Annotated in this window: 54 protein-coding genes and 1 pseudogene; 28 read left to right on the top strand and 27 right to left on the bottom strand. The window is 72.6% G+C overall.

Annotated features, from left to right (window positions below; translation table 11 throughout):
* Positions 1–10 precede the first annotated feature (10 nt).
* The 5 genes from ACFRAV_RS18080 to ACFRAV_RS18060 all read right to left on the bottom strand — a co-directional run bounded on the left by ACFRAV_RS18080 (position 11) and on the right by ACFRAV_RS18060 (position 2846).
* Positions 11–490 carry a GNAT family N-acetyltransferase gene (locus tag ACFRAV_RS18080; protein WP_382556617.1) on the bottom strand — a complete coding sequence of 160 codons (480 nt, stop codon included), beginning with the start codon at positions 488–490 and terminating at the stop codon, positions 11–13.
* A 41-nt stretch (positions 491–531) separates the two neighbouring features.
* Positions 532–1440 (bottom strand): hypothetical protein, encoded by a 909-nt coding sequence (locus ACFRAV_RS18075; protein ID WP_382556615.1) that lies wholly within the window; start codon positions 1438–1440, stop codon positions 532–534.
* Positions 1433–1933, bottom strand: a complete 501-nt coding sequence (locus tag ACFRAV_RS18070) for a hypothetical protein (protein ID WP_382556613.1) — start codon at positions 1931–1933, stop codon at positions 1433–1435. Before ACFRAV_RS18070 ends, ACFRAV_RS18075 begins: the two co-directional genes overlap by 8 nt.
* A gap of 16 nt (positions 1934–1949) precedes the next feature.
* Positions 1950–2405, bottom strand: coding sequence for a VOC family protein (locus ACFRAV_RS18065; protein ID WP_382556610.1), 456 nt, complete (start codon positions 2403–2405; stop codon positions 1950–1952).
* Positions 2406–2474: 69 nt separating this feature from the next.
* The gene (locus ACFRAV_RS18060; RefSeq protein ID WP_382556609.1) at positions 2475–2846 is read right to left on the bottom strand and encodes a MerR family transcriptional regulator; all 372 of its coding nucleotides are present in this window, start codon (positions 2844–2846) and stop codon (positions 2475–2477) included.
* 92 nt (positions 2847–2938) lie between these two features.
* Here ACFRAV_RS18060 and ACFRAV_RS18055 point away from each other — a divergent pair, with 92 nt between their 5' ends.
* Positions 2939–3385 (top strand): hypothetical protein, encoded by a 447-nt coding sequence (locus ACFRAV_RS18055; RefSeq protein ID WP_382556607.1) that lies wholly within the window; start codon positions 2939–2941, stop codon positions 3383–3385.
* 32 nt (positions 3386–3417) lie between these two features.
* On the opposite strand, the gene ACFRAV_RS18050 is transcribed toward ACFRAV_RS18055, so the two are convergent.
* From ACFRAV_RS18050 to ACFRAV_RS18040, 3 genes and pseudogenes are all read right to left on the bottom strand, one after another.
* Entirely contained in the window at positions 3418–3783 is a 366-nt protein-coding gene (locus tag ACFRAV_RS18050) for a hypothetical protein (protein WP_382556605.1), read from the bottom strand.
* 172 nt (positions 3784–3955) lie between these two features.
* Positions 3956–4309, bottom strand: coding sequence for a hypothetical protein (locus ACFRAV_RS18045; protein ID WP_382556604.1), 354 nt, complete (start codon positions 4307–4309; stop codon positions 3956–3958).
* Positions 4310–4456: 147 nt separating this feature from the next.
* Positions 4457–4543 (bottom strand): annotated as a pseudogene (locus ACFRAV_RS18040) (glutamine synthetase); the annotation flags it as partial.
* Positions 4544–5343: 800 nt separating this feature from the next.
* On the opposite strand from ACFRAV_RS18040, the gene ACFRAV_RS18035 reads away from it, so the two are divergent.
* Positions 5344–6402 carry a pentapeptide repeat-containing protein gene (locus tag ACFRAV_RS18035; RefSeq protein ID WP_382556601.1) on the top strand — a complete coding sequence of 353 codons (1059 nt, stop codon included), beginning with the start codon at positions 5344–5346 and terminating at the stop codon, positions 6400–6402.
* Between the two features lie 228 nt (positions 6403–6630).
* On the opposite strand, the gene ACFRAV_RS18030 is transcribed toward ACFRAV_RS18035, so the two are convergent.
* A complete protein-coding gene (locus tag ACFRAV_RS18030; protein WP_382556599.1) occupies positions 6631–7737 on the bottom strand; it encodes a hypothetical protein in 1107 nt (368 codons plus the stop codon).
* A gap of 416 nt (positions 7738–8153) precedes the next feature.
* Between ACFRAV_RS18030 and ACFRAV_RS18025 the strand changes: the two genes are divergently transcribed.
* A complete protein-coding gene (locus ACFRAV_RS18025; RefSeq protein ID WP_382556598.1) occupies positions 8154–8528 on the top strand; it encodes a hypothetical protein in 375 nt (124 codons plus the stop codon).
* A 27-nt stretch (positions 8529–8555) separates the two neighbouring features.
* Here the strand turns inward: ACFRAV_RS18025 and ACFRAV_RS18020 are convergent, their stop codons facing one another.
* Positions 8556–9314 (bottom strand): GntR family transcriptional regulator, encoded by a 759-nt coding sequence (locus ACFRAV_RS18020; RefSeq protein WP_382556595.1) that lies wholly within the window; start codon positions 9312–9314, stop codon positions 8556–8558.
* 198 nt (positions 9315–9512) lie between these two features.
* Here ACFRAV_RS18020 and ACFRAV_RS18015 point away from each other — a divergent pair, with 198 nt between their 5' ends.
* From ACFRAV_RS18015 to ACFRAV_RS17975, 9 genes are all read left to right on the top strand, one after another.
* Positions 9513–9872, top strand: coding sequence for a hypothetical protein (locus ACFRAV_RS18015; protein ID WP_382556593.1), 360 nt, complete (start codon positions 9513–9515; stop codon positions 9870–9872).
* 1 nt (position 9873) lies between these two features.
* Entirely contained in the window at positions 9874–11226 is a 1353-nt protein-coding gene (locus tag ACFRAV_RS18010) for an FtsK/SpoIIIE domain-containing protein (protein WP_382556590.1), read from the top strand.
* Positions 11227–11365: 139 nt separating this feature from the next.
* Positions 11366–12022, top strand: coding sequence for a DUF2637 domain-containing protein (locus ACFRAV_RS18005; RefSeq protein WP_382556588.1), 657 nt, complete (start codon positions 11366–11368; stop codon positions 12020–12022).
* Between the two features lie 42 nt (positions 12023–12064).
* Positions 12065–12241: a hypothetical protein gene (locus ACFRAV_RS18000; protein WP_382556585.1), complete on the top strand. Its 177-nt coding sequence runs from the start codon at positions 12065–12067 to the stop codon at positions 12239–12241.
* Positions 12242–12412 carry a hypothetical protein gene (locus ACFRAV_RS17995; RefSeq protein WP_382556583.1) on the top strand — a complete coding sequence of 57 codons (171 nt, stop codon included), beginning with the start codon at positions 12242–12244 and terminating at the stop codon, positions 12410–12412.
* 111 nt (positions 12413–12523) lie between these two features.
* On the top strand, positions 12524–12715 hold the full coding sequence (locus ACFRAV_RS17990) for a hypothetical protein (protein WP_382556580.1): 192 nt from the start codon (positions 12524–12526) through the stop codon (positions 12713–12715).
* Positions 12708–14102, top strand: a complete 1395-nt coding sequence (gene repSA, locus ACFRAV_RS17985; RefSeq protein ID WP_382556577.1) for a replication initiator protein RepSA — start codon at positions 12708–12710, stop codon at positions 14100–14102. The genes ACFRAV_RS17990 and repSA overlap by 8 nt, the downstream gene beginning before the upstream one ends.
* Positions 14099–14296 (top strand): helix-turn-helix domain-containing protein, encoded by a 198-nt coding sequence (locus ACFRAV_RS17980; protein WP_382556575.1) that lies wholly within the window; start codon positions 14099–14101, stop codon positions 14294–14296. Before repSA ends, ACFRAV_RS17980 begins: the two co-directional genes overlap by 4 nt.
* On the top strand, positions 14296–15594 hold the full coding sequence (locus ACFRAV_RS17975; RefSeq protein WP_382556573.1) for a tyrosine-type recombinase/integrase: 1299 nt from the start codon (positions 14296–14298) through the stop codon (positions 15592–15594). The genes ACFRAV_RS17980 and ACFRAV_RS17975 overlap by 1 nt, the downstream gene beginning before the upstream one ends.
* A gap of 86 nt (positions 15595–15680) precedes the next feature.
* Here ACFRAV_RS17975 and ACFRAV_RS17970 read toward each other — a convergent pair whose 3' ends face one another.
* Entirely contained in the window at positions 15681–17042 is a 1362-nt protein-coding gene (locus tag ACFRAV_RS17970) for a glutamine synthetase family protein (RefSeq protein WP_108954063.1), read from the bottom strand.
* Positions 17043–17369: 327 nt separating this feature from the next.
* On the opposite strand from ACFRAV_RS17970, the gene ACFRAV_RS17965 reads away from it, so the two are divergent.
* Positions 17370–18554 (top strand): globin domain-containing protein, encoded by a 1185-nt coding sequence (locus tag ACFRAV_RS17965; RefSeq protein WP_382556571.1) that lies wholly within the window; start codon positions 17370–17372, stop codon positions 18552–18554.
* Positions 18555–18622: 68 nt separating this feature from the next.
* Here the strand turns inward: ACFRAV_RS17965 and ACFRAV_RS17960 are convergent, their stop codons facing one another.
* From ACFRAV_RS17960 to ACFRAV_RS17950, 3 genes are all read right to left on the bottom strand, one after another.
* Positions 18623–19072 (bottom strand): RrF2 family transcriptional regulator, encoded by a 450-nt coding sequence (locus tag ACFRAV_RS17960; protein WP_382556569.1) that lies wholly within the window; start codon positions 19070–19072, stop codon positions 18623–18625.
* Between the two features lie 42 nt (positions 19073–19114).
* A complete protein-coding gene (locus ACFRAV_RS17955; RefSeq protein WP_382556566.1) occupies positions 19115–20344 on the bottom strand; it encodes an MFS transporter in 1230 nt (409 codons plus the stop codon).
* A 320-nt stretch (positions 20345–20664) separates the two neighbouring features.
* Positions 20665–21654, bottom strand: coding sequence for an endonuclease/exonuclease/phosphatase family protein (locus tag ACFRAV_RS17950; protein ID WP_382556661.1), 990 nt, complete (start codon positions 21652–21654; stop codon positions 20665–20667).
* A gap of 396 nt (positions 21655–22050) precedes the next feature.
* Here ACFRAV_RS17950 and panB point away from each other — a divergent pair, with 396 nt between their 5' ends.
* The 3 genes from panB to ACFRAV_RS17935 all read left to right on the top strand — a co-directional run bounded on the left by panB (position 22051) and on the right by ACFRAV_RS17935 (position 25069).
* On the top strand, positions 22051–22932 hold the full coding sequence (panB, locus tag ACFRAV_RS17945; RefSeq protein ID WP_382556563.1) for a 3-methyl-2-oxobutanoate hydroxymethyltransferase: 882 nt from the start codon (positions 22051–22053) through the stop codon (positions 22930–22932).
* A 248-nt stretch (positions 22933–23180) separates the two neighbouring features.
* Complete coding sequence (locus tag ACFRAV_RS17940; RefSeq protein ID WP_382556561.1) at positions 23181–24230, top strand: ATP-binding cassette domain-containing protein; 1050 nt, start codon at positions 23181–23183, stop codon at positions 24228–24230.
* Complete coding sequence (locus ACFRAV_RS17935; RefSeq protein ID WP_382556558.1) at positions 24227–25069, top strand: ABC transporter permease; 843 nt, start codon at positions 24227–24229, stop codon at positions 25067–25069. The genes ACFRAV_RS17940 and ACFRAV_RS17935 overlap by 4 nt, the downstream gene beginning before the upstream one ends.
* Positions 25070–25096: 27 nt before the next feature.
* Here the strand turns inward: ACFRAV_RS17935 and ACFRAV_RS17930 are convergent, their stop codons facing one another.
* The 3 genes from ACFRAV_RS17930 to npdG all read right to left on the bottom strand — a co-directional run bounded on the left by ACFRAV_RS17930 (position 25097) and on the right by npdG (position 29726).
* On the bottom strand, positions 25097–28615 hold the full coding sequence (locus ACFRAV_RS17930; RefSeq protein ID WP_382556555.1) for a BTAD domain-containing putative transcriptional regulator: 3519 nt from the start codon (positions 28613–28615) through the stop codon (positions 25097–25099).
* 89 nt (positions 28616–28704) lie between these two features.
* A complete protein-coding gene (locus tag ACFRAV_RS17925; RefSeq protein WP_108953707.1) occupies positions 28705–28899 on the bottom strand; it encodes a hypothetical protein in 195 nt (64 codons plus the stop codon).
* 98 nt (positions 28900–28997) lie between these two features.
* The gene (gene npdG, locus ACFRAV_RS17920; RefSeq protein WP_351117848.1) at positions 28998–29726 is read right to left on the bottom strand and encodes an NADPH-dependent F420 reductase; all 729 of its coding nucleotides are present in this window, start codon (positions 29724–29726) and stop codon (positions 28998–29000) included.
* Between the two features lie 315 nt (positions 29727–30041).
* Between npdG and ACFRAV_RS17915 the strand changes: the two genes are divergently transcribed.
* Positions 30042–30680, top strand: coding sequence for a hypothetical protein (locus ACFRAV_RS17915; protein ID WP_382556552.1), 639 nt, complete (start codon positions 30042–30044; stop codon positions 30678–30680).
* A 26-nt stretch (positions 30681–30706) separates the two neighbouring features.
* On the opposite strand, the gene ACFRAV_RS17910 is transcribed toward ACFRAV_RS17915, so the two are convergent.
* Positions 30707–30934, bottom strand: coding sequence for a hypothetical protein (locus ACFRAV_RS17910; protein WP_382556549.1), 228 nt, complete (start codon positions 30932–30934; stop codon positions 30707–30709).
* Positions 30935–30998: 64 nt separating this feature from the next.
* On the opposite strand from ACFRAV_RS17910, the gene map reads away from it, so the two are divergent.
* Positions 30999–31856, top strand: coding sequence for a type I methionyl aminopeptidase (gene map / locus ACFRAV_RS17905; protein ID WP_382556546.1), 858 nt, complete (start codon positions 30999–31001; stop codon positions 31854–31856).
* 24 nt (positions 31857–31880) lie between these two features.
* On the opposite strand, the gene ACFRAV_RS17900 is transcribed toward map, so the two are convergent.
* Both ACFRAV_RS17900 and ACFRAV_RS17895 read right to left on the bottom strand, forming a co-directional pair.
* Positions 31881–32183: an STAS domain-containing protein gene (locus ACFRAV_RS17900; RefSeq protein ID WP_382556544.1), complete on the bottom strand. Its 303-nt coding sequence runs from the start codon at positions 32181–32183 to the stop codon at positions 31881–31883.
* The gene (locus ACFRAV_RS17895; RefSeq protein ID WP_382556541.1) at positions 32180–36505 is read right to left on the bottom strand and encodes a SpoIIE family protein phosphatase; all 4326 of its coding nucleotides are present in this window, start codon (positions 36503–36505) and stop codon (positions 32180–32182) included. Before ACFRAV_RS17895 ends, ACFRAV_RS17900 begins: the two co-directional genes overlap by 4 nt.
* Positions 36506–36750: 245 nt before the next feature.
* Between ACFRAV_RS17895 and ACFRAV_RS17890 the strand changes: the two genes are divergently transcribed.
* From ACFRAV_RS17890 to ACFRAV_RS17880, 3 genes are all read left to right on the top strand, one after another.
* Positions 36751–37113: an STAS domain-containing protein gene (locus ACFRAV_RS17890; protein WP_382556539.1), complete on the top strand. Its 363-nt coding sequence runs from the start codon at positions 36751–36753 to the stop codon at positions 37111–37113.
* Between the two features lie 126 nt (positions 37114–37239).
* On the top strand, positions 37240–38112 hold the full coding sequence (locus ACFRAV_RS17885; RefSeq protein ID WP_382556536.1) for an MEDS domain-containing protein: 873 nt from the start codon (positions 37240–37242) through the stop codon (positions 38110–38112).
* Complete coding sequence (locus ACFRAV_RS17880; protein WP_382556534.1) at positions 38109–39089, top strand: anti-sigma factor RsbA family regulatory protein; 981 nt, start codon at positions 38109–38111, stop codon at positions 39087–39089. The genes ACFRAV_RS17885 and ACFRAV_RS17880 overlap by 4 nt, the downstream gene beginning before the upstream one ends.
* 202 nt (positions 39090–39291) lie before the next feature.
* Here the strand turns inward: ACFRAV_RS17880 and ACFRAV_RS17875 are convergent, their stop codons facing one another.
* Positions 39292–39840: a DoxX family protein gene (locus ACFRAV_RS17875; protein WP_382556532.1), complete on the bottom strand. Its 549-nt coding sequence runs from the start codon at positions 39838–39840 to the stop codon at positions 39292–39294.
* A gap of 208 nt (positions 39841–40048) precedes the next feature.
* Between ACFRAV_RS17875 and ACFRAV_RS17870 the strand changes: the two genes are divergently transcribed.
* A complete protein-coding gene (locus ACFRAV_RS17870; RefSeq protein ID WP_382556529.1) occupies positions 40049–41683 on the top strand; it encodes an alkaline phosphatase D family protein in 1635 nt (544 codons plus the stop codon).
* A gap of 100 nt (positions 41684–41783) precedes the next feature.
* On the opposite strand, the gene ACFRAV_RS17865 is transcribed toward ACFRAV_RS17870, so the two are convergent.
* Positions 41784–42776 (bottom strand): Gfo/Idh/MocA family protein, encoded by a 993-nt coding sequence (locus ACFRAV_RS17865; RefSeq protein WP_382556526.1) that lies wholly within the window; start codon positions 42774–42776, stop codon positions 41784–41786.
* Between the two features lie 199 nt (positions 42777–42975).
* On the opposite strand from ACFRAV_RS17865, the gene ACFRAV_RS17860 reads away from it, so the two are divergent.
* Positions 42976–43998, top strand: coding sequence for a small ribosomal subunit Rsm22 family protein (locus tag ACFRAV_RS17860; RefSeq protein WP_382556524.1), 1023 nt, complete (start codon positions 42976–42978; stop codon positions 43996–43998).
* 106 nt (positions 43999–44104) lie between these two features.
* The gene (locus tag ACFRAV_RS17855; RefSeq protein ID WP_382556522.1) at positions 44105–44833 is read left to right on the top strand and encodes a bifunctional DNA primase/polymerase; all 729 of its coding nucleotides are present in this window, start codon (positions 44105–44107) and stop codon (positions 44831–44833) included.
* A 65-nt stretch (positions 44834–44898) separates the two neighbouring features.
* Here the strand turns inward: ACFRAV_RS17855 and ACFRAV_RS17850 are convergent, their stop codons facing one another.
* Positions 44899–45858 (bottom strand): hypothetical protein, encoded by a 960-nt coding sequence (locus tag ACFRAV_RS17850; protein WP_382556520.1) that lies wholly within the window; start codon positions 45856–45858, stop codon positions 44899–44901.
* A gap of 91 nt (positions 45859–45949) precedes the next feature.
* Between ACFRAV_RS17850 and ACFRAV_RS17845 the strand changes: the two genes are divergently transcribed.
* Both ACFRAV_RS17845 and ACFRAV_RS17840 read left to right on the top strand, forming a co-directional pair.
* Positions 45950–46594 (top strand): PhzF family phenazine biosynthesis protein, encoded by a 645-nt coding sequence (locus ACFRAV_RS17845; protein WP_382556660.1) that lies wholly within the window; start codon positions 45950–45952, stop codon positions 46592–46594.
* 5 nt (positions 46595–46599) lie between these two features.
* Positions 46600–47013 carry a MazG-like family protein gene (locus ACFRAV_RS17840; RefSeq protein ID WP_382556518.1) on the top strand — a complete coding sequence of 138 codons (414 nt, stop codon included), beginning with the start codon at positions 46600–46602 and terminating at the stop codon, positions 47011–47013.
* Positions 47014–47039: 26 nt separating this feature from the next.
* Here the strand turns inward: ACFRAV_RS17840 and ACFRAV_RS17835 are convergent, their stop codons facing one another.
* Both ACFRAV_RS17835 and ACFRAV_RS17830 read right to left on the bottom strand, forming a co-directional pair.
* Entirely contained in the window at positions 47040–48257 is a 1218-nt protein-coding gene (locus tag ACFRAV_RS17835) for a beta-ketoacyl-[acyl-carrier-protein] synthase family protein (protein ID WP_382556516.1), read from the bottom strand.
* Positions 48254–48595, bottom strand: coding sequence for an acyl carrier protein (locus tag ACFRAV_RS17830; RefSeq protein ID WP_382556514.1), 342 nt, complete (start codon positions 48593–48595; stop codon positions 48254–48256). The genes ACFRAV_RS17835 and ACFRAV_RS17830 overlap by 4 nt, the downstream gene beginning before the upstream one ends.
* 322 nt (positions 48596–48917) lie before the next feature.
* Between ACFRAV_RS17830 and ACFRAV_RS17825 the strand changes: the two genes are divergently transcribed.
* Positions 48918–51098, top strand: a complete 2181-nt coding sequence (locus tag ACFRAV_RS17825; protein ID WP_382556511.1) for an MMPL family transporter — start codon at positions 48918–48920, stop codon at positions 51096–51098.
* Here the strand turns inward: ACFRAV_RS17825 and ACFRAV_RS17820 are convergent.
* Complete coding sequence (locus ACFRAV_RS17820; protein WP_382556509.1) at positions 51080–51730, bottom strand: LuxR C-terminal-related transcriptional regulator; 651 nt, start codon at positions 51728–51730, stop codon at positions 51080–51082. The two genes, ACFRAV_RS17825 and ACFRAV_RS17820, sit on opposite strands and share 19 nt — an antisense overlap.
* Entirely contained in the window at positions 51694–52962 is a 1269-nt protein-coding gene (locus ACFRAV_RS17815) for a sensor domain-containing protein (protein WP_382556506.1), read from the bottom strand. Before ACFRAV_RS17815 ends, ACFRAV_RS17820 begins: the two co-directional genes overlap by 37 nt.
* Positions 52963–53252: 290 nt before the next feature.
* Here ACFRAV_RS17815 and ACFRAV_RS17810 point away from each other — a divergent pair, with 290 nt between their 5' ends.
* Positions 53253–54935: a M4 family metallopeptidase gene (locus ACFRAV_RS17810; RefSeq protein WP_382556503.1), complete on the top strand. Its 1683-nt coding sequence runs from the start codon at positions 53253–53255 to the stop codon at positions 54933–54935.
* The last annotated feature ends 68 nt before the right edge of the window (positions 54936–55003 follow it).

Here is a 55003-nt window from a genome sequence, read left to right as displayed (position 1 = left end):
CACCTTCGCCCTACACCTTTTCCGCGCCCACCGTCCGAGTCGTCGGCTGGGGGCAACGGTAGAACAACTCGGGGTCGCCATCGTCGAGGCCGTGGAGCAGGCCGACGGGGGTCCAGCCGGCCCGGTGGAGCAGTCGCTGCATCGGCTGGTTGGACACATTCGTCGAGGTGAAGAGCTTCGGCGTCGTACACGAGGCCGCCGCGGCGTCCAGCAACCGCCGGCCCACACCCCTGCCGCGGGCCGACGGGGCCACCATCAGCATCGTGACGAAGCCCTGGTCGAAGAACGTGTACTCCAGCACGCAGTAACCGACCAGCCCGGACGCGTCCTCCGCCACCAGCACCGACCCCTCCTCGCACCACCTCGCGATCGCCGCCCGCCGCCCGACGTCGCCCCCGCCGGCCACCGCGTCGACCCCGACCAGCGCGTCCCACTCCGACTCCAGCGCCCGGCGCACGAAGATCCCGCCACTGCCCATCACGTCATCCATCACCGCATGCTCTCGCCTGGACGCACCCGAGGGCGGCCCCTTCACGTGTCCACGAGCAGGTCCCGGTACGGCAGGAACTGGAACTGCAGCGGCGGCGCCATGTCGCCGAAGGACTCCCCAAGGGACTTGCCGACCTCGTTCAGCGACCGCCCCGCTGCCCGCAGCACCCCCTCTGCCGCCGAGTCATGGGCGAGGGCGGGTGCCAGCGCCGCGCAGACCCTCACCCCCAGGTGCGGATGTTCCAGCCAAGAACGTGTGTCGCCGCCCAGTTGACCGACCGCGACCACCGTCGTCGCCAGGTCGAACGGGGAGTCGGCAGCACCGGCAAGCGAGACCAACCGGCGTAGCAGCGAGGGTCGTTGGGCCGCGGCCGACGGATGCCGGGCCAGCACGCCCACGGCTGCCGCCGCGCACGTCCTGCGCCGGACACGGTCCGCCTCCAGGTGCGGCAGCACACGTCCTAGGAGCTCGGGCACGACCTCCCCGCAGGCGAGAGCCGCCTGCTGCAGGACCAGTTCGCCCAGCCCCGAGCAGTCCCCCCACAGCAGCTCCCGCCCCGTCGCGTCCGCCGTCAGGTAATCGGCGTTCCAACGACGCAGCTCCGGCTCACAACGCGTCACGCGCGCCCGGACCTCGGCCTCCCGGTCCCCGAGATCGGCGCCAACGGCCACCGCATACAGGTAGGCAAGCACCGCCTCCGGCATCGTGGGGTCGTCAGGCCACAACGAGGAATCGCCCAGCCACTCGGCGACCAACAGGGCGGCCGGCGCCGTCACCGGCCACACACCGCCCTCACGGCGAAGGGTCCCCGACCACAGATGCTCGTACCCGTCGACGAAGGCCTCTGCGTCGTCACCCAGGAGCGCCCGCAGCCGCCGAGGCGTGTCGGAGGCCGCCCCCTCTGCGTGGAACAGCCCCGCCCAGTCCACGTCGTCCCCGTGCTCAGCCATGGCCGACCTCGGGTGCTGTGACGTACAGGCTCGAGACCAGCCACTCCCCGGCAGCCGAGTCCGCGCGCACGAAGACCACGGACACCCCGGCCTCCGTCTCGACGGCGGCCTGGTCGCCGAACGTCAGCGCGTCATCGCGACGCCAGGCACAGCCGAGTCGGTCGAGGCCGTCGAGCAACGCCGCACGCGTCGGCGTCCCGTCCTCCTGGCGGAACTCGGTCCCGAGACGCGTCGGGCCCTGGAACCGTCCCTGGCCGTCCACCGCGTCATACCCCAGCAGGCACACCCTGCCGTCAGGGCCGGCCCACAGCTCCAGACTCCCGTCCTTGAACCCGACGGAACCGTGTGGGTCCCGCGCGTTCGGTGGATCCGATAGCGATACGACCAGCCCGGTGCCCCCGCCGAGCACACGATCGGCCTCGTCCGCCGGCATTCCCGGCCTCAACGAACCGACTACACCCGAGGCCGCGAACCCCAGCAACAACCCGAGCATGCCCCCTGCGGAAGCACTAGACCACATCGAACTCGTTGCCCTCCGGGTCCCGCATCTGCACCGCGTACTGGCCCGCGTCCGGCTCGTCCGACACCCGGAGCACGGCGGCCCCGGCCGCGACCAGCCTCTCCACCGTGGCGTCGACCCGCCGCCTTCGGACCTCCAAGGTCACGTCCCGGCCGCCGCCGACCTTCAGGTCGAAGTGGATGCGGTTCTTGGCGACCTTCGCCTCCGGAACCTGCTGGAACCACACCCGCGGCCCGCGCCCGGCGGGGTCGACGATCGACTCCGGGCAGTCACCCGCGCCCTCGGGCAGCTCCTCCTCGGGCACCCCCATCGCCGCCCAGTACGCACGCCACGTGCCGTGCCCGGCCGGCGGGGGTTCGGGGACGTAGCCCAGCGCCTCGCTCCAGAACGCCACCATCCTCTGCGGATCGGCACAGTCGATCGTCAGCTGCAGCGTGGTCTCCATGGCCGGAGTCTCGCAGGCACCTCGGACATCCACCGGGCGGCTCGGGCCCCGTCCGGTCGTGCCCGGACATCAGCCGGCCGAGGCCACCCTCCGCGCACCCAACGGGCACCCGGTGCCGACGCGGTCCTCCAGCTCGGCCCGCAGGGCCGCGAGCTCGGCCATCCGCGCGTCGACGACCGCGATCTTCTCCTCGAACAGCGCGGACAACGCCTCGGCGGTGTCGGGGGCGTCGCGCAACTGCTCGCCGGTCCGCGCGATCTCGGCCAGCGAGAAGCCGAGCGTCTGCGCCGTACGCACGTACTGCAGCCAGGGCACGGTCTCCGGCGGGAAGTCCCGGTACCCGTTGGCCAGGCGCTGCCCGGAGACGAGCCCGATCTTCTCGTAGAACCGGATGGCGTCCCTGCTCAGACCCGACCGCGCGGCCAGCTCCCCGATACGCACAACTCTCCCCCGCCCATGCTGACTTGACCTTGGACCGTACTCCACTGTCTAGCGTCGTGGCGTCCCTCCAGAAGCCCGGCAGGAGCCTCGCCATGACACGACGTCCCACCCCGCCCCACCCCGCGTACCCGCGCGTCGTCCGCACGAGCGCCTGGTACGACCTCGTGGTCACCGCCGGCTTCGCCACGCCGTGGACCTACTCCTTGCTCCACGCGGCGCTGTCGAAGCTGGGCGACACGTTCGACCTGGGCGCCCTGCCCGCCCTCGACCCGATACAGGTCCTCTTCGCCAACCTGATGGGCTCGGTCGTGGTCGTCTGGGCCCTCCTCCGGATCATCGACCCGGCCCCCCTCTTCGGCCTCTTCGACGCCCTCGCACGCACCCTCTTCGCCACCTGGCAGGCGTACGCATTGGCCCACGGCGCCCCACCCTGGCTGTGGCTGTTCCTCGTCATGGAGGTGGCATTCGGCATCGTCCAACTCGCACCTTGGCTGCTGCGACGAAGCACCCGAGTGCCCAGGGACCAAGAGGCGCTGTGAAAATTGCCAGACCACCGGCGAAACCGGCCCGGTCACCAGCCTCGCCACCGGTCGGTGATCTCGTAGCGCCCCAGCCCGTGCCGGGAAGCGAGGGCCGGCACATCGATGCCGCACTCCGAGAGCGTCGCGTCGATGTAGTCGCAGAGTTCCTCCCGCTCGTCGGTCTCGTACGCCGCCCCGCCAAAGCGTTCGTTGACCGCGTTCAGCGCGAGCACGACCTTCTCGACGCACGCGAACACCTGGGCGTCCGTCGGCTGCTCGAGCGCGACCAAGTCGGTCTCGAAATCCGCCAGCACCTCTTCCGTCGCCTCGATCAAGGGCTCCGGGAAAAGCTCCGTCATGCACGCGCACTCGGGGTCCAAGGTGCCGGCCGCCAGCTCCCGGATTTCCTGAGCCACTCCGTCACGCCAACTCTGCGATGGTCTCTCCGTCACGACGGAACCGTAGACCTCGGGGCTGACAACAGCGCTTACAGTGCCGCAACGTCATCTCCAGGCTGCAGACGTGCAGCCGACCCTCCGCAACCACGAGGCACCCGTCCTCCACACGCGAAGGCCGCTCAGCGCGGAGTTACAGCTCCGACCAGATATGGGGCTCCATGTAGACGTGGAACCCGCGGAAGAACCAGTCCGTCAAGTCCGTCAGCCGCTCGATGCAGGCGTCGTAGTACTCCGCTGGCTCTGGCCGCGGGAAGTTGGGGTGGGCGGTCCATGAGCGGACTTCCCAGCCGACCTGGTAGTACCCTTCTGCCAGCCAACGGGGGAACTCCTGTGCCTCCTGCCACTCTTCGCACACAGCGCGCATGGCTTTCTCCAGCCTGGTGAAGGCCTCCCGGTCCCACACCAGGTCGCACCGCAACCGCAGTTGGAAACTTCCGGGTTCGGAGCTGAACTCGTGCCGCAGTGTCTCCAAGGCGTGCTTCATGCGGGCATGCTGCCAGACCCGACGACCAGGCACGCACGCACCGGGGGCGGGTGAGGTGCAGGAGCCCGCACGCACAGGGCTGAGGGCCGGCGGTCGGACGACCGCCGGCCCTCGGCCTTGCGTCACGAAACGAGTCCTGACCTGCCCCTACAGCACCGGCAGGTGCTTGCGCAGCTCGAAGGCCGTGACCTCGGAGCGGTACTCGATCCACTCCTGTCGCTTGTTGCGGAGGAACAGACGCAGGGGTTTCACGGCCTGCGGAGACGGCGGTCATCACGTCTCTGACCTGCGGTGCAGCCGTCGGCATCGGTCGACGTTTGTCGCCCTCGGTCCACCTCGCACGGCCCAGAGACGGCCCAGGAACGCGGTTGCCCGGACCCACGCCCACCCCAAGCCGCCGGGCCGCAGGCACAGATCGGCCTGAGCGGGTGGGGTCCCTCGTCGGTCGGGCAGCTCCGCCTTACCCGGGTTCTCCGAGGGGCGCCAAGGCTCACTCCGTGACGCTTGCGCTTGGCCTTGGCGCCCCTCGGAGGTTCCGGGTACGCCCGCAGGGTGACCGGCCGACGAGGGGCCCCACCCGCGACCCACCACCACAACAGGCGAGGTGCGGCCATCCCCTCCGAGCGAGGGCCGGGGTTTGGGGCGGAGCCCCAAAACGTGAGCACACGGCTCCGGAGGGCGGGTGATGTGTTGTGCTTCTTGCAGGTCAACGACCCCGTTGAATACCCTTAGCGTTCCACCGTCCACAGATGGTCCACAGGCGGGAAGTTGAAGCCCAGGCCGCCAACTGCGGCGGAGGAACAGACGCATGGGTTCCATGGCCTGCGGCGACAGCGACCGTCAGGTCTCTGACCTGCCACGCAGCCGTCGGTGTCAGTCGCCGCCTGTCGCCCTTGGCAGCCGCCAGGCTGCAGGCGCCCTTCGGCATGAGTCAAGCAGAACTCGCCGAAGTGGGTTACTTGGTTGACGCCTTGGTGTGAAATGTCGGTGTGAATCTCCGAATCAAGCAGCGCCTACGACGGCCAGTCGCACGAGTGGCCCTCATCGTCCTTGGCCTCGTCATCTTCGTCGTCCTCCTGTGGCAGCTTCCCTGGTGGCTCGACCGTAACCATCTGGCGAGTGCCACTCCCGGGTCTGCGGCTGTCATAACGGGCATGCGCACGGCCTTGGTGGCAATAGCAGCCGGTGTAGTGGCAGGTGTCGGCCTCTACTACACGGATAGGAACCTCAAACACTCACGGTCTGTCCTTGAGCACACCCAAAAGGTGTCCAATGAGCAAGCAGAATTGACGCGAGCCTCACTATCCGTTAGCGAAAACACTGCGCGCCAACAAGCAGAGCTAACTGCCGAACAGCAAGTAAATGATCGATACGTCAAGGCAATTGACCTGCTATCCTCCGATCGGTTGACGAGTCGGCTTGGAGGGCTATATGCCCTAGAACGCATCATGCGTGATTCCGCAAAAGACCACGACACGGTGGTGAAAGTCCTCTCCGCTTTTGTTCGCGAGTTCGCCGTCGAACCAGATGACCCGTCCGAGAATAAAATAAGGGGACGATATCACCCTCCGGCGGATATCCAAGCAGCATTGACCATTATTGGGCACAGGCCTCGAAGGAAAGAGAGCTTTGAAATTGACTTCCGGCACTCTTACCTCAGAGAGTGCGAACTCAAGGACTGCGACTTCACTGGGGCCGATTTTTCTGATGCGAACCTAGAAGGCACACACTTGACGAATGTCAACTTTAGCCAGGCAACATTCCGAGATGCGAAATTTTCTAACTCCAATTGGGACGACGTAAAGTTGACGCATGCCTATATGAGCGGTGCCTCATTCCGGAATCTCAGAGTTTATAGCCGACTCGATTTGTCATATGCGCAGGCGGCATTTACTGACTGGACGGGAGCCGTATTTGACGAGGGAATCTCCTTGAAGCAGGCGTATCTGCATCAAGCGATTTTCTCAGAATGCAGCGGAGTGTCAGCGCAGGAGGCGATGAAGGCGGAAGATATAACTGGAGCAACGTTCCCTGAATCGATTTCTCAGAACGCGGCGATAGTTGCCGCGGTGAGTGGAGGTGATACAGAATAGGGGCGAAGCCTGGAAGGGTTCCCGAATGACCTTCCAATGCCTCCTGCAGCTTCACACCAATTGCTGGTGAGTCCGGTTTATGACCCCAGGGAAGTTTACGACCCCAGCTCGCAGACTTCTGCGTTGCCGGTTAGGGGCAGAGTCGCATGCTGCGCACGACCGCCCGAGAAAGGCGCAATGCGCCAGCACTCCCTCCGGTATAGGTGAGATTTCATCGACTTTGTTAAGCTAAGGAGTACTTTCGAAGCGTTCGGGGGCCGCGGCGTGGGCCAACTTATCGAGTGCATCCGAGTAGCTTTCCTCTACGAAGTCGCCATGGTGTTGCGTGAGGATCATGATCAAGATTCCCATCATTCGACGCCAAGATTCTCCCGAAACGTTTTCCGCAATAGGGATAATTGCATGAAATAGCATGCTGGCGTCGATTGAAGATGTGCTTGCTTCGCGCATGCGGGTGTTGAGGGGTTCGCCAATCTTGGAGCCCAGTAGATATGAGAAAATGTGGCCCGCCTCGGCCGCGAATGCAAGCTTGTCACGAGTCGTACGTATACGTGCGATGCTTACATTGGAAAGCCGTTCGCAGGCTTCCTCGATGGTGGGTTCAGGGGAAGGTTGGATGGTGTATCCATCCGTTAGTTGGCGATTGATGAGAAGTGATTCAATCACCTGCCTCGTTCGGGTTGCTTCCTCGGGACTCAGCTTATTCTGCATCCGGTTGTTGACAATGATATTTGCGTACCGATCAGGACCTACTTCTTCCGCGCCGATGAACCTGGCAACAGCCAGCAAGGCAAAATGCTCCACTTCTCTGTCGTCACTCAGACTCCAAATATTGGGGATTCGCTCCCCTGGTGGGCGCGAATTAACCCTAACTCGGCGATAATGTGCCAGGGCGAGCCTGTAAACTTTCTCAGCCGCCTCGTCCGGTGATTGCTCTGCACATCGCAAAGTTCGTTCAATTCTCCTATCCAGGCTTTGATCTCCGACTCTAATGAACCATTCCAAAGCTGATCGGATCGCCTGCTCTGGGAGGTGAACTTCCGGCACCATGAATAGATCGTTATATCGCGGGTCGGCTGTAAAGATTCGAAGTACAGCCTCATGCACCGAACGGCCGCGGCGGGCGGTCATCGCCATAGACTCTGCGATGACACTTGATGCTGTATTTAATGTAGACGTTGAACCTTTTCCTCTCCCCAAATATTTGCGCTCGCTCCTCGGCAGCACACCAGCTCGTCGCCAACGTTCCAATTGAGCCAAGCTGACTTGCAGCCCTTTGTTCCGCAAGTAATCAAGAAGAACGGCATCTGCCTTGCTCGGGCCTGTTCTGACCATGCGGACAGTTTAGAACCCCGCGATGTCGCCGCGGATGGGTTGTGGCCGGCCTTGCGAGCCTGTTCAGGCCGCGGATCAGTCGGCGCGATGACACACTGCGAGCGAGGTAAGAATGGGTCGATTTTGGAGATATGTCCGAGCCCGCGCGGAACTCGTACGACTGCTCTGCGGCGCCGCGCTAGCCGGGGCAGCCCGAGCGATTACTGACTGGATTGTTCGTCAGTACCTGGAATGATCGGCTCCAACCAGGTAAGTCTTCCAACCTGTTGTCACAGTCGCCGCCGCGCCGTGCGCGGGCCTTGATGGAGTAGGGAAAGTCTGTCCCCGCTGCTTGCCGTGTGGCTGGGCGAGCATGCGATGCGGCTTTGCGTGCGCACCTGGTTGAGCAGACAGGCGCAGGCCGACATACTCCCGATATGTCCAACACAGGGAACCGGCCCACTGATCAGGGGTGGGACGAGCCCTGGTATCGCGTGCGCACAGATCGGTTCCAGGCGTCCTTCCTGCCCGACGCAGCGGAAGAGTTGGGTGCTGTCTGCAACGTCGACGTAGAAGTACGGCTGACGGCAGATGGCTCCCGATGGAGTGCCACCATGTTCACGCTCGCCGAGGTGGAGCGCCTGATGAAGAGGTGGGCTCAGACAGGCGAGGGGCTGGAAGGCCGCTACTTCTGGTGCTCTGACGGGCTGATCGTCCGGGATCCCGGCATCGACAACATGACCCAGGTGCTCGCTGTTCTTCTCGATGCCGGAGACTTCACGCAGGTTTTCCGACGACTCGACGACGAGTAGTCAGCGCCCGCTGACCTGACGCGAACCTCAGGCGTCGAAGTCGTACTCGAGGATGTAGGCCGCAGAGTCGAGGGTCATGCGGTTGACCTCGACGGGGTGGCCTTCCTCGGCGAACGCGGTACGGGTGATCAGGATGACCGGGGTGCCCATGGAGAGGTTGAGGCGCTCGGCCTCCGCGGCCAGGGGCATCCGAGACCGGAGCTCTTCGCGAAAGTGGAACGGCTTGTGGCCGAGTTCGGCCAGGCGGGCGTAAGTGCCGCCGGGGCCGGTGTCGTCCTGAGTGATGGCGGAGCCGGCGACGATGGCCGCGGGAAGGTAAGAGCGGGCCAGGAGGACGGGCTTGCCGTCCAGGACGAAGCGGCGGCTGCGAACGCAGACCGGCGCGCCGGGCTCGACGTCCAGGGCGAGGGCGATGTCCTCCGCGGCTTCTTCCTCGGTGACTTCCAGCTGGTCGACGGTGAGGTCACGGTTCTCGGTGTCCGTGGACCAGATCGACTTGCCTGATCCCCACTGCCGCTCGGACAGCCGCTGGATGCCGCGGCGCCGGATCGGGTGAAAGCTGCGGACGAACACGCCGGCACCCTTGCGGGCCTCGGCGATGCCCTCGCTCTGCAGGACGCCGAGCGCCTGGCGGGCGGTCATCCGGGCCACGTCGTAGGTGGCCATGATGTCGTTCTCGCCGGGGAGTCGATCACCAGGAACGTACTGACCAGCGCGGATGTCCTCCTTCAGTTCATCCGCGATGCGCTGGTACTTGGGCCGGCGGTCAGCCCGCTCGTTGGTCATCGAATGCTCCTTCGCTTCTCTAGACACCTTACGGGCAGCTGCCGCACACGTGGCAACCGGTGTTGATCGGTTCCCCGGTCACGCCTTCGTCAACATCTCTAGAGATCTGATTGACAGGCGGAGTCGGCGCCGCTTCACTAGAAACATCTCTAGAGATGCTGCCGGTAGGGTGGCATCGCTCAGTGGAGGAGTGCGCCCATGCGCCAGATCCCTGTCGACACGTCCGCGGCGACCGTGATGGTCGCCAAAGCTCCTGAGATCAAGCTCCGCGACCGGCGGACCGGTGAGATCGCCGTCGACGCCGACGGCGTGAAGCTGATGACCGTGGACGTCATGTTCGCGGCGTTCGGTGAGGTGGAGATCCTGACCGTGACCGTTCCGGAGACAGGGATCTCCGGTGACCTGGTGATGGGGACCCCGGTGGCGCTGACGCAGCTGGTCGCGCGGCCGTGGGAGTCGGAGTTCAACGGCCGACAGCGGCACGGGATCGCGTTCCGGGCGGTGGCGGTGACGTCACTGGTGGCCGGTGGGTCGGTGCCGAGGCCGGAAGCCGCGTGACGTGCGGGCGCTCGGGCTCGTGGTCCTGGTCGTAGCCGTCGGCGCGGGGGTTCTGCGGTGGCGGCGGCCGGCCTGGTACTGGCTGACGTTCGGGGCCCTCGTGGCCATGGTGCGGGTCGTGCACCGGTATCCGGGAGTGATGGAGGGCTGCGGGCTCTGCGTTCCTCCAGCCCGCTGGCAGGTGACGCTCGCCAAGCTCAGGAAGCAGCAGGCGCCAAGGCCGCGGGTGCCGAAGATTCTTCGGACGCGGGTCACGCGGACGGGGCTGGTGCTGCGGCTGAGGCTCTGTTCGGGGCAGGACGTGGTCGGCTTCGCGAAGGCGGCGGACCGGCTGCGGCACGGCTTCGGAATGTACGGGGTGAGTGTGCGGGAGGTACGGGCCGGGGTGGTCGAGCTGCGGATGACCGCCTACGACGTCCTCAAGCGGGTGCAGATGCCGCGGGTGCGGCGCGAGCTGATGCGGGTGCCGGTCGGCCTGCGGGAGGACGGTGCCGTGCAGTTCCGGGACTACCGAGTGGTGCCGCACGCGCTGACCATCGGAGCGACGAAGTCGGGGAAGTCCGTCTACCAGCGGCACCTGGTCGCCGAGCTGGCCGCGCAGGATGTGGCGTTGGTGGGGATCGACTGCAAGCAGGGCGTCGAGTTGTTCCCGCTGGCGCGCCGGTTCTCCGCGCTGGCCGACAACCCGGACGACGCGGCCGAGCTGCTGGACGCGCTGCTGCGGAGGATGGAGGCCGTCTACCAGGTGATCCGGGCCGAGCAGCGGGTCGCAGCCGACGTGCCGGATGCGGAGATCGCTGCCGACATCTGGGACCTGCCCGCAGACCGACGTCCCACGCCGGTGGTGGTCCTGGTGGACGAGGTCGCCGAGCTGGCCCTGTTCGCCGGCAAGGAGGAGGAGAAGCGGCGGGACCGGATCGTCACCGCGCTGGTCCGTCTCGCCCAGCTCGGCCGGGCGGCCGGCATCTACCTGGAGGTGTGCGGGCAGCGCTTCGGCTCCGAACTCGGCAAGGGCATCACCATGCTCCGCGCCCAGCTCACCGGCCGCACCGCGCACCGGGTCAACGACGAGGCCTCGGCGAAAATGGCCTTCGAGGACATCTCGGCCGACGCCGTCCTGGCAGCCGTGCAGATCAGTCCGGAGACGCCGGGGCTGGCGGTTGCCGGTGACTCCTCCGGCGGCTGGGCCCGCATCCGCGCCCCGCACGTCTCGCTCCGCCACGCGGTGAACGTCTGCAACAAGCACGCCCACCGCACCCCGCAGATCCCCGAGCTCGCCTTGTTCCGACCCGCCTTCGAGGTGGTCGGAACACAGCGAGGTCCACTTCCCCAGGCCGCCTCTAGCACGGCCTGACCCCTTCCCATCCCCAACGGTCGGCGCAAGCGCTCATGCGCCAGGTCCCTACCCGACGCATGCCCGAAACCGCCGGGGCGGGGCGGTCGAACCCGCTTCCCGCCTCCTCCCGGCCCCACCCCTCGAAGGAGACGCCCTCGTGTCCCGGATTCGCTTCGATGCCGTCTTGGTCCAGGCGCTCATCGCCGGTGCGCTGTCCTTCGCCCACCTGCACGACCTCGCCGCGGCGGCTGGGCAGGACGGATGGAAGGCATGGGCCTACCCGATCTCCGTCGACCTGCTGATGGTGGCCGCCTGGCGACGCCTGCGGACCGGAGGCAGTTCACGGCTGGTGTGGTTCTGGTTCCTCACCGCCCTGACCGCCTCCCTCGGCGCCAACATCGCCACTGCCGGGCTCCTAGACCTGGAGAACCCGCCCGCCTGGCTGCGGCTCGGCGTCGCCGGATGGCCGGCCCTGGCCTTCCTCGGCGGCACCCTCCTCGCCCACGGCGGCCATCGCCAGGAGCACGCCGAACCGGATGGCGAAGCGGCTGCGGAGGCGGGCCAGCCGGAGCCGGTCTTCGCGGCCCCTGCTGAGGTCCCGGTCCTGGAGCCCGCCGCGGTGCCGGCGGAACCCGCCGTGCCACCGCCGCCGGTTCCCGTTCCGGAGGTGCCACCCGCGCTCGTGGCGCACGCCCGCCGTGTGGCCGACGAGCACCGCACCCGCACCGGTCACCGCATTGACCTCGACACCCTGCGCACCCGGCTCGGCGTTCCCGCGCCACTCGCCGAGGCCATCGCCACCCAACTCGCCTGACACCACGGGCCAGGCCCGACACCCGAAGGGAGGTGAACAACGATGCGCGAACACATCCGGCGCCTGCTGAACCAGGCCGTCGCGATGGCGCGACAGGACCAGATGACCGAGGCCGTGTCGTGCGGAGAGGCCGCGCTCTTCCGGGCCGCCGACCGCGCCGAGCGCGAAGAGATCGAACAGTGGCTCATCGACCACGCCGACGTCTTCCACCAGGAGTGAATGCCATGGACAACGCCCTGCACGTCCCGCTCTGGCTGCTCGTGCTCGTCGCCGCGGCTCGGCATCCGCCTCTGGCGGATCCCCCTCTGGCTCGTCACCGTGCTCGTCCTCGGCGGCTTCCTGCTCGCCGACAGCATCCTCGCCCCAGCCGTCAACGCGCTGATCAAGTAACGCGTCGCACGACCGCCGCAGCACATAAGAACGGCCCCCGGGTGGCCTCTACCGCCAAGTGTCAGCCGCCCGGGGACCGCGAACCGAACCTAAAGATTCGGAGCCTTCATCATGACCGATTCCGCCCACACCGCACAGCCACTCTGCCCGTGCTGCGACGGCTTCGCCGCCGTCACCGTGACCCTCCGCGGCCGTGACGCCAACGGCAACCGTCGCACCCGGCGGATCATTTGCCGCCTCTGCAGCGGTCTCGGCACCGTCCGCCGGTCCGCCCGCAAGCACGCGGAGGCGGTCCGTGTCTGACCTCGCGACCCTCACCCCGCCCACCCTCGACCGGCTGACGCTCGGCGACCTGCTCCGGGTCGCCTCGGCCGACGGCTTCGACCGCTGGCGCGAGCAGGTCCACCGCACCGGCGGCTGCGCGAACCCGATCCACCTGTCCGGCTGGACCGCCACCCAGGACAAGACCAGCGGCGGCACCCTGCACCGCTACTCGACCGACGCCGAGCCGGGTGGCCGTCTGCGCATCGCCTGCGGCAACCGCCGCGCCTCCCGCTGCCCGTCCTGCGCCTGGACGTACGCGGGCGACACCTTCCACCTCATCCGCGCCGGCCTCGCTGGAGACGACCGCCGAGCCATCCCGGCCGCCGTCCGCGAACGCCCGCGCGTCTTCCTCACCCTCACCGCACCCTCCTTCGGCCCGGTTCACAACCGGCCCGGCTCCGGCCGCTGCCGCTGCGGCACCCAGCATCCCGAGGCCGATCCCGCCCTCGGCACCCCACTCGACCCGGACCGCTACGACTACGAGGGCGCCGCCCTCTTCAACAACCTGGCCGGCGAACTCTGGCACCGCTTCACCAACCGGCTCCGGCGCGAACTCGCCCTCGCCGCTGGCATCACCCGCCGCGAACTCCCCGAGTACGTGCGGCTGTCCTACGCCAAGGTCGCCGAGTTCCAGAAACGCGGAGCGGTCCACTTCCACGCCGTGGTCCGGCTCGACGGCCCCGCAGGACCGGGGAGTCGGCCCCCGGCCTGGGCCACCACAGAGCTGCTCACCAACGCCATCAAGGCGGCCGCCGCCCACCCCTACACGACCGTCACCCTCCCACCCGCAGCCCACCGGCCCGAGCGTCGCTTCCAGTGGGGCTCCCAGCTCGACGTCCGCCCCATCCACGCCTTCGGCGACCGCACCGACGACGTCACCGAGCAGGCCGTCGCCTCCTACATCGCCAAGTACGCCACCAAGGCCGCTGAGACCACCGGCACCCTCGACCGCCGCATCGGTGAACTCGGCGAGCTCGACCGCCACCAGGTCCCGCCCCACGCCCGCCGTCTCATCGAGGCCTGCAAGACCCTCGACCCCCTCTACCCCGACCGCCGCCTCTGGGCCTGGGCCCACATGCTCGGCTTCCGCGGCCACTTCAGCTCCAAGTCCCGCCGCTACTCCACCACCCTCGGCGCCCTCCGCCAGGCCCGTGCCGACTACCGCGCCGCCCAGGAACGCGCCGTCCTCGGCCTCGAGGAGCACGACCCCGACACCACCCTCGTCCTCGCCGACTGGCGCTACGCCGGCCACGGCCACAGCCCCGGTGAGTCCGTCCTCGCCGCCACCATCGCCCGCGGCATCGCACTCAACCGACGCACCGCCCGCGAGGAACTCGCCGCAGCCGCGACGGGGGTGGCGGCATGAGCGACGTACTGCCCGCACGTTTCCTGACGCCCGTCGACCTCGCCGAGCTCCTGGGCGTCCCCGTGGAGACGGTCTACCAGTGGCGGCGCAAGCGCACCGGACCGCGCGGCTTCCGGGTCGGCCGGCACCTGCGGTACGACCCACAGGACGTCCGCGCCTGGATCGAGCAGCAGATGACAGTGGGGATCGCCTGATGGCGGGGCACATCCAGGACCGCTGGTACAAGACGGTCCCCGACCCCGACGGCGGCAAGCCGCAGCGCGTCAAGACAGAGCGCCACGGGCACGGGAGCCGCTACCGGGCCCGTTATGTCGGCCCGGACGGCACGGAGCGTTCCAAGGCCTTCCCGGACCGCAGGAAGCGCGAGGCCGAGCTCTGGTTGAGTCAGGTCGAGGCGGATATGGCGGGTGGGCATCATCATGAGCCGAACGCGGGCCGGGAGACGTTCGGCCGGTACGCGGAGAAGTGGCTGGCCTCGCAGACGACCGACCCAACCACACGGGAGTCCGTCGTCTCGCAGATCAAGGGGCACGCGATCCCGTACCTCGGCTCCCGGCCACTGGGGTCGTTCAAGCCGGAGCACGTCCGTGCCTGGCTGGCCGAGCTGGAACAGAAGGTCCCTGCCTCCTCGTACCGGCGGGTGATCTACAACAGCGTCTCCTCGATCCTCAACGCGGCGGTCGACGACGGGCACCTGAGGAGGAACCCGTGCCATGCGCGGTCGGTGCGACCGCCCGAGCGTGGGGTGGGGCGGGTCATCCCGTGGAGCACGGAGCGCACGTTCGCCGTGCGGGCGGCACTCCCCCGGCAGTATCAGGCCGCTCTGGACCTGGGCGCCGGCTGCGGGTTGCGGCAGGGGGAGATCTTCGGGCTGCCCGAGGAAGAGGTCCGGTTCGACACGGGCTGGGTGCACGTGGCCCAGCAGGTCAAACTCGTCGGCGGACGTCTCGTGTTCGCTCCGCCCAAGCGGAACAAGGCGAGGGACGTTCCACTGCCCGCCAGTGTGGCCGCGGCACTGAAGCGGCACCGGGAGGACTTCCCACCCGTCGCCGTCACGCTGCCGTGGGGCAGGCCGGACGGGCGGCCAGTGACCAAGCTCCTGCTCTTCCGCAGCCTCGACGGCTCCGGGGCGGTGCGGCGGACGGACTTCAACGACCGGGTCTGGAAGCCCGCCCTCGCCTCGGCCGGCGTGATCGAGGAACGGGAGCCCGACCGGCGCCGTTACCCCGCCGCGCGGGAGCACGGGATGCACGCGCTGCGGCACTTCTACGCCTCGGTGCTCCTGGACGCGGGCGAGAACGTCAAGGCGCTCAGCCACTACCTCGGGCACACCGATCCGGGGTTCACGCTGCGGGTCTACACGCACCTGATGCCGAGCAGCGACGGCCGGGCGCGGCGGGCCGTGGACGCCCTGTACGGGACGGCCCAGGACGGCCCGGCCGCGGGCTCCGCCGCGAATTCTCACGGCCCAGAGACGGCCCAAGGCCGCTGAAAGGGCTTCGGAACGGCTGAGGGGCGGTGGTCGATCGACCACCGCCCCTCACCATTGCGGCGCGTGAAACCGCGCCTGACCTGCCCCTACAGCACCGGCAGGTGCTTGCGCAGCTCGAAGGCCGTGACCTCGGAGCGGTACTCGATCCACTCCTGTCGCTTGTTGCGGAGGAAGAAGTCGAAGACGTGCTCGCCCAGGGTCTCGGCGACGAGGTCGCTGCGCTCCATGAGGGTGAGGGCCTCGCCGAGGTTCTGGGGGAGGGGTTCGATGCCGAGGGCGCGGCGTTCGGCGTCGGAGAGGGCCCAGACGTCGTCCTCGGCGCCCGGGGGGAGCTCGTAACCCTGCTCGATGCCGCGCAGGCCGGCGGCGAGGAGGACGGCGTAGGTGAGGTACGGGTTGGCGCCGGAGTCGATGGAGCGGACCTCGACGCGGGCGGAGCCGGTCTTGCCGGGCTTGTACATGGGGACGCGGACCAGGGCGGAGCGGTTGTTGTGGCCCCAGCAGATGTAGGAGGGGGCCTCGCCGCCCGCGCCGGCGGTGCGCTCGGAGCCGCCCCAGATGCGCTTGTAGGAGTTGACCCACTGGTTGGTGACCGCGGAGATCTCGGCGGCGTGGCGCAGCAGGCCGGCGATGAAGGAGCGGCCGACCTTGGAGAGCTGGTACTCGGCGCCGGACTCGTAGAAGGCGTTGCGGTCGCCCTCGAAGAGGGAGAGGTGGGTGTGCATGCCGGAGCCGGGGAACTCCGAGAACGGCTTGGGCATGAAGGTGGCCTGGAGGCCCTGTTCGAGGGCGACCTGCTTCATGACGAGGCGGAAGGTCATGATGTTGTCGGCCGTGGAGAGGGCGTCGGCGTAGCGGAGGTCGATCTCCTGCTGGCCGGGGCCGCCTTCATGGTGGGAGAACTCGACGGAGATGCCCATCGACTCCAGCATGGTGATCGCCTGGCGGCGGAAGTCCATGCCCACGTTCTGCGGGGTGTGGTCGAAGTAGCCGGAGTAGTCGGCTGGGGTGGGCGGGGTGCCGTCGGTGGGCTTGTTCTTCAGGAGGAAGAACTCGATCTCGGGGTGGGTGTAGAAGGTGAACCCCTGGTCGGACGCCTTGGCGAGGGCCCGCTTGAGGACGTAGCGCGGGTCGGCGAAGGACGGGGAACCGTCCGGCATGAGGATGTCGCAGAACATCCGGGCCGTGCCGGGGGCCTCGGCGCGCCAGGGGATCACCTGGAAGGTCGACGGGTCCGGCTTGGCGATCATGTCGGACTCGTACACCCGGGCGAAGCCCTCGATGGCGGAGCCGTCGAAGCCGATGCCCTCGTCGAAGGCCTGCTCCAGCTCGGCCGGGGCCACGGCGACGGACTTGAGGAAGCCCAGCACGTCCGTGAACCACAGGCGTACGAAGCGGATGTCGCGCTCCTCGAGCGTGCGGAGCACGAACTCCTGCTGCTTGTCCATTGTGTGCTTCCCCATCTTCTTGATCCGGCCCGCCTGGCCCATACCACCACACGTGGGTTTCGCCTGCGTTGCGGGCGGACCGCGTGCGGGCGGGCGCCGCGTGTCGGGCACCAGCCTGACATCTTGCCCCGGGGCTCGCCATACCCGATCTCCGGGCCCTCCGGAAGGGCTCTGCGGGGGTCGATGAAGGGCTGCTCGGTGGTGGCCGCGGGCCGGTGCGCACGGCACATTACAGATTGCTCACACACCCGCACCGTTAATTTGCATCTCAGATGCAAGTTTCACTAACGTCTCGCGTGCCAGATCAAGGCATTCAGGAGGCCTCCCATGCTGTCCGAGCAGTCCGCCGCCACCGTGCGCGCCACCCTTCCCGCCGTCGGGGCGGCCATCAACGAGATCACCACCCGGTTCTACGACGGCTTGTTCACGGCCCACCCGGTGCTGCTGCGCGACCTGTTCAACCGCGGCAACCAGGCGGCGAAGAGCCAGCAGCAGGCGCTGGCGGGCTCCATCGCGGCATTCGCCACCTACCTGGTGGACCGCCCCGACGAGCGGCCCGACGCGATGCTGGCCCGCATAGCCCACAAGCACGCCTCGCTGGGCGTGCAGCCGGACCAGTACGACATCGTGCACGAGCACCTGTTCGCGGCGATCGTGGAGGTGCTCGGCGAGGCCGTCACGCCCGAGGTGGCGGCGGCCTGGGACGAGGTCTACTGGCTGATGGCCAACGCGCTGATCGCGATCGAGAAGCGGCTCTACGAGGAGCAGGGCGCGCACGAGTGGCGTGAGTGGGAGGTCGTGGAGCGGGTCGAGGAGACGGCGGACGTCGCCACCTTCCGGATCCGCCCGGCCGACGAGCGCCCGGCGCCCGCCTTCAAGGCCGGCCAGTACGTGTCCGTGCAGGTGGAGCTGGCGGACGGGGCGCACCAGATCCGTCAGTACAGCCTGTCCTCGGCCCCGGGGGCCGGGGTTCGGCAGTTCACCGTCAAGCGGGTCGCGGAGGACGGGAGCGCGCCGGAGGGCGAGGTCTCCAACCACCTGTACGCCCACGTGCGCGCGGGCGACGTGCTGCGGATCTCGGCGCCCTTCGGCGACCTGGTGATCGAGGACGGGGACGCGCCGCTGCTGCTGGCCTCTGCGGGCATCGGCGTCACACCGGTCGCGGCGATGCTGGGGTACCTGGCGGAGTCCGGGCACAAGGGTGCGGTGACGGTCGTGCACGCCGACCGCTCCCCCGCGACGCACGCGCTGCGCGCCGGCCAGGAGGCCGCAGTGGCGGAGCTCGCCGACGCGTCGCTGCACCTCTGGTACGAGGCGGACGCACCCGAGGGCGCGCACGCCGGGCTGGTGGACCTCGACGAGGTGACGGTGGCTCCGGGGACGCACGCGTACCTGTGCGGGCCGCTGCCGTTCATGCGGGCGGTGCGGGCGCAGCTGCTGGCCAAGGGCCTGCCGGCCTCGGACATCCACTACGAGGTGTTCGGGCCCGACCTCTGGCTCGGCCAGGGCTGACGGACGGCACGTCGGCGTGACGCGTGAGGGCCCCCGCTCCGGTGGAGCGGGGGCCCTCACGCGTCGTGTCAGGTCCGGGCCGGCGGTGGGGCCAGGGTCAGCAGCAGGGGGCCCGCCGGGGTGGTGACCATGTCGGAGACGGTCAGGGGGTCCAGGGAGGCGAAGAACGCCTCCTGGGCCTGGCGGAGGGCGCCGCGCAGGCGGCAGGCCGGGAGGACGGGGCAGGGCGTCGCGCCGCCCTCGCAGTCGACGACCTCGCCGTCGCCCTCGAAGGCGCGCACCACCGCGCCGACGGACGCGGTGCGGCCCACGGCGGTGAGGGAGAGGCCGCCGCCCCGCCCGCGCCGGGCGTCGACCAGGCCCATGCGCTGGAGTTCCGCGACCACCTTGGTGGTGTGGGTGTACGGAACGGCGACGGCCTCGGCGACCTCACGCGTCGTCGGGGTGGCGTCCTCCGCGACCGTGGCGAGGCGCATCAGGACGCGCAGGGCCAGGTCGGTGGAGCGGAGAAGACGCATACGGCAACGGTAACCCGCTGGGGTAACCCGCTGGTGGCGCCCCTACTCCGCCTCCGCCCGTGCGCGGGTGCTCTCGGGGGCCGGCAGGTGGGTGGCGACCACCCGTCCCGTGCGGCGTTCGCGGCGGTCGGCGAGCAGGGAGAGCGCCGCGACGCCGATGCCGAGGACGGCCAGCACCGAGCCCACCGGGGCGGGCGAGGTCACACCGAGGCCGGCGCTGAGGGCGAGGCCGCCGATCCAGGCGCCGCCGGCGTTGGCCAGGTTGAAGGCGGCCTGGTTGGCCGAGGAGGCCAGCGAGGGGGCGCTGGCGGCGCGGGTCATCACCATCAGCTGGAGCGGCGCGCCCAGGGTGAAGGCGGTGACGCCCAGGAGCAGCACCGCGACCGCGCCGCCCGCCCTGGTGTCCATCAGCAGGGGGAAGAACAGCAGCGTGACGGTGACGGCGCCGAGACCGGCGAAGACCGTGCCGCTGGGCGACCGGTCGGCGAGGCGGCCGCCGAGCAGGTTGCCGACGGTGGCGCCCACGCCGAACAGCGAGAGGACCAGGGTCACGGAGGCCTCGGCGTAGCCGGCGGCGTCGGTCAGCATGGGCGTGATGTAGCTGAAGGCGGAGAAGAGCGCCCCGCTGCCCACGATGGTGGTGCCGAGGACCAGCCAGACGGAGACGGACCGCAGCGCGGCCAGTTCGCCGCGCAGGCCGACCGGCGGGGCGGCGTGCGCGGTGCGCTTCTCCTGCGGCACGAGGAAGAACAGGGCGGCGACCGCGGCGAGACCGATCACGCAGACCGCGCCGAAGGTGGCCCGCCAGCCGAACTGCTGGCCGAGCAGCGTGCCGACCGGGACGCCGACGATGTTGGCGACGGTGAGGCCGGTGAGCATGGTGGCCACCGACCGGGCCCGCTTCTCGGGGGCGACGAGGGTGGTGGCGACGACCGAGCCGACGCCGAAGAAGGCGCCGTGCGGCAGGCCGCTGAGGAAGCGCGCGCCGAGCAGCCAGGTGTGGTCGGGGGCGAGCGCGGAGAGGCCGTTGCCGACGATGAACAGGCCCATCAGCCAGAGCAGGACCTGGCGGCGTTCCATGCGGGCGGTCACGGCGGCGAGCAGGGGCGCGCCGACGACCACGCCCAGGGCGTAGGCGGATATCAGGTGTCCGGCGGAGGGGATCGAGACCCCGAGGTCGGCGGCGACCTGGGGCAGCAGGCCCATCATCACGAACTCGGTCGTACCGATTCCGAAGGCGCCTACAGCGAGGGCGAGCAGGGCCAGTGGCATGGGGCGTGTGCCTTTCAGCAGGGGTGGTCACGGCCGGTGTGACGGGCTCCGCGAGGAGTATGTTCCACTCCGAAACAAAACCCGGGGCATCAGTATTTCAGAGGTCGCGGGCTGTTGCGCCCACTGAAACGGTGAACAGTTCGTATCAGGTGCCGTGGATGTCAGGGGTGGCCAGGTGGCACGCGTGCCGGAGTACGGGCGGCGGTACGGGCGGGAGCGCGGGTGCGGATGGCGGTGCGTGCCGGAGGGCGGCACCGGAGGGCGGTGGGTGTGCGGCGGTAGGTATGCGTACGTGTCGTATGTCAGCCTACGGACACGTGTCAGCGTACGGTCACGCGCGCCGCCACCGGCAGGTGGTCGCTGCCGGTCTCCGGGAGCGTCCACGAACTCACCGGCTCGACGCCGCGCACCATGATCTGGTCGATCCGGGCCATCGGGAACGACGCCGGCCAGCTGAAGCCGAAGCCGCTGCCCGCCGCGCCCTGGGTGGAGCGCATCTGCGAGGTGACCGCCCGCAGCGCCCGGTCGTTCATGGTGCCGTTGAGGTCGCCGAGCAGCACGACCCGCTCCTGCCGCTCCTTGGCCACGGCCTCGCCGAGCGCGTCGGCGCTGCGGTCGCGCTCGCGGGCGGTGAAGCCGGCGTCCAGCCGGACCCGCACCGAGGGCAGGTGGGCGACGTAGGCCTTCACGTCGCCGAAGGGGGCCTCGACGGTGGCGCGCATGGCGCGGGTCCAGCCGAGCCTGATGTCCACCGGCTCGACCTCGCGCAGCGGGTACTTGCTCCACAGGCCGACGGTGCCCTGCACCGAGTGGTAGCGGTAGGTGGAGGCCAGGGTCCGCTCGTAGACCGGGGCCGCCGACTCGGTCAGCTCCTCCAGGGCCACCAGGTCGGCCCCCAGCGCCGCCACCTCGCGGGCGGTCCCCGCGGGGTCGACGTTCTGCGCGTTGACGTTGTGGGTGACGACGGTGAGGTCGCCGTCGGCCGTCGGGTCGGTCTTGTCCGACAGCAGCCCGCCGAACTGCCCGGCCCACACGAAGGCGGGCAGCAGGCCGACGATCACCGCGGTGGCCGAGCGGCGCACCAGGGCCGCCAGCAGGATCACCGGGACGAGCAGTCCGAACCACGGCAGGAACGTCTCGGCGAGACTGCCGACGTTGCCGATCGCGTTGGGCACGTGGGCGTGCAGCCGCATCGCGGCGGCGAGGACCAGGGCGCAGGCCGCGAGGACCAGGCCGCGCCGCCAGATGCCGGGCCCGGCCAGTCCGTCCCCGACGAAGCGGCACACCCAGCGGTGGGCCAGGCGCCGCATCCGGCCTGGGCGCCGGGGATCCCGGTCGGCCCCGTCCGTCTCCGCCGCCACCGCCTGCTGCGTCATCCGCCGCCTCACCACCTGCCGTGCACACCGTCCGTACCAGTGGGTCCTACACGCTGTACGCGTCGTACGCGTGTCTACGACCCTAGGCCATGTCCGGTTTCCGTCCCGCCGGGCGCTCGGGAGCATCTCCCGTCACGCGGCGCCTTACAAGGGGTGGGACGACCAACCGGGAGGAACGGGTTCCACCGATGGGCCGCCGAAACCACCGTCCGTGACACAAACCGCACATCCCGCTCCCCCCTCTTCTCCTGTCGCGTGTCAGGTGCAACCATGGAAATGGTCCGGGGACGCCGTGAGGGCGCCTCGAGATGACGATGAAGGAGCCGTTCCATGACGCAGCTTCAGGCTGCCCAGAAGAGCCCTGACGGCGGTGGCAGGTCGCGCGGTGAGATGTCGCTGTACGGCGGCAAGAGCAACCGCCGGGTGACCGTCCGCGACATCGCACTGGCCAAGGAGCGCGGCGAGCGCTGGCCGATGCTGACCGCCTACGACGCGATGACCGCGTCCGTGTTCGACGAGGCCGGGATCCCGGTGCTGCTGGTCGGCGACTCGGCCGGAAACTGCCACCTCGGCTACGACACCACCGTGCCCGTCACGCTGGACCAGATGGTCATGCTGACCGCCGCCGTGGTCCGCGGCACCAGTCGCGCGATGGTCGTGGCGGACCTGCCGTTCGGCTCGTACCAGGAGGGCCCCGTGCAGGCGCTCCGTTCCTCGATGCGCCTGATCAAGGAGTCCGGCGCCACGGCCGTCAAGCTGGAGGGCGGGGAGCGTTCGCACGAGCAGATCAAGCTCCTGGTCGACTCCGGCATCCCGGTGATGGCCCACATCGGCCTGACCCCGCAGTCGGTCAACGCCATGGGCTACCGGGTGCAGGGCCGCGGCGAGGAGGCCGCCCAGCAGCTGCTGCGCGACGCCAAGGCCGTGCAGGACGCCGGCGCCTTCGCGGTGGTGCTGGAGCTGGTGCCGCGCGAGCTGGCCGCCGAGGTCACCACCACGCTGCACATCCCGACGGTCGGCATCGGCGCCGGGCCGGAGTGCGACGCGCAGGTGCTGGTGTGGACGGACATGATGGGCCTCACCCCCGGGCGGGTCCCGAAGTTCGTCAAGCAGTACGCGGACGTGCGCCGCGTGATGGGCGACGCCGCGAAGGCGTACGCCGAGGAGGTCGTGGGCGGAACGTTCCCGCTGGAGGAGCACTCCGTCCACTGATCCCGGCAGGCGGGGCCCCGTCGCACCGCACGGGGCCGCGCGCCCGACAGGCCACTGAGAGGACAGCCCGCCGATCCCCCCGTCGGCGGGCTGTCGGCCTTCCCGGACCCGACAGTCGGCGGGCTGTCGGCCTTCCCGGACCCGGCAGTCGACGGACTGTCGGCGGGCGGCCTCCACGCCGCTCCCCAGCCGGCCGGCTGTCGGGAAAATGTCGGCGCGGTGTCGGCGCCGCCTGACAGCGTGGAGCCATGACACGCGACGACGACAAGACGCCCGCCCCCGCGGTCTCGGTACGGGGGCTCACGAAGAGGTACGGCGAGACCCGCGCGCTGGACGGCGTGGACCTGGACGTCCGAGAGGGCACCGTCCTCGGGGTGCTCGGCCCCAACGGCGCCGGCAAGACGACCCTGGTCCGCATCCTGTCCACGCTGATCGTCCCCAACGAGGGCCGGGCGACGGTCGCCGGGATCGACGTCCTGCGGCAGCCGCGCCGGGTGCGCCGGGTGATCGGCCTGACCGGGCAGTACGCCTCGGTGGACGAGAAGCTCTCCGGGCGGGAGAACCTGTACCTGATCGGCCGCCTGCTGGACCTGCCGTCCAAGGCCGCCCGGGCCCGCGCGGACGAGCTGCTGGAACGCTTCTCCCTCACCGACGCCGCCCGCCGGCCCGCCTCCACCTACTCCGGCGGCATGCGCCGCCGCCTGGACCTGGCGGCCTCGATGATCGGCAGGCCGCAGGTCCTCTTCCTGGACGAGCCGACCACCGGCCTGGACCCGCGCACCCGCAACGAGGTGTGGGACGAGGTGAAGCGGATGGTCGGCGAGGGCGTGACCGTGCTGCTCACCACCCAGTACATGGAGGAGGCCGAGCAGCTGGCCGGCGAGCTGGCGGTGATGGACCGCGGCCGCGTGGTCGCGGGCGGCGGCATCGACGAGCTGAAGGCCAAGGTGGGCGGCCGCTCGCTGCGGATCCGGCCCGCCGCCCGCGCCGACCTCCAGCCACTGGCCGCCACCCTGGACGGGTTGGGCGTCACCGGCCTCGCCACCGTCGCGGTGGACGCCGAGAGCGGCTCGGTGCGGGTGCCCGTGCTCAGCGACGAGCAGCTGACCACGGTCCTGGCGGCGGCCTCCTCGGCCGGGATCGCCCTGGCCTCGGTCGTCACCGAACTGCCCAGCCTGGACGAGGTCTTCCTCTCCCTCACCGGACACAAGGCGTCCGACACGTCCTCCGGTACCGATGCCGCCGACGCCCAGGCCGGCGAAGGCTCCGACCCGAAGCTCGAGGAGGCCGCCGTATGAGCGCCACCACCACCGCCGCGCCCGTCCCCGCCGCCTCCCCGGCGCGTGACCTGGCCGACGACCACATCGGCCTGCGCGGCCACCTGCGGCACACCGGCGCGCTGATGCGGCGGAACCTGCTGTGGATCCGCCAGGACCCGGAGTCGATGTTCGACGCCGTGCTGATGCCAATCGTCTTCACCCTGCTGTTCGTCTACGTCTTCGGCGGCTCGATCGGGATGGCGCTGGGCGGCGGCCGGGAGGAGTACGTCCAGTACCTGGTGCCGGGCATGCTCGCCATGATGGCGCTGTCGATGTCGATGTCGGTGGGCACCGGCTTCAACCAGGACATCGAGAAGGGCGTCATGGACCGCTTCCGCTCGCTGCCCATCGGGCGGGGATCGGTGCTGTTCGCCAAGATCGCGGTCGAGCAGCTGCGGGTGCTGATCTCCACGGTGATCCTGCTGCTGGTCTCGCTGCTGGTCGGCTTCGAGATCGACCGCCCGCTGGGGCTGCTGGCCGCGGTGGGTCTGTCGATGCTCTTCGGCATCTCCCTGATGTGGGTCTTCCTCGCGCTCGGCGTCACCGCGAAGAGCGCGCAGTCGGTCCAGGCGCTGGGCTTCCTGGTGATGATGCCGCTGCAGTTCGGCTCGTCGCTGTTCGCCCCGACGTCCTCGATGCCCGGCTGGCTGGAGGCCTTCGCCGACTGGAACCCGCTGTCCTGCCTGGCGGACGCCTCCCGCGGCCTGATGGTCGGCGGCCCGGTGGCCCGCGACATGTGGGTCACGCTGGGCTGGACGGCGCTGCTGACGGCGGTCATGGCGCCGTACGCGATCCGGAAGTTCACCACGCGGGACTGATCGGAGCGGCCCATGCGCCGACCAGCGTCACACCAGGGCCGCGGCCTCCTCCAGGGAGAGGCCGCGGCCTTCGGCGTGGGCGGCCTCGAACGCCTCGTCGCCGAGAGCGGCGCGGACGGCCTCGCGGGCGCGGCGGCAGATCTCGCGCTCCATCACCGTGCTGACGTGGCCGGCCGGCGCGTGCTCCTCGGCCGCGCCGAGACACCGGGCGCCGTCCGCCGCGCGCCGGCCGCCGTCGTCCCCGGCGAGGACCGCGGCGCCGAGCACGAGCAGGTGAGGGCCGATCTGCGGGGCCACCGTCTGCGCCAGCACGTCGTTCGCGGACACGAGGGCGCCCCGGATCCGCCGGAGCGCCTCGCCCCACCGGCCGTCGGCGATGTCCAGCCAGGCCTCCCCGCCGTCGATGAAGGCGGAGAAGGCGGCGAACCCGGCGGCGGGGAACTCCGCGCGCAGGTCCGCCAGCAGGTCCCGCGCCTCGTCGACGTGGCCGGAGACGCCCAGCCAGCTGATCAGGGTGATCCGGGCGGCCACGCCCGCGTCCCGGCCGCCGCTCTCCTGCCGGAGCACCTCCCGCAGGATCCGCTCGCCACGCTCCGGCCGGTCCGTCTCCAGGAACAGCGCGCCCAGGCGGGCGCGGAGCACGTTCACCTGGGCGTGTGCGCCGATCCGCTCGGCGAGTTCCACGGCCTCCTCGAAGGTGGCGGCGGCCTCCTCGAACGCGCCGGCGTTCTGCAGGGCGTCGCCGCGTCCGGACAGCGCCTCGGCGACGCCCCAGTCGTCGCCCAGGCGCCGGAAGATCTCCAGTCCCTCGTCGGCGCGGGCGACCGGGTCGCCGTTCATGTCGGGGCGGTTGGCGTACAGGCTGGCCTGCAGGTGCAGGCTGGTGGCGAGTTCCCACTCCATTCCGGGCCTGCTGCGGCAGGTGCGCTCGGCGGACTGGACGACGTCCTGAAGCCGGTCGGCCTGACCGGTCAGCAGCAGCGCGAAGAACCACATGGAGCCCGGGGAACGGCAGACCTGCGGCATGCCGGGCTCGTACACCTCGGTGATGGCGCGCAGCTTGTCCTGTCCGGCGGGGCTCTGCCACTCGCCGAGTTCGGCGCCTATGTCCATGCTGGCGAGGTGGACCAGGTGGACGCCGCGGCGGGCCTCCCACAGGGCCTCCCCGGTCATCGGGGGCGGCGCGTCGACCGGGCGTTCCCACAGCGGGACGGCCTTGCGGACGGGGCGGGCGAACGGGTCGGGTCCGAGCGCGAGGACCTGCTGCGCCCAGCCGCGGGCCTCGGACCGCTGGTCGCGCATCTGCCAGTACCAGGCGAGGGAGTGGAAGAGGCAGAGCGCCTCCTGCTCGTCGCCGTGCGCGACCGCGGTGCGCATGGCGGTGCGGAGATTCTCGTACTCGGTCTCCAGCCGGGCGATCGCCGCGCTCTGTCGCCTTCCGCGGAGCAACGGGTCGGTGGTGCGGGCGAGTTCGCGGTAGTACGTGAGGTGGGCGCGGGCCGCCGCCTGCTGGGACCCGGCCTCGTCGAGGCGTTCGCGGGCGTACTCGGCGACGGTCTCCAGGAGCCGGTAGCGCATCCCCGCGTGGGGCGAGAGGGGCGAAGGGGCCGCCACGACGAGTGACTTGTCGACCAGGGAGCCCAGGGCGTCGAGGGCGGCGGGCCCGCACACCGCTTCGGCGGCGTCGAGGTCGCAGCCGCCGGAGAAGACGGACAGGCGGGCCAGGACGGCGCGTTCGTCCTCGTCGAGGAGGTCCCAGGACCAGTCGACGACGGCCCGCAGGGTCTGCTGGCGGGGCAGCGCCGTGCGGCTGCCGGAGGTGAGCAGGCGGAACCGGTCGTCGAGCCGGCCGACCAGCTGGCGGGGGGTGAGCATCCGCAGTCGGGCGGCGGCGAGTTCGATGGCCAGCGGCAGGCCGTCGAGGCGGCGGCAGATCTCCGCGCAGGCCACGGCGGTGTCCGGGTCGGAGTCGGGGGTGAAGCCGGGGCGGGCGGCGGCGCCGCGGTCGGCGAGCAGGCGCAGCGCGTGGGGCTCCGGGAGGGGCTCGACGGGGCGTACGAGTTCGCCGGGCACGCCCAGCGGTTCCCGGCTGGTGGCGAGCACGGTGAGGTGCGGGCAGCGGGCCAGGAGTTCCTCGGCGAGCCGGGCGGCGGCGTCGACGACGTGCTCGCAGTTGTCGAGGATCAGCACCATGCGGCGGCGGGAGCAGTGTTCGGCGAGCCGCTCCAGGGCGTCGTTCCTGCGCTCCGAGACCACGCGCATCTCCTCGGCGCCCGCCGCGTACAGGGTCGTCTCCCGCCCGCCCACGGCGGTGAGGACGGCCTCCGGGACGGCGGAGGGGACGGTGACCGGGGCGAGTTCGGCGAGCCAGACGCCGTCGCGGTCGCGGTCGAGGTCGTGGAGGGTCTCGGCCGCCTCCTGGGACAGCCTGGTCTTGCCCGCGCCGCCGGGGCCGAGGAGCGTGACCAGCCGGGACGCCCGGAGGTCGCGGTGGATGGCCTGGATCTCCGGGTCGCGACCGACGAAGCTGGTCAGGCGGGCGCGGAGGTTGCCGGGGAGCGGGTGGGCCGGGGCCTCGTCGGCGTGTGCCCGTCCGTCGTGCGGCGGGCTGCCCGGAAGCGGGCCGTCGCCGGCCCGGGCGGCGGGCGGCGCGCTCCCGGCGACGGACCGGACGCCGGGCTGGACGCCGGACCGAACGTCGGACTGGACGCCGGGCTGGATCTGGTCCCGCTCCCGCTCCCGCTCCTGGCGTGGCGCGGCGGCGGACTCCCCCGACGGGCCGGCCTCGTGGCGCGGGCGGGCGGAGGCGGGCGCGGGCCGCAGCAGGTCCGCGTGGGTGGCGCGGAGGGCGGGGCCGGGGTCGGCGCCGAGGGTGTCGGCGAGGTGGCGGCGCAGGCCCTCGTAGGCGGCGAGTGCCTCGGCGGGGCGGCCCGCGGCGGCGAGGGCGCGCAGCCGCAGCGCCTGCAGCGGCTCGTCCAGGGGGTGCGCCTCGCACAGGGCGGTGAGGTCGGGCAGGACGGCGGCGGCCTCGCCGAGGGACAGCGCGGCGGTGAGGCGGGCCCGGCGGGCGTCCAGGCGGCGGGCCTCCCAGCGGGCGGCCTCCGCGCCGGGGTGCGGCAGGTCGGCGAGGGCGGGGCCGCGCCAGAGGGCGAGGGCCTCGTCGAGGGTCTCCGCCGCCTTGGCCGGGTCGCCGTCGGCCAGCGCCCGCAGCCCGTCGGCGGTGAGCCGCTCGAAGCGGTACAGGTCGACGTCGTCGGGCCGGGCGTCCAGCAGGTAGCCGCCGTCCGCGGAGGCCACCGCCCCGGGGCCGAGCAGGCGCCGCAGCCGCCCCACCAGGGCCTGCAGCGCGCCCGTGGCGTCGGCCGGGGGATCGTCCGCCCAGACCTCGTCGACCAGGACGGACACCGGGACCGCGCGGCCGGGCCGCAGCGCCAGCAGGGTCAGCAGGGTGCGCAGCTTCGCGCCGCCGACCGGTACGGACGTGCCGTCGGGGCGGATGGCCTGGATGGTGCCGAGGACTCGGAAGCGCACGGCCCCATTCTCCATCGGCCGAGGACGTCCCCCGCACCGGAGCCGTCCCCGGGGGGGCCGCGGCGACGCCGCGCGGGTGGTGCGACGCGCCGAAGGTCAGGGGCTCAGCGGGTGGCCGAGTGCCCGCGCTCCGCCTTCGTCCGCTTGTAGTAGTACCAGCACATGTTCGAGGAGAGGCCGGCCAGCAGCACCCACACGATGCCCAGGCCCCAGGTGCCCTCGACGAAGGAGACGACGGCGGCGACCACGGACAGGACGCACACGACGAAGGCGTAGAGGGCGAGGCGGGGGCGGGGCATGGGGGTCGCTCCTGGTGCTACGTGGACGGGCGGCAGCTGCTGACTGCCGTGCCTCCAGTGTCCCCCATGCCCCTGTCCGCGCTCGCGCCCCCCGGCCGTCACACGTCGGTGAGTCGCAGTCCCGCGTGCGCCTTGTAGCGGCGGTTGACCGAGATCAGGTTGGCGACCAGCGCCTCCACCTGGTGGGCGTTGCGCAGGCGGCCGGCGAAGACGCCGCGCATGCCGGGGATGCGGCCGGCGAGCGCCTGGACGATCTCGACGTCGGCGCGCTCCTCACCGAGCACCATCACGTCCGTCTCGATCTCCTCGATCTCCGGGTCCTTGAGCAGGACGGCGGAGAGGTGGTGGAAGGCGGCGGTGACGCGGGAGTCCGGCAGCAGCGCGGCGGCCTGCTGGGCGGCGCTGCCCTCCTCGACCTCGAGCGCGTAGGCGCCCTTCTTGTCGAAACCCAGCGGGTTCACGCAGTCGACGACCAGCTTCCCGGCGAGGTCCTCGCGCAGCGACTCGAGCGTCTTGGCGTGGCCCTCCCACGGCACGGCGACGATCACGATGTCGCTGCGGCGGGCGCACTCGGCGTTGTCGGCGCCCTCGACGCCGTGGCCGATCTCCTCGGCGGCGGCCCGGGCGCGGTCGGCGGCGCGGGAGCCGATGATCACCTTCTGGCCGGCCCGGGCGAGGCGGTAGGCGAGGCCCTGGCCCTGGTCGCCGGTGCCGCCGAGGACGCCGACGGTCATCCCGGAGACGTCGGGGAGGTCCCACGGGTCCTTGGCGGGGGCCTTCTGCCCGGCGTGGGGCGCATCGTTGCGCGCACTGTCTGTAGTGGTCATGCGCCTGACTTTACGTGCGGAAAGCGCCCGCTCGGCGGTGGGATGGATCACGTCACCGGGCACGTCGGGCACGGTGGGCTCGGTGTCGGGCACCGGACCGGACACCGCGCCGACCACGGCGCCGGCCACGGCGTCGAGCACCGCGTCGAACCGCGCGCCGATCACGGCGTCGAACCGCGCGCCGGGGCCCGGTCCGGGCCGCCGCACCGGGCGGGGCACGCGGCCACGTCAGCGCCCGCCGTCCCGGCCGTCAGTTCGGGGGAATCGGCGGCGAACCCGGGACCGCCGGCGGCGGTGTGCGGCACCATGCGCCGCATGGATGCCGTACGGGTGGCACTGCTGCGCGAGGTCCTGGCCGGGACGGAGTGGCTGGACGCGACGCGCCGGTTCGCGGGCGCGCTGCGCGGGTCGGTGGTCTCGCACGGCGGCGGGCTGCTGCTGGTCGGCACGCCCGCCTACGAGCCGTGGCACCTGGCCGCTCACCTGGTCGACGAGGCGGCCTGGTCGGGGACGCCGGAGCTCTCCCCCACCCTGGTGCGGCACGCCGCGCGCGCCTCGGACCCGGCACACCTGGCCGTCGGTCTCCGCCGCCTGGAGGCGGCGCGGCGCGGGGAGACGCTGCTGGTGGTGGCTCCGGACGCGACGGGCCCCGAGCTGCTGGAGCGGGTGCGCGACGCCCGGCGCGCCGGGGCGACGGTGCTGGCGCTCGCCGGTCCCCGTGCCGAGGGCCCCGGAGGGCCGGAGGGGCACGAGGACCTGGCGGCGATGGCGCACGAGCTGCTGGGCCCGGTCGACGGGGCGGAGGCCGTCGTCGACCTGGACACCGTGCAGCACCTGGTCAGCGCGGCGGCCGGGGAGAACTCGGCGACCGCGCCGCGCGGGCGGCGCAGGTTCCGGGACCGGCTGTCCCGCCTCGCCGACCAGCTGACGGCGCCGCCGCCCCCGCGCTGGTAGGCCCGCCGGGTCTCCCGGCGGGCTCCCTACTCCTGGTCACCGCGCTTCGCGGGGTCGTGCCACTTGGGGTCGTTCTCCCACTCGAGGTTGCGCTCGCGGGCCGTCTCCATGGCGTGCTCGGCCTCGCCGCGGGTGGCGTAGGGGCCGAACCGGTCCTTGGCGGGGCACTCGGGCCCCTCCTCGACCTTCTTGTGCTGCAGGCAGTAGTACCACTCGCCCGGCCTGCCGGCCGCGCGCTTCTTGAACAGGGCCATGCCTGTCTCCTTCCCTCGTCCACACGGGCTGATGCCGTATGCCCCGCTGGTTAGACTCGCAGGCATGTCTGCCCAGTCGCTGCTCGTACCAGGGGAGCTTTCTCCCACCCGATCCGTACCCGGAAACATCAGGCGGCCCGAGTACGTCGGCAAGCCCGCGCCGACGCCGTACACCGGCCCCGAGGTGCAGACTCCGGAGACCGTCGAGGCGATGCGGGTGGCCGGCCGGATCGCCGCGCAGGCGATGGAGGAGGCCGCCAAGCACATCGCGCCGGGTGTCACCACCGACGAACTCGACCGCGTCGCGCACGAGTTCATGTGCGACCACGGCGCCTACCCGTCGACGCTGGGCTACCGCGGCTTCCCCAAGTCGCTGTGCACCTCCGTCAACGAGGTGATCTGCCACGGCATCCCCGACTCGACGGAGCTGCGCGACGGCGACATCGTCAACCTGGACGTCACGGCGTACATCGGCGGGGTGCACGGCGACAACAACGCCACCTACCTGGTGGGTGACGTCGACGAGGAGTCGCGGCTGCTGGTGGAGCGGACCCGGGAGGCGCTGAACCGGGCGATCAAGGCGGTGCGGCCGGGCCGGCAGATCAACGTGATCGGCCGGGTCATCGAGTCGTACGCCAAGCGGTTCGGCTACGGGGTGGTCCGCGACTTCACCGGGCACGGCATCAACTCGTCCTTCCACTCCGGCCTGGTGATCCCGCACTACGACAGCCCGTACGCCACGACGGTGATGCAGCCGGGCATGACGTTCACCATCGAGCCGATGCTGACGCTGGGCACGTACGAGTACGAGATCTGGGACGACAACTGGACGGTGGTCACCAAGGACCGGCTGCGCACCGCCCAGTTCGAGCACACGCTCGTCGTCACCGACACCGGCGCCGAGATCCTCACCCTGCCGTGAGCCGCCCGCCGCGGACCCCGCGCGCTACGGCGCGCGGACCACGGCGAGCTCGGTCAGGCCCGAGTACGTCAGCACCGGCTCCAGGAGCGACGAGACGACGATCTCGAGTCTTTCCGCGTGGACGAACAGCACGCTGAGTCCGGCGCTGTCCAGGTAGTCCACGGCGGTGAGGTCGACCACCACCCGTTCGGCGGCTGTGTCGGCCGTCTCCAGCGCCTCCAGCTCGCGGGCCAGCAGCCCCGCGTTGCCGAGGTCGATCTCTCCGGCCACCGTCAGCAGTGGCCGCCCGCCGGGCGCGGTGCCGGGGGTCACGGTCAGCGGCGTCATTTCGCGATCCTCGTCCACATCCGAACCGTGGTCCCCGTCTCGCCGGGCGTGACGGTGACCTCCTGCATCATGGCGCGCATCAGCGCGAGTCCCCGCCCGCGGTGGCGGCTCGCCTCCACGGTGGGCGTCCTCCAGCGGCCGCTGTCCTCGACGGTGAGGCTGAGCTCGTCGGCGCCGGCCGCCGCCAGCAGCCGGACGGCTCCGCCGGGGCTGTCCCGGTGCCCGTGCTCGATCGCGTTGGCGCAGGCCTCGCCTGCGGCGACCAGGACCTGCTGGGCCATCCCCTCCGGCAGGTCGCACCGTGCCAGCCAGCCCCGCAGCGTGCCGCGGGTGACCGCCAGTTCCGACGACTGCGCCGGGAAGGTCAGCTCCAGCGGCCCGGGGTGGCGGTACAGCAGCAGGGCGACGTCGTCGTCGTAGCCGTCCTCGGGGGCGAGCAGGTCCATGACCCGTGCGGCGAGCTCGTCCGCGGGCAGGTTCCGGCCCTCCTGGAGCGCCTCCCCGGCCAGGCGGATGCCCTCGCTCAGCGGGCGGCGGCGCCGCTCGACCAGGCCGTCGGTGTACAGCAACAGCGTGGAGCGCGGCGGGACCGTGCACTCCGCCTCGGGGCGCTCGGCGCCGGGCCGCACCGCCAGCGGCAGCGAGCGGCCCTGGTCGAGCAGGGTCACCTGGCCGTCGGGCCCGGCCAGGATCCCCGGGGGATGTCCGGCGCCGGCGTAGACCAGGCGTCCGGTCCTCGGGTCGAGCACCCCGCAGAACAGGGTGGTGCACAGCGCGCCGGGGATGCCCGCGGCGAAGTGGTCCAGCGCGGCCAGCGTCCGGGCGGGCCCGGCCTCCTGGAGCAGCAGGGCCCGGCAGGCGCTGCGCAGCTGGCCCATCACGCTGGCGGCGTCCAGGCCGCGGCCCACGCAGTCCCCCACGACGATGCCGATGCGGCCGTCCGGCAGGGCGACCGTGTCGTACCAGTCGCCGCCGACCTCCAGGGGCGGGACGGCCGGCTCGTAGCGGACGGCGAAACCCTGCGGCAGCCGCGCCGGGCCGAGGATGGCGCGCTGCAGGGCGAGCGCGGTGCGGCGGTGCTGGTCCACCTGGTGGGCGCGGGTCAGGCCCTGCGCGAGGCGGCCGCCCAGCAGCGACAGCAGCAGCTGGTCCTCCGGGATGAAGGGCCGCCGTCCTCCGAGGTCCACCCGGAGCACCATCGGGCCTTCGGGGTGCTCCAGCACGATGTGGGCGCGGTTGCCGTCGGCGACCGGGCTGAGCGCGGGACGGTCGCGCAGCGCGGCGAGTTCCGCCCGGTCCTCCTCCGACAGGCCCTCCCACCCGTCGGGGGACGGGTGGCCCGCGGCGGCGACGCAGGGCTCGGGCCGGTCGCCGAAGACGACGGCGAGGACCTGGGTGGCCCGCCACACCTGCTGGAGCTCCTCCAGCGCGCCGGCCAGCGCCTCGTCCTGGCCGACGGCCTGGGAGAGCCTCAGGCCGAGGGCGGCCAGGGCGCTGTCCCGCTGCACGGCGTAGTGCTCGGCGGTGACGTCGCGGAAGGTGCCGACGACGACGCGGCGGCCGGTGTCGGGGTCGCGGGCCTCGTTGCAGCTGACCGAGACCCAGATCCGCCGGCCGTCGGCGCGGTCCACGGCCACGGTGCAGCGGCCGGGGCGGCCGGAGAGCGCCTCGCGGAACGCCTGGCCCCACCGGTCGTGCGCGTCGTGGCCGGTCTCCTCCCAGGGGCGGTGCGGGCCGGGGAGGCTGTCGGGGCCGTAGCCGAGGATCTCGGTGTAGGCGGAGTTGACCTCGAGGATGGTGCCGGTCTCGTCGCAGACGAAGAACGCCTCCTGCAGGGCGTCGACCAGTGCCGCGCGCCAGCGGGCGTGCCGGCCGCGCATCCGCGCCAGCTCCACGTTGGCCCGGACCCTGGCCAGCAGCTCGGCGGCGGCGAACGGCTTCACCAGGTAGTCGTCGGCGCCGGCCTCCAGGCCCTCGATGGACGCCTCCTGCCCGGCCCGCGCGGACAGCAGCAGCACCGGCACGGACGCGGTGCGGCTGTCGGCGCGCAGCGCGCCGACCATGGCGAGGCCGTCCATCCGCGGCATCATCACGTCGCCGACGATCAGGTCGGGCTGCACCGCGCGGGCGGCCTCCAGCGCCTCGACGCCGTCGCCGACGGCGCGGACCCGGTAGCCGGCGCCGGTCAGCAGGCGGGTGAGGTAGCCGCGCATGTCGGCGTTGTCGTCGGCGACCAGGACGCGGGCCCCGGCTGTCCCCCGCGCCACCGCGGCCCCGGGTCCGTCCGCCCCGGCGGTCACGGGGGCGCTGCCCGGCACGGCGGTGGGCCCGCCCTCGGCACCGGTCCCGGCCGGGCCCCCGGCGGGGGTCCCGCCGCCGGCGGGTGCCGGGGCGTCGCTCCCCTCCATGGCGCCGGCGCCGGTCGGCGCCGGCCCGGTGTCCGGGGTGTCGGGGAGGGCGCTCAGCGCCTCCTGGACGTAGGGGCGGGCGTCCGCCGTGAGGGGGACGGACGCGGCGGCGGGGACGAGGGAGCCGGCGGGCAGGTGGCCGGTGCCGAGGCGGAGCCGGACGGTGAAGACGGTGCCGCGGCCCTCGGTGCTCTCCGCGGTGATCGTCCCGCCGTGCAGCTGGACGAGTTCCTTGACCAGGGCCAGCCCGATGCCGCTGCCCTCGTGGGAGCGGGCGCGGGTGTGCCGGATGCGGTGGAAGCGGTCGAAGAGCCGGGGCACCTCGTCCGCCGGGACGCCGACGCCCGTGTCGGCGAAGGTCACCACCGCCTCGTCGCCGTCCCGGCGCACCGCCACCCGAATGCCGCCCTCGAAGGTGAACTTCAGGGCGTTGCCGAGCAGGTTGAGGACGACCTTCTCCCACATGGACCGGTCCAGGTGCACCGGCTGGTCCAGCGGCGGGCAGTCGACGTCCAGGGTGAGGCCGGCCCGCTCGACGGCGGAGCGGAACACCCCGGCCAGGTCGGCGGTGGTCGCGGAGAGGTCGACCGGCGCGAAGGCGGCCCGCATCCGGCCCGCCTCGATCTGCGAGAAGTCCAGCAGCGTGTTGACCAGACGGCCCATTCGCAGGCCGTTGCGGTGGGCGACGTCCAGCTCGTCGCGCACCGACGGGTCGGCGTCGGACAGCCGGCTGCGCAGTTCCTCCAGCGGCCCCATGATCAGCGTGAGCGGGGTGCGGAACTCGTGGCTGACGTTGGAGAAGAAGGCGGTCTTCGCCTCGTCCAGCTCGGCCAGTTCCTCGGCCCGCCGCTGCTGCGCCCGGTAGCTGCGGGCGCTGCCGATGCCCGCGGCGACGTGACCGGCGACCAGCTCGACGAAGGACCGGTAGGCGTCGTCGAGCGGCCGGTACCGGTTGAGCGCGGCCACCAGGAATCCGTAGGGCTCGCCGCCCTGCCGGGGCAGCGGCACCAGCAGCGCCCCGGTCGGCGGTGCCTCCCAGGCCCCGTGGGGCAGCTCCGCCGCGCCGTCGGCGAGGGCGGTGAGGTCGACCGTCTCGGCGCCCTCGCCCGGTCCGGCGGCGGGCCACGGGGCGGCGTCGCCGGGCGCCAGGGCGAGGGGGGCGACGGGGTGGCCCGGCTCGATGCCGCTGGCGCCGGCCAGGCGGACACGGCGGCCCTGGGTGCCGTCTGCGCCCTCGGGCGTGCCGCCGGCGTCGGGCCCGTCGTCGAAGAGGTAGGTGAGGGTGAACGGCAGGTCCTGCGGATTGCGGCCGAGCTGGCGGGCGGCGAAGTCCAGCATCTGCTGCTCGGTGCGCACCACGCTGGGGTCGGACCCCAGGTCGCGCAGGGTGGCCATGCGCCGCTCGCCGATGACCCGCTCGGTCTCCTCGGTGACCACACAGAGCATGCCGACGATCTCTCCGGCATCGTCCCGCAGCGGGCTGTAGGAGAAGGTGTGATACGTCTCCTCGCGGTAACCGGACCGTTCCAGGAACAGCCGCAGCCCCTGGTCCCAGGTGGCCCGGCCGGTGGACAGGACGGTGCCGATGCGCGGACCGATGGTGTCCCAGATCTCCGCCCACACCTCGCGGGCGGGCCGTCCGAGCGCCCACGGGTACTTCTGCCCCAGCGTGTCGTGCCGGTAGGCGTCGTTGCAGAAGAACGTCAGTTCGGGGCCCCACGCCATCCACATCGAGAACCGGGAGGACAGCAGAATGCTCACCGCCGTGCGCAGGCTCTGCGGCCAGCCGGACGGGGGCCCCAGCGGGGTCTCCGCCCAGTCGACCGCGGCCAGGTGGCGCCCGACCTCCGGATCGGCGGCGAACACGTCCGCCCCGGCCGACGCGGAACCACCGGGGGAGAAGGAGCGTGCCATGAAGGGGCCTTTCGTCTCGACCGAGCACCCGTACACCGGCGACGCGCCCGCCGTCGCGAGTTCACGGGAACCCCACACACATTCCACAGGCTTCGTAGGATAAGCCGAACCCACTGGTCTTTCCGGGCCGGTCGTCCACGACCGGCGTCACCCGCGGCGGGCGCCGCCGGAAGGGCCGCCGGGCCGTCCGTCCGCTCCTGCCGTCCGTCCTCCGTCACATCCGCACCCCCCCACCAGGAGAACCGGTGACCAAGACCGACCCCGTCCTCACCGTCGACCGGCACACGCACCCCTCGGGCGCGGCCGTTCTGCGGGCGACCGGCGAACTCGACCACCACACGGCCGGCGCCCTGCTGGGCGCCCTCGACGAGCTGGACCTCGCCCGCTCCACCGGCCTCGTGATCGATCTCACCGGGCTCTCCTACTGCGACTCCACAGGCATCACCGTGCTCGTCACCGCACACCACCGCGCCGAGCGGGCCGGCCGGCCGCTGGCCCTCTGCGGACTGGGTTCTGACCTGCGACAGATGTTCCACACCGTGGGGCTGGACCAGATCTTCACATTCCACGACGATGTGGACCAGGCTGTGGACGCGCTGCGAAAATGAGCCGTCCGGCCCCGTTTGGGTTCGAAGGAACGGGGCATTGGGGCTGTCTGCACTTCGTTATCCTGCCGGGGGCAGGCGCCTCGGCAGCCTGACAGGACAGACGGGCTCCGGAGAAGGACGGACGAGATGGCCATGACCTCCACGGCCGCCGTTCCCGCGCCGTCGGCCCCGGAAACGGGTCGTCACAGCGGCGTGGTGTTCTCCGACGACCGCGAGTGGGCGGGCCATCTGGTGCCCTTCGTCCGCACGGGGTTCGAGCGCGGCGAGCAGGTGCAGTACTTCGCGGCCACCACGGACCCCGACCGGGTCAGGGGCGCGCTGGCGTCCGCCGGCGTCGACGCGGCGCGGGCGGAGGCCGAGGGCCGCCTGGTGGTCACCACGGCGGAGCGCACCTACCTGTCGGGGCCGCGCTTCGACCCGGACGCCATGATGGGCCTCTGGCACCAGGCCATGGACACCGCGCTCGCGGAGGGACACCGCGGGCTGCGGGCGATCGGAGAGATGGCCTGGGGCGCACAGGACGTGGCGGGGGCGGACCGCCTGCTGGAGTACGAGCTCCGCCTCCACCACGAGGTGTTCGCACCGCTGCCGCTCACGGCGTGGTGCTTCTACGACCGCCGCCGCGTTCCGGCGCACCTGCTGGCCCTGCTGGCCGGGGCGCACCTGCACCACGGCGGACAGCCGGTCGAGCATCCCGTCCTGCGGCTGGAACCGCTGCCCGGCCGCACCGGTCTGAAGCTGTCCGGCTCGGCCGGGTACGACACCCGCCACGCCGTGCGCACCGCCGCCGCCGTGGTGGCCGGTTCCCCGGGCGGAGACGTCGAGCTGGACCTCTCCGGTCTCCGGCATCTGGACGTCGCCTCGCTGTTCATGCTCGTCGAGGCGGCCCGGCGCCGCCGCGACGGACGGCTGCGCCTGCTGCACGCCCCCGCTCCCCTTCGACGGCTACTCGGACTGTTCCCCGAGCTCGGAACCCCTGTGGAGATCGCCGAGCGATGACGACACACAGCCGAACCACCACGTACTTCCGGCAGCCGCCCGGTCGAGGACCCGGCTCCGGGCTCTTCCACCCCGCGCTCTTCTACCGCTCCGAGGCGGAGTACCTCGACGCGGTGGGCCGGTTCGTCCGCGCCGCCGTCCTGGGCCGCGGCGCGCAGGCGCTGGTCGTGGTCCCCGGGCCGCGGCTCGAGCGGCTGCGCGCGCACCTGGCGGACCTGGACGAGCGCGTCACGTGGCTGGACATGACGGAGGCGGGGCGCAACCCGGGCCGCCTGCTGTCCCTGTTCCGCGAGTTCGCGGACCGGCACGAGAGCTCGGAGTCCCGGCCGTCCATCGTGGGCGAGCCGTTGTACGCCGCGCGCGGGCCGTTCGAGACGGTGGAGGCGCTGCGCCACCAGGCCCTGGTCAACCTGGCCTTCGCCGGCCGCCGGGTCAGCGTGCTGTGCCCGTACGACGTGACGCTGCCCGAGCGGGTGCTGGAGGCGGCCCGCCGCATCCACCCGGTGGTGACCGAGGACGGCGTCCAGCGGATCAGCCCCGACTTCGCCGACCCGCTGGACGTCTGCCGGTCCTTCGACACCCCTCTCCCGGACCCGGTCGACCCGCTGGTGGTCGAGTTCGGCGAGCACGAGCTGGCGCTGGCGCGCGGCACCGCGGAGGACTGGGCGTCGCGCTGCGGGCTCTCACCGGCCCGGCGCACCGACTGGCTGCTGGCCATCGGCGAGGCCGCCGGCAACTCGGTGCGGCACGGCGGCGGGCGGGGCACGCTGCGGATGTGGCGCGACGAGAACTCGCTGGTCGCCGAGATCCGCGACGGCGGACAGCTGACCGACCCGCTGGTGGGCCGCCGCCGCCCCGACCCGCGTTCGCCGCACGGCGGACGCGGGGTGTGGATCATGCACCAGCTCTGCGACCTGGTCGAGCTGCGCGCCGGGGCGGACGAGCTGGTGCTCCGCCTCCACATGGCCGTGGAGTGACCCGCGGGGCGAGCTGAGCGGGCCGACCGGCACAGCGACACCAGTTGCGGGCCGACCGGCACGGCGACATGAGGGCGCGCGTCGGCCCGCGGGGTGACCGCGGCCTGAGCGCGGGGCGCCGCGACGTGGGCACGGGCCGCCGGGAGCGAGGGTCACCGTGACCTGAGCGCGGGGCGCCGCCCGGACGTCCGGCGCGGGCCGGTCACTCCTCGAAGAGCGGCTCCTGCACGCCCTCCTCCTGCTGCTTCCTGACCCGGCGGTTGCGGCTGCCCACCACGCACGCCGTCGCCGCGCCCACCGCGGCGAACACGGCCGGCACCATCCACCCCTTGTTGAGCGCGTGCCCGAGCAGGTGGTCGAGCGAGATCCGGCCGGGGCCGGTCACGGCCAGGCCCGCGGCGGTGAGCCCGAGAGAGGCCGCGTACTCGTAGCCGCCGCTCTGCGCGAAGAAGCCCTGCGGGGCGTGGACCGCCGCCGCTCCCGCCATCGCGCCCGCGGCCGCCGCGCCCGCCGCGGGCGTGGCCAGGCCGAGGGCGAGCAGCAGGCCGCCCCCCGTCTCGGCGGCGCCCGCCATGGTGGCGCTGGTGCGGCCCGGGGCGTAGCCGATGGACTCCATCCACTGCCCGGTGCCCTCGAGGCCGTGGCCGCCGAACCAGCCGAACAGCTTCTGCGCGCCGTGCGCCGCGAGCACGCCGCCGGTGCCTGCCCGGAGCAGCAGCAGACCAAGATCACGCCGGTCGAAACACGTCACGTCGACTCCCTGAACCCGTTAGCGGTGCGGACCGGACCCGGGTCCCCGGCTTTGCGCCGTTCCATCCGCCCACGCGAGTGATCACCGGGGGTCGTGGGGAGGTTACCCAGCCGTCATCTGCATGTCGTGTCCTCAACAACGGGGGGTCGTCCTGTCCCGCTCGAATGCCTTCCGCACCCCGTCACCGTCCTCGTCCCGGAAGGCCACCATGCCCTCGCCCACCGGTCCGCACTCCGCCGAACTCCGTGACGCCGCGCTCCGGCTCGGCCGCCGAAGATTCCTGACCACCACCGCCGCGGCGGCCGCGCTGGCCTTCGCGGTGGGCCTGCCCGGCGCCGGCACCGCCGCCGCGGACGAGCTCGAGCCCGCGCAGCTGTCCGAGGACCCGTTCACGCTGGGCGTGGCCTCCGGCGACCCGCTGCCGGACTCGGTGGCGCTGTGGACCCGGCTGGCTCCCAGGCCCCTGGACCCCGACGGCGGGCTGCCGGACCGGCGGGTCTCCGTGCACTGGGAGCTGGCCCACGACGAACGCTTCACCCGCGTCGTCCGGCGCGGTCACGCCTGGGCGCACCCGGAGTTCGACCACGCCGTCCACGTCGACGTGCGCCACCTGCGGCCCGGCACGGAGTACCACTACCGCTTCCGGGTGGGCGACTGGGTGAGCCCGGCGGGCCGTACCCGCACCGCGCCCGCGTACGGGGCCCGGGTCGACCGGCTGCGGTTCGGCCTGGTGTCCTGCCAGCGCTACGACCAGGGCCACTGGACCGCCTACCGCCACCTGGCCGGCGAGGACCTCGACGCGGTCTTCCACCTCGGCGACTACCTGTACGAGTACGCCGTGGACGCCAAGGGCGGCGCCCGCAACTACACGGACCGGGTGATCCCGGCCCACTTCGCCCACGAGACGGTGACGCTGGAGGACTACCGCCTGCGGTACGCGCTCTACAAGTCCGACCCGGACCTGATCGCCGCCCACCTCGCGCACCCGTTCGTGGTGACCTGGGACGACCACGAGACCGAGAACAACTACGCGGGCGACCACCCGGAGGGCTCGCTCCCGCCGGAGGAGTGGCTGCTGCGCCGCGCCGCGGCCTACCGCGCGTACTGGGAGAACATGCCGCTGCGCGCCGCCCAGCGGCCCGAGGGCCCTGACCTGAAGCTGTACCGGCGGATGCACTGGGGCGGCCTGGCCCAGTTCGACGTCCTGGACACCCGGCAGTACCGCACCGACCAGGCGAACGGGGACGGCTGGAAGACGCCCACCGCCGAGTCGGAGGCGGAGTCGATGACGCTGACCGGGGCGGAGCAGGAGCGGTGGCTCGTCGACGGCTGGCGCCGCTCCTCGGCCGTCTGGAACGTGGTGCCGCAGCAGGTCACCTTCAGCCGCCGCAACCACGCCACCGCGGGGAACACCACGCTGTCGATGGACTCGTGGGACGGCTACCCGGCCTCCCGGCGGCGGGTGCTGGAGGGGTGGAAGGCGTCCGGCCAGGAGAACCTGGTGATCCTCACCGGCGACGTCCACGTGCACTACGGGCTGGACGTCAAGGAGGACTTCGACGACCCCACCTCGCGGACGCTGGGCACCGAGATCGTCACCAGCTCGATCTCCTCGGGCGGCGACGGCTCGGCACGGCCGTCGAACTGGGCGGGGTACCACGCGCGGAACCCGCACCTGAAGTTCTACAACGGGCTGCGGGGCTACGCCACGGTGGAGCTGGGCCGGCGGGAGGCCCGGACGGAGTTCAAGACCGTCGAAAAAATCACCACGCCGGGCGCGCCGCTGACGGTGGCCGCCGCGTTCACCACGGAGGCGGGCAACCCGGGACTCACCCCGGCCTGACGGCGCTCCCGGCTCCGGGGGCGCCGGCTCGTCGCCCGCACCCCCGGAGCCGGTCAGGGCCGGTTCGCGGCCGGTCGGGACCGGGGCCGCCGGCCCGGGGTCACTCGCCCGGGTAGCGGACTCCGACCTGGTCGCGGATCGCGTCGAGGGTGCGCATGACGGCGAGGGTCGACTCCAGCGGGACCAGCGGGGACTCGGTCTCGCCGGCCCGGATCGCGCGCATCACCTCGAGCGCCTCGTGGCGGAAGCTGCTGCGCAGGCCGTCGCCCGCGGTGAGCGCGAACTCCTGCGGCTCGCGGCCCTCGCGGTGCAGGACGAAACGATCCGCCTGGAAGAAGCCGTCGGGCACGTCGATCCGGCCGCGGGTGCCGGTGACGGAGGCGGTGATGCCCGTCGCACCGACGATGGAGCAGTGCACCAGACCGAGAGCACCGCTCTCCCAGCCGAGCACCGCTCCGGTCTGGAGATCGACGCCCTCCGGCGAGAGCACCGACTGGGCGGTGACGCGGTCCGGCTCCCCCAGCAGCATCTGCGCGAAGGCGATCGGGTAGACGCCGAGGTCGAGCAGCGCCCCGCCGCCCTGCTGCGGGTCGCGCAGCCGGTGCGCGACCGGGAACGGGCCGGCCAGGCCGAAGTCGGCCTGCACCGTCCGCACCTCGCCGATCTCGCCCTCCTCCACCAGCTGCCGCATCCGGCGCACCAGCGGGTTGCAGGCGGTCCACATCCCCTCCATCAGGAAGCGCCCGCGGTCCCGCGCCAGCGCGACCAGTTCCTCGGCCTCGCGCAGGTTCAGCGTGAACGGCTTCTCGCACAGCACGCCGCGTCCGGCCTCCAGGCACATCCCGGCGGCCGCCCGGTGGGCGGTGTGCGGGGTGGCGACGTAGACCACGTCGACGTCCTCGTCGGCGGCCAGCGACGCCCAGTCCCCGTAGGCCCTGGGGATGCCGAACCGCTCGGCGAACGCGTCGGCCGACTCCTTGGACCGCGAACCGACCGCCACCAGCTCGGCGTCCGGGATGTCGACGAGGTCACCCGCGAAGGCCGCGGCGATCCCGCCCGTGGCCAGAATTCCCCATCGCACCGTCTCAGCCATCCCGGCCGCTCCTCACCTCGTGACATCAGCCCTGCGCAGAGCATAGATCGGCCGCCGCGCACTCCGGCCCGCCCGGCCCCGACGTCTCACGGACCGGGCACCGGCCGCCCCCGGGCCACCGCCCCGGCGGCCCGGGGGCGGCCACCGGGACCGGGCGGCGGCGGCCGAGGCGGTGCCCGGCGGCTGCGACAATCGGGGGGTGAACATCGTGTCGTCCCCCGCCGAGACCCTCCGGACCGCGCTCGCGGCGCTGCTCGACGGACTCCCGCCCCGGCAGGCCGCCCAGGCCGTGGACCGGCTGATCGCCAACTACCGCGGCCGGACCCCCACCGACGCCCCCATCCTGCGCGACCGCGCGGACGTGGCGGGGTACGCGGCCTACCGGATGCCGGCCACCTTCGAGGCGGTGCGTTCGGCGCTGGAGGCGTTCGCCTCGGCGGTCCCGGGGTGGACGCCCGCCTCGCACGTGGACGTGGGCGGCGGCACCGGCGCGGCCACCTGGGCGGTCACCGCCGCCTGGGACGGGGAGCGGCCCGTGACGGTGCTGGACTGGGCGGAGCCCGCCCTCGCGCTCGGCCGCGAGCTGGCCGCCGCGTACCCGGCCCTGGCCGAGGCGCGCTGGCAGCGCTCGCGCATCGGAGCGGCGCTCCGGATCGAGAGCACCGATCTCGTCACGGTGTCCTACGTCCTCGGTGAGCTCACCGAGCAGGACCGCGCCCATGTCGTCGACGCCGCGGCCGCCGCCGCCCCGTCCGTCGTGGTCGTCGAGCCCGGCACTCCCGACGGCTACGCCCGGGTGATCGCCGCCCGGGACCGCCTGATCGCGGCCGGCTTCCGCGTGGCCGCCCCCTGCCCGCACAGCGCGGCCTGCCCGATCGTGCCCGGCGAGGACTGGTGCCACTTCTCGGTCCGGGTCAGCCGCTCCTCCCTGCACCGCCAGGTGAAGGCCGGCTCGCTGCCCTACGAGGACGAGAAGTTCAGCTACGTCGCCGCCACCCGGCTGCCCGCGGCCGAGGTCTCCCCCGCCCCGTCCCGGGTGGTGCGGCGCCCGCAGATCCGCAAGGGGCAGGTGCTGCTCGACCTGTGCGAGGCCGAGGAGCAGCTGCGCCGCCACACGGTGACCAAACGCCACGGCGACCTCTACAGGGCGGCCCGGGACGCCGACTGGGGGGACTCCTGGCCGCCCGCCGAGCCCGGCAATTACCATGAAATCAGGCAATGACCTCCGATCGGAGCGCCGGGTGCGTTTCCGCAGGCTCGCCCCGGACGGACGTGACGGTGCGACCATGGGGCATGTTGTCCGCACCATCGGCGAGGTGAGGGGATAGATGAGCGCGACGTTCGGCGGCCGTCCCGGCCGGCAGAGCAGGATCTCCCAGTGGCTGCGCGGACGGCGTCCGCAGGAGGCCGCCGGGGCCGAGGACCGTGAGGCCCTGCTCCTCGCCGCCGCGGCCGCGGGGCTGCCGCTCGCGCCGGCCGCGCACCCGGTCGGCTACCGGTGTTCGTGCGAACGGGTCGGCTGTCCCACGCCCGCCCGGCACCCGCTCTCCTTCGCCTGGCAGACGCAGTCCACCACCGATCCCGCGCAGGTCGGGCGGTGGCTGAGCGCCGACCCGGAGGCCAACTTCATCACCGCCACCGGCATGCTCAACGACGTGCTGGACGTCCCGCTCGACGCGGGCCGCGCCGCGCTGGAGCGGCTGCTCGCCGAGGGGATCGACGTCGGCCCGGTCGCGGAGAGCGACGACGGGCGGATGCTCTTCTTCACGCAGACCCGCGGCACGCCCGAGGACGAGGACGAGTGGTGGCCCTGCGAGCTCGACTCGCACCCCGAGACCGACGAGGACCATCCCGGTCTGCGCTGGCACTGCCGCGGCTCGTACGTCCTGGTGCCGCCCGCCCGGCTGCCGGGCGACGACGGCCGGGCCGTGCGGTGGGTACGCGGCCCGGAGCACGCCCTGCCGGAGCCGCTGCTGCTGCTCGAGGCCCTGACCGACGCCATCGAGAAGCACGCCGGCGAGGAGCCGGCCGGCGCGGTCTGGCCCCTCCAGCGCTGACCTGCCGGCCGGCGGGGCGGCCCGCCGCTCCCCCGCGCGCGGCGGCTACTCCCCGCGCGCGGCGGCTACTCCCCGCGCGCCGCGGTGAGCCCCGGCACCCGGCTCAGGAAGACGGCCTGCCCCTTGCGCGGCACCCGCACCGCCTGCTGCGAGACGTACTCCATGGTGAGCGTCTGGCCGACCTCGCCGGTGATCAGCGCCCGCACGTCCTCGTTCTGCACCGGTATCTCCGTGCCCTGGGCGGCCGTGAGCCGCTCGAAGTGCCGGGTCGCGAAGAAGACCAGTGCCCCGCCGTCGGCGGTGCGCAGTCCCAGCGGCGCGTAGTCGCCCTTGGTGAGCGCCTCGTCCTTGAACTGCCGCACCAGCCCGGGCCGCTTCTCGTTGCGCTCCCGCTGCTCGCGCACCACGCTGGTGTGCGGCCCCTGGGCGAAGGTCTCGCCGCCCTCGCCGAGGTAGTCGGCGTACGCCTCGCTCAGCTTCGACGGGGGGAGGGCCAGTTGGTCGCCCGCCGCCGCGGGCACCGCGTGGCCGTCCTCGTCCTTGCGGAAGTCCGGCACGTCGTCGGGGTCGAGGAGCGTCAGGTAGGCCGCCTGCCAGGGCTCCTTCGCGTGCTCCTTGACGAACACCAGCATCCAGCGGGCGTCGCCGCCCTTGTTGCCCCGGGCGTCCGCGAGGAACCAGCGCGGCCAGCCCGCCTTGGCGGGGATGGTGTAGCGCGCGTCGCTCAGTTCAAGCGGCTCGTGGGCCGCGTTGCCGTCGGGGTGGTTGGCGTGGCGCGCCTTCAGCCGCGCGCCGTCTATGGCGCCGAACGCGCCGGTGACCCGGTCCTCGTCGAGGCTCCGGTCGTACGCCTCGTCCGCCGCGTTGTAGGCGTCGGTGAACGTGCGCAGCGCGCCGGCGGCCTCCTTCGGGGTGGCGGCCGGCAGGACCTCCCGCTCCCCGTGCACCACGACGCACCCGCTCAGGGCCAGGGACAGCGCGGCCAGGACGGCCGGCAGGACGCGACGCCCCCTCGTGCTCTTCAACTCGCCTTCTCCTTCCGGCTTACGCAGCCGCACCCTACCCGTGACGGGCGGGGCGCGCGGGCGGTACCGGGGGGATGCTTGAATGCGCGACGTGACTCCTTACGACGTGCTCCGGGTCTTCTGCGACGCCGGGCGCGGCTACGGCAACGAACTCGCCGTGGTCCGCGACGGCTCGAAGATCCCCGGCGAGACCGAACGGCAGGCGATGGCCGCCGAACTCGGCTTCAGCGAGACGGTGTTCGTCGACGACCCGGAGCGCGGTGTGATCGACATCTACACCCCGACGCTGCGGCTGCCGTTCGCCGGCCACCCCTGCGTGGGCACCGCCTGGCTGCTGGACCTGCCCGAGCTGATCACCGCCGCCGGCGAGGTGGGGGTCCGGCTGGACGGCGAGTTCACCTGGATCGAGGCCCGCGCCGAGTGGGCGCCGCCGCGCGTCCTGCGCCAGTACGCCTCCGCCGTCGAGGTGGACTCCCTCGACGTGCCGGAGAAGGGCGAGTGGATCTACGCCTGGGCCTGGGAGGACGAGGCGGCGGGCCGCGTCCGGGCCCGCGCCTTCCCCGGCCGGGACGACGGCATCGACGAGGACGAGGCGACCGGCGCGGCCGCGCTGCTCCTCACCCAGCAGTTGGGACGCGCCCTGAACATCTCCCAGGGCGCCGGCTCGCAGATCCTGACGGCGCCGCAGCCGGGCGGCTGGGTGGAGATCGGCGGCCGCGTCGTTCTGGAGCGCTGACCTGCGTGGACGAGCGACGGATGTGGGAGTCGGTCGAGGACCTGTGGACCTGGATCGACCGGAGCAACGCGCGGCCCCGCGAGCAGGAGGTGCTGCTGGCCGTGCTGAAGCTGTCCGAGGAGGTCGGCGAGACGGCCCAGGCGGTGATCGGCGCGATGGGCCACAACCCGCGCAAGGGCGTCACCCACGACTGGGAGGACGTCCGGGCCGAGCTGTGCGACGTGGCGCTCAGCGCGCTGATCGCGCTGCGGGTCCTCACCCCGGACGCGGGCGAGGAGTTCACCGCCCACGTGGAACGCGTCCGGGAGCGATCGGCCGCCTTCGCGGCCGGGAAGACCGCCCTCGACGCCGGGAAGGCCGCCCTCGACGCGGGGAAGGCCGCCGGGACCGGGAGGGACGGCCCGCCCGAGGCCGGCTGACCTCTCCCGGCCCCGGGCCGGGGGCCTCAGGGCGCGGTGAACACGAGCGCCGCGTTGTGCCCGCCGAAGCCCACCGAGTTGGAGATCACCGACCGCAACGCGACGCGGCGGGGGGCGCCCGCGACCACGTCCAGGTCGATCTCCGGGTCCTGCCGGTCCAGGTTGGCGGTGGGCGGGACGACCTGCTGGTGCAGGGAGAGCACGCTGAAGGCGGCCTCCATCGCGGAACCGCCGGCGATGGCGTGACCGAACACGCCCTTGTTCGCGGTGACCGGCGGCGGGGTGCCGAACACGGCGCGCAGCGCGAGGTGTTCGGCCAGGTCGTTGAGGGTGGTCGAGGTCCCGTGGGCGTTGACGTGGTCGATGTCGGCGGGGCTCAGGCCCGCGTCGGCGATCGCCGCACGCATCGCCCGGGCCGCTCCGGCGCCCTCGGGCTCCGGAGCCACGCAGTGGTGGGCGTCACCGGCGAGCCCTTGTCCGGCGAGGCGGGCGTAGACGCGGGCACGGCGGGCGCGGGCGTGCTCCTCGCGTTCCAGGACCAGCACCCCGGCCCCCTCGGAGAGGACGAAGCCGTCCCGGTCGGCGTCGAACGGCCGGGAGGCGGCCGCCGGGTCGTCGCCGCGGCAGGAGAGGGCGCCCATCCGCCAGAAGGCGGCCGAACCCCAGGCGTTGCGGGCCGACTCGGTGCCGCCGACGACCACGATGTCGCAGGCGCCGGAGTCCAGCAGCAGCTTGGCCATGGCGATGCCGGAGGCGCCGGAGGTGCAGTTGGTGCTGGTGGTGAGGATCGGGCCACGTGCACCGAGGTCGATGGAGACCTCCCCCGCCGCCATCCCCGGCTGGCTGCGCGCCACCAGGCTGGGGGTGATGGCGCCGTACCGGCCCTCCATCAGCTTGGTGTACTCGTCCGTGTGCGCCATGGCGCTGCCGCCGACACCGATGACCACCCCGACCCGCTCGCCGTCCCACTCCTCCGGGTACAGGGCGGCGTCGGCGACGGCCTCCCGGGCGGCGACGACGGCGAACTGGATGAAGCGGTCGGTACGCCAGCGCAGGCCCCGGCCGAGCCGGGCGGCGATCGCCTCGTCCTCGATCCGGCAGGAGAAGTCGACCGGCAGGCCCTCCAGTTCGGGGTCGCGGGCCGCGGTGGGGACGCCGCTGAGCAGGCGTTCCCATGCCTCCTTGACCCCGACGCCGCCCGGGGCGACGATCCCCAGGCCGGTGACCGCGATCGCGGAGCTCACTGGGCGGCCCCCGCCGTCTCGCCCCTCACGTCCGCGGCGGCCTCGGCCGTCCCGGCCGCCCCGGCCGCCCCGGCCGCCCCGGCTGCCCCGGCTGCCGCAGCCGCCTCGGCGATGATCCGGAGGCCGTCGGCCAGGGTGGTGTCGGGACCGAGGCCGGGCAGGCCGGGCGGCAGGCTGACGCCGTCCTCGTCCTCGATGATCGCGAGGATCTCGGCCATGGCCAGCGAGTCGATGTCCAGCTCCCTGAGGGTGGCGTCCGGGCGCAGCGCCTCGGGCGCGATCTCGAAGTGGTCGCGCAGCATGGCCTCGAGCCGTGCGACGAGCGGCAGGTCCGTCAACTGTCTCTCCTCACGAGCGGGTGACGAAGGGCGGCCCGTGCCGTGCGGGGGTGCTGTGGGCCACCGCGGAGGGTGCTCGTCCCCGGCCGGGTCACCGCAGGGCCGCACCGCCCGCCGAACAGGTGGGATTCGGGTCCGGACACGGTGGATCACCCGGCAGCCGCGTCCGACTTCGGCACCGTAGGCGCATCGCACAGGCGGACAATCGGTGACACGCACCCCGCGTCGTCCGGATTCACCAGGGCGGCGGTGCGCCTCGGCGCCACCGGCGACGGATGGCTCCCGGCGTGGCCGGGGCGCGGTGTCGGGAGGTGGTGACGGCGTGGAGACGGTCGGCGGGAAGAGCGGCGGGCCCGAACGGCAGGGGGCCCGGGACCCCCTGCGGCGGCGGGCGCTGATGGTGGTGGCGGGCGCGTTGCTGGCCCTGTTCGGCGCGGGGGCGCTGGCCCCCGCGGCGCTGGCGTCGCTGGACACCGGCGGTGCGGCCGCCACCGGCACCGAGGCCGTGCGGGCGGCGCGGGCGGCGGAACGGCTGGGGGTGGCGGCGCCCGACCTGGTGCTGGTGGTCACCGGGCGCGAGCCGTCGGCCGTCGCGGCGGGCTCGCGGGCGGTGACGGGCGCCCTGGACGGCGATCCGGCGGTGCGGCGGGCCTGGACGGCCACCGCCTCCCCCGCAGATCCGACCCGTTCCCCGGACGGCGGCCTGCGGCTGGTGTCGGTGCGGATGACGGGCGACGGCGTGGACCGCAGGAAGGCCGCCGCCGGGGTGCTGGCCGCGGCGCGGGCGGCCGCGCCCCGGGGGGTGCGGGTGGAGGCGACCGGGCCGGTGTGGGTGGGCCGGGAGCTCAGCCGGGCGTCGGCGGCCGGCCTCGCGCGGGCCGAACTCCTCGCCGCGCCGCTGGTGTTCGCGGTGCTGGTGTTCGCCTACGGCTCGGCCGTCTCGGCACTGCTGCCGGTGGGGGTGGCGGTGCTCACGGTGGCCTGCTCGATCCCGGTGATCGGGCTGCTGGCCCGCTTCCTCGACGTCTCCTCGTTCGCGGTGAACGCGGCCGCCGCCATCGGATTCGGGCTGGCGGTCGACTACACGCTGTTCCTGCTGGCGCGGGTGAAGGAGCACACCGGGCGGAGCGAGGACCTCGAGTCGGCGCTGGCGGCGGCGCGCCGCTCCAGCGGCCGGTCGATCGTGTTCTCGGCGGTGGCGGTGGCCTGCTGCATGGCGTCGGCGCTGGTGGTCCCGGTGCCGCTGCTGCGGGCGCTGGCGCTCGCCGGGGCGACGGCGACGGTGCTGGCGGCGGTGGTCGCGCTGACCGTGCTGCCGTCGTGCCTGCGACTGCTGGGCGGGAGGGTCGACCGGTGCGATCCGCTGCGGCGGTGGCGGCGGGCGCGCACCGGTGACGACAGCCGGTTCTGGCGGCGCGTCTGCCTGGCGGTGACCGCGCGGCCGTGGGCGGCGGGCTCGCTCACGGCGCTGCTGCTGGTGCTGCTGGCGGCTCCGGTCACCCAGGCGCGGTTCGGCCTGTCCGACGAGCGTGCGCTGCCCGCCTCGGCGCAGGTGGCCCGCACCCAGGAGCGGGTGGACGCGGAGCTGGCCTCGCCGCCGGAGCGGATGCTGACCGTGGTGCTCACCGGGGTGGCCCGGCCGGGCGCGACGGCCCCCTACCTGGAGAGGCTGCGGGCTGTCGAGGACGTCACCTGGGTGCGTCCGGTCGCCACCGGGCGGGGCACGCGGGCGGGCGGCGTGGTGCTGGCGGTGGCGCTGGACGCGGCCCCGGACTCGGCGCGGGCCCGGACGGCGCTGGAGGCGGTGCGGGCGGTGCCCGCGCCGGGCGAGGTGGCGGTGGGCGGCCGGACCGCGGAGATCGCCGACACCAACGCGGCGGTGCGCCGGGCGCTGCCGTGGTGTCTGACGTCGCTGGCGGCCGCGCTGACGCTGCTGCTGGGGTACTTCACCCGCAGCTGGATCGCCCCGGTGAAGGCCCTGGCGGTGGCGGTGCTGAGTCTGGGCGCGAGCATCGGCGCGGTGGTCTGGGTGTTCCAGGAGGGGCGGATGCGGTGGCTGGTGGGCGGATTCACGGTCACCGGCACGCTGGACGCCTCGCTGCTGCTGTTCACGCTGTTCGTCGCGCTGGCCCTGTCGGTGGACTACGAGGTGTTCCTGCTGGGCCGCATCCGCGAGGAGTTCGACCGGTGCGGGGACAACCGGCGGTCCGTCATCGACGGCATCGCCCGCACGGCGCGGCTGCTGACCTCGGCGGCGGCCGCGGTGGCGATCTCGACGGCGGCGATGGCCTCGGCGCCGGTGACGACGCTCAAGCTGATCGGCGTGGGCATCGCGCTGGCGGCGGTGGTGGACGCGGTGCTGGTCCGCGGGGTGCTGGTGCCGGCGGTGATGGCGGTCCTGGGGCCGGCCAACTGGTGGAGCCCGTACGGCTCGCCGCGCCGGGCCGAGCCGGCGGAGCCGGAGCGGGAGCCGGCTGCCCCGGTTCAGGCGGCGTCGAGGTAGGCGAGGACTGCCAGGACCCGGCGGTTGTCGTCGTCGGACACCTCCAGGCCGAGCTTGGCGAAGATGTTGGCGGTGTGCTTGGCGACGGCCCGCTCGGTGACCGTCAGGCGGCCGGCGATGGCCGCGTTGGAGCGGCCCTGCGCCATCAGCTCCAGCACCTCCCGCTCACGCGGGGTGAGCCGTGAGACGGGCCGGTCGTCGCCCGCACTGCGCTGGAGCAGCTGGGAGATGACCTGGGGGTCCATGGCGGTGCCGCCGGCCGCGACCCGGCGGACGGCCTCGGTGAACTGCCCGGCGTCCAGCACCCGGTCCTTCAGCAGGTAGCCGACGCCGCCGCTGCCGTCGGCGAGCAGTTCGCGGGCGTAGAGCTGCTCGACGTGCTGGGAGAGCACCAGCACCGGCAGGCCGGGGCGGCGGCGCCGGGCCCGCAGGGCGCACTGCAGCCCCTCGTCGGTGAAGGAGGGCGGGAGCCGGACGTCGACGACGGCGACGTCCGGCTCCAGTTCCTCCAGGGCGCGGTCCAGTCCTGGGCCGTTGTCGACGGCGGCGGCGATCTCGAAGCCGTGCGCCTCCAGCAGCCGGACCAGGCCGTCCCTCAGCAGGAAGAGGTCTTCGGCGAGGACAACGCGCACGGAATCTCCAGGGTCACCACGGTGGGGCCGCCGGTCGGACTGCTGACGGCCAGGACACCGTCGAATGCTCCCAGCCGCCGCTCCACCCCCGCCAGTCCGGTGCCGGCCGCCGGGTCGGCGCCGCCGCGCCCGTCGTCGCTGACGGTCAGGCGCAGCATGCCGTCGCGGTACCCCAGTTCCAGCCAGATCCGGGTCGCCTCGGCGTGCTTGACGACGTTGGTCAGCATCTCGCTGAGCGCGAAGTAGACGGCCGACTCCACGGCGGCCTCCGGCCTGCCGGGAAGGTCGACGTCGGCCTCCACCGGCAGCGGCGTCCGGAGCGCGAGCGCCCGCGCCGCGTCGCCGAGGCCGCGCTCCGCCAGCACCGGCGGGTGGATGCCGCGCACCAGGTCGCGCAGTTCGGCGAGCGCCTCGGCGGACTCGGCGCGTGCCTGGGCGAGCAGCAGCCGTGCCTGCGAGGGGTCCCGGTCGAGGAGGGTCTCGATGGTGCCGAGGCTCATCCCCATGGCGACCAGCCGGGCCTGCGCCCCGTCGTGCAGGTCGCGTTCGATGCGGCGCAGTTCGGCGGCGGAGGTGTCCACGGCGTCGTGCCGGGTGCGGGCGAGTTGCTCCACCCGGCGCTCCAGCGTGGCGCGGCCGGGGGACAGCAGGGTCCGGGTGAGCGTGAAGTGGGCGCGCAGCAGGCGGTCGTTGAAGCGGAACGCGAGGTGCAGCACGAGCAGTCCGAGGAGCCCGGCGCCGATCGCGTCGGCCTGCGAGCTGACCGGGAGGAACAGGTACCAGTAGTCCCCGCCCTCCGCGACGACCCGCCAGTGCCCGAGCGGCAGGGCGATCCCCTGCACGGCGTTGCTCAGCAGGGCCACGGGCAGCATCGCGAGGAGGAAGCCCGCGGTCATGTCCACCGGGAGCCAGAGCAGGTCGCGGCGGACCGCCGGGTCCGTCATCAGGTGCAGGGTGCGGGCCGGACCGGTGGCGGGCAGTCCGGCGGGGCCGGGGCCGTACCCGGCGGGCGGGATGTCGATGCCGTACCAGCGGGCCGCGGCCAGCCTCCGCAGGTCGGCGAACCGGCGGATGACGTCCAGCAGGGGCGGCAGCAGCAGGGTGCCGACGCCGAGAGGGACCAGGGCGGCGGCCAGCAGGGTGAGGAACAGCAGGAGGGAGGAGCCGATGAGGGAGAACGTTCCCAGGGCGAAACCGCGTGCCGCGGCCACGAATGCCTTCTTGGCGGACATGTGTCCAACTCCCCGTCGTCCGGTGCTGTTTCGCCGGGTGTGTTCCCGACGTCCCCGACGCTACGGCCGGTGGGCGGCGGCCGCACGGGGCACCGCCCCCCGTCGGGGGTGGTGCCAGGTACACCCTCTCCTGCCGCGCCCCCTTCCCGCCCCGCTCGGGCACCGCCGGGACGCGGTCGTCGCAGGTGGCGCGGAATCGCCGTCGGCGCGCCGCACTCCGCACGTCGCTCACCGGATCTCCCCAGCCGGACGGGTCTCGTCCGCTCCCGGGCGGGACAACCATGCTTGTCATGGACACCAACCGCCCCCGGCTCTCGCGCCCCCGCGCGAGAGACACCGGATCACGCTTGGCCGCCACCGCCGCGGCCGCCGCCGCGCTGCTGCTGGCCACCGCCCTGCCCGTCACGGCCTCCGCGGCGCCCTCCGCGCCGCAGGCCCCCTCCCCCGGCCGCGAGGCCGCCGCCGTCGCCCGCGCGGAGAAGGCGGTCGCCGCCCGGGCCGCGAGCCTCGGCCTCGGCGCGCGGCAGGAACTCGTCGTCAAGGACGTGGTCGTCGACGCGGACGGCTCCGAACACGTCCGCTTCGACCGCACCTACGCCGATCTCCCCGTGCTGGGCGGCGACTTCGTCGTCCACCTCTCGCCGAAGGGCGCGTTCGAGGGCGCCGACCGGGCGAGCCGCGCGCGGCTGTCCGTGCCGGCCCTCACCCCGGCCGTGTCCGAGTCCAGGGCCCTGGACGTCGCGGAGGACCTCCTGCGGTCCGTGGAGCGGACCGTGGTCGCGCCCGAGGCCGACTCGCGCCTGGTGGTGGACGCCCTGAACGGCCGGACCCCGCGGCTGGCCTGGCACACCGAGGTGACCGCGAAGGACGCGCGGGGCAACCCGGTCGGCCGTGAGGTGCTGGTGGACGCCCGCACCGGCAAGGAGCTGGACTCCTGGGACTCCGTGCACGCCGCGACCGGCACCGGGCGCTCCCTGTACGCGGGCACCGTGCCGCTGGAGACCACCGGCAGCGGGACCTCGTACTCCCTGAAGGACCCGACCCGGGGCAACACCTACACGGGTGACGCGGCGAACAAGACCGACCTGTGCATCCTCACCCTGTGCCTGCGCCGCGCCCCCTCCACGGTCTTCACCGACGCCGACAACGCCTGGGGCACCGGCGCCGCCTCCGACCGCGCCTCCGCCGCCGTGGACGCCCAGTACGGCACGAACATGACCTGGGACTACTTCAAGAACGTGCACGGCCGGCTCGGCATCGCGGGCGACGGCAAGGGCTCGTACAACCGCGTGCACTACGGCAGCAACTACAACAACGCCTTCTGGGACGACAGTTGCTTCTGCATGACCTACGGCGACGGTGACGGCACCACCTTCGGCCCGCTGGTCTCGCTGGACGTGGCGGGCCACGAGATGAGCCACGGCGTGACCTCGGCGACCGCGGACCTCACGTACTCCGGGGAGTCCGGCGGTCTCAACGAGGCCACCTCCGACATCTTCGGCTCGCTGGTCGAGTTCCACGCCGCCAACGCGAGCGACCCGGGCGACTACTACGTCGGCGAGGAGATAGTGAAGCCCGGCTTCGGCGACGCCGCCCTGCGCTTCATGGACCGGCCGGACCGCGACGGCTCCTCCGCCGCCTGCTGGTCCTCCACGACCAAGAACCTGGACGTGCACTACTCGTCCGGCGTCGCCAACCACTTCGCCTACCTGCTCGCCGAGGGCACCGGCACGCAGGACATCGGCGGCCTGGAGCACTCCGGCACCACCTGCGACGGCTCCACCCTCACGGGCATCGGCCGGGGCAAGCTCGGCGCGATCTGGTACCGGGCGCTGACCGTGCACATGACCTCGTCCACCACCTACGCCGGCGCCCGCGCGGCCACCCTCGCGGCGGCCGGCGAGCTCTACGGCGCCGGCTCGGCCGAGCAGAACGCGGTCGCAGCCGCCTGGACCGCCGTCAACGTGCGCTGACGACCGGCTAGGTCCGCGCGCACCGGTTCCCCGTGCCGCCCGGGCGGCACGGGGAACCGGTGCGCGCG

This window comes from Streptomyces sp. NPDC056600, from assembly GCF_042792855.1.
Taxonomy (GTDB): domain Bacteria; phylum Actinomycetota; class Actinomycetes; order Streptomycetales; family Streptomycetaceae; genus Streptomyces.
This window is presented reverse-complemented; position numbering and strand designations above follow the sequence as displayed.

Coding starts and splice junctions, on each gene's coding strand:
- panB (WP_382556563.1), top strand. CDS start 22,051: ATGACGCAGCTTCAGGCTGCCCAGAAGAGCCCTGACGGCGGTGGCAGG.
- ACFRAV_RS17930 (WP_382556555.1), bottom strand. CDS start 28,615: ATGGAGAATGGGGCCGTGCGCTTCCGAGTCCTCGGCACCATCCAGGCC.
- ACFRAV_RS18070 (WP_382556613.1), bottom strand. CDS start 1,933: ATGCTCGGGTTGTTGCTGGGGTTCGCGGCCTCGGGTGTAGTCGGTTCG.
- ACFRAV_RS17995 (WP_382556583.1), top strand. CDS start 12,242: ATGCCATGGACAACGCCCTGCACGTCCCGCTCTGGCTGCTCGTGCTCG.
- ACFRAV_RS17910 (WP_382556549.1), bottom strand. CDS start 30,934: ATGGCCCTGTTCAAGAAGCGCGCGGCCGGCAGGCCGGGCGAGTGGTAC.
- ACFRAV_RS17955 (WP_382556566.1), bottom strand. CDS start 20,344: ATGCCACTGGCCCTGCTCGCCCTCGCTGTAGGCGCCTTCGGAATCGGT.
- ACFRAV_RS17810 (WP_382556503.1), top strand. CDS start 53,253: ATGGACACCAACCGCCCCCGGCTCTCGCGCCCCCGCGCGAGAGACACC.
- ACFRAV_RS17970 (WP_108954063.1), bottom strand. CDS start 17,042: ATGGACAAGCAGCAGGAGTTCGTGCTCCGCACGCTCGAGGAGCGCGAC.
- ACFRAV_RS17925 (WP_108953707.1), bottom strand. CDS start 28,899: ATGCCCCGCCCCCGCCTCGCCCTCTACGCCTTCGTCGTGTGCGTCCTG.
- ACFRAV_RS18065 (WP_382556610.1), bottom strand. CDS start 2,405: ATGGAGACCACGCTGCAGCTGACGATCGACTGTGCCGATCCGCAGAGG.
- map (WP_382556546.1), top strand. CDS start 30,999: ATGTCTGCCCAGTCGCTGCTCGTACCAGGGGAGCTTTCTCCCACCCGA.
- ACFRAV_RS17980 (WP_382556575.1), top strand. CDS start 14,099: ATGAGCGACGTACTGCCCGCACGTTTCCTGACGCCCGTCGACCTCGCC.
- ACFRAV_RS17935 (WP_382556558.1), top strand. CDS start 24,227: ATGAGCGCCACCACCACCGCCGCGCCCGTCCCCGCCGCCTCCCCGGCG.
- ACFRAV_RS18030 (WP_382556599.1), bottom strand. CDS start 7,737: ATGGTCAGAACAGGCCCGAGCAAGGCAGATGCCGTTCTTCTTGATTAC.
- ACFRAV_RS17865 (WP_382556526.1), bottom strand. CDS start 42,776: ATGGCTGAGACGGTGCGATGGGGAATTCTGGCCACGGGCGGGATCGCC.
- ACFRAV_RS17900 (WP_382556544.1), bottom strand. CDS start 32,183: ATGACGCCGCTGACCGTGACCCCCGGCACCGCGCCCGGCGGGCGGCCA.
- ACFRAV_RS17975 (WP_382556573.1), top strand. CDS start 14,296: ATGGCGGGGCACATCCAGGACCGCTGGTACAAGACGGTCCCCGACCCC.
- ACFRAV_RS17895 (WP_382556541.1), bottom strand. CDS start 36,505: ATGGCACGCTCCTTCTCCCCCGGTGGTTCCGCGTCGGCCGGGGCGGAC.
- ACFRAV_RS18055 (WP_382556607.1), top strand. CDS start 2,939: ATGACACGACGTCCCACCCCGCCCCACCCCGCGTACCCGCGCGTCGTC.
- ACFRAV_RS17855 (WP_382556522.1), top strand. CDS start 44,105: ATGAGCGCGACGTTCGGCGGCCGTCCCGGCCGGCAGAGCAGGATCTCC.
- ACFRAV_RS17915 (WP_382556552.1), top strand. CDS start 30,042: ATGGATGCCGTACGGGTGGCACTGCTGCGCGAGGTCCTGGCCGGGACG.
- ACFRAV_RS17950 (WP_382556661.1), bottom strand. CDS start 21,654: ATGCGGCGCCTGGCCCACCGCTGGGTGTGCCGCTTCGTCGGGGACGGA.
- ACFRAV_RS17885 (WP_382556536.1), top strand. CDS start 37,240: ATGGCCATGACCTCCACGGCCGCCGTTCCCGCGCCGTCGGCCCCGGAA.
- ACFRAV_RS18000 (WP_382556585.1), top strand. CDS start 12,065: ATGCGCGAACACATCCGGCGCCTGCTGAACCAGGCCGTCGCGATGGCG.
- ACFRAV_RS17960 (WP_382556569.1), bottom strand. CDS start 19,072: ATGCGTCTTCTCCGCTCCACCGACCTGGCCCTGCGCGTCCTGATGCGC.
- ACFRAV_RS18080 (WP_382556617.1), bottom strand. CDS start 490: ATGGATGACGTGATGGGCAGTGGCGGGATCTTCGTGCGCCGGGCGCTG.
- ACFRAV_RS17965 (WP_382556571.1), top strand. CDS start 17,370: ATGCTGTCCGAGCAGTCCGCCGCCACCGTGCGCGCCACCCTTCCCGCC.
- ACFRAV_RS18020 (WP_382556595.1), bottom strand. CDS start 9,314: ATGACCAACGAGCGGGCTGACCGCCGGCCCAAGTACCAGCGCATCGCG.
- ACFRAV_RS17990 (WP_382556580.1), top strand. CDS start 12,524: ATGACCGATTCCGCCCACACCGCACAGCCACTCTGCCCGTGCTGCGAC.
- ACFRAV_RS17870 (WP_382556529.1), top strand. CDS start 40,049: ATGCCCTCGCCCACCGGTCCGCACTCCGCCGAACTCCGTGACGCCGCG.
- ACFRAV_RS18045 (WP_382556604.1), bottom strand. CDS start 4,309: ATGAAGCACGCCTTGGAGACACTGCGGCACGAGTTCAGCTCCGAACCC.
- ACFRAV_RS18075 (WP_382556615.1), bottom strand. CDS start 1,440: ATGGCTGAGCACGGGGACGACGTGGACTGGGCGGGGCTGTTCCACGCA.
- ACFRAV_RS17940 (WP_382556561.1), top strand. CDS start 23,181: ATGACACGCGACGACGACAAGACGCCCGCCCCCGCGGTCTCGGTACGG.
- ACFRAV_RS17880 (WP_382556534.1), top strand. CDS start 38,109: ATGACGACACACAGCCGAACCACCACGTACTTCCGGCAGCCGCCCGGT.
- ACFRAV_RS17815 (WP_382556506.1), bottom strand. CDS start 52,962: ATGTCCGCCAAGAAGGCATTCGTGGCCGCGGCACGCGGTTTCGCCCTG.
- ACFRAV_RS18025 (WP_382556598.1), top strand. CDS start 8,154: ATGTCCAACACAGGGAACCGGCCCACTGATCAGGGGTGGGACGAGCCC.
- npdG (WP_351117848.1), bottom strand. CDS start 29,726: ATGACCACTACAGACAGTGCGCGCAACGATGCGCCCCACGCCGGGCAG.
- ACFRAV_RS18015 (WP_382556593.1), top strand. CDS start 9,513: ATGCGCCAGATCCCTGTCGACACGTCCGCGGCGACCGTGATGGTCGCC.